A 55,543-nucleotide genomic window follows, 5' to 3' on the forward strand; every position below is an offset into this window, starting at 1 on the left:
GCATGATAACCCTTTCATTCTTAGCAAGGAATTGTCATGTCCCAGTTTTATCTGGTCGCCCCCTCAGGCTACTGCACCAACCAGCAGGCGGCGGCCCGCGGCGTCAGCCGTCTGCTGGAAGCAGGACACCAGGTGATGAACCAGCAGGTCATTACCCGCCGACAGCAGCGCTTTGCCGGGACTGAGCAGCAACGCCTGGACGATATCAACCAGCTCGTCACCCTCGACGGTAGCAACCGCATCGTGATGCCGGTACGCGGCGGCTACGGCGCCAGCCGCCTGCTCCCACACATCGACTGGCAGGGCCTGACCGCGCGCCAGCGGCAGGATCCGCTGCTGATCTGCGGCCACAGTGATTTCACGGCGATCCAGCTGGGTCTGCTGGCAAAGGGTAGCATAATCACCTTCAGCGGGCCGATGCTGGCAGGTAACTTTGGTGCAGAAACGCTGGATCCGTTCACGGAATTTCACTTCTGGCAGGCGCTGAGCAGCCCGCAGTTTACCCTCGAATGGGACGGCGACGGTCCGGAGTGCCGCGCGCAGGGCACGCTGTGGGGCGGCAACCTGGCGATGCTCACCTCGCTTATCGGCACGCCGTGGCTGCCGCAGATTGCCGACGGCATTCTGGTGCTGGAAGATATCAACGAACATCCGTTCCGCGTCGAGCGCATGCTGCTGCAGCTGCTGCACAGCGGTATTCTTGCGCGCCAGCGGGCGATTATCCTCGGCAGCTTCAGCGGCGCCGCGCCCAACGATTACGACGCCGGATACGATTTACCGGCGGTCTACGCTTACCTGCGCGCGCAGCTCGCTATTCCGCTGATCGACGGCTTAGATTTCGGCCACGAGCAGCGCACCGTCACCCTGCCGCTCGGCGCGCGGGCGCTGCTGGTGAACAATGCGGCCACCACCACCCTCACGCTGAGCGGCCATCCGGTGCTGACGGAATAAAATTTTCCGTGACACATTTCCGGATCCCGCGCGGATGGTTAATATGATGTCAATTTCTCAAAGTCTTCATACGCGTAAGGAGTGCATGAACATTGGATGCCGGTGCGGTTATTAGTCTGTTTATTCTGGGTTCTGTATTAGTAACCTGTAGCATTTTATTGAGTTCCTTTTCCTCACGTCTCGGCATTCCGATTCTGGTCATCTTCCTGGCTATCGGCATGCTGGCGGGCGTTGACGGTATCGGCGGCATCCCTTTTGACAACTACCCTTTCGCCTATATGGTGAGTAACCTGGCGCTGGCGGTGATCCTGCTGGACGGCGGGATGCGCACCCAGGCCAGCTCCTTTCGCGTGGCGCTGTGGCCCGCGCTTTCGCTGGCCACCGTCGGGGTACTGATCACCTCCTGCCTGACCGGGCTGATGGCGGCGTGGCTGTTTCATCTCAACCTGATTGAGGGGATGCTGATCGGCGCGATTGTTGGCTCTACCGACGCCGCGGCGGTCTTCTCCCTGCTCGGCGGCAAGGGCCTCAACGAGCGCGTCGGCTCAACGCTGGAGATCGAATCCGGCAGCAACGATCCGATGGCGGTATTTCTGACCATCACGCTTATCGAGATGATTCAGCAGCACGAAACCGGCCTCAGCTGGATGTTTGCGGTCCACATCGTGCAGCAGTTTGGCCTCGGGATCGTCATCGGCCTCGGCGGCGGCTATCTGCTCCTGCAGATGATAAACCGCATCGTGCTGCCGACCGGCCTCTATCCTCTGCTGGCGCTGAGCGGCGGAATTATGATTTTCGCCGTCACCACCTCGCTGGACGGCAGCGGCATCCTGGCGGTCTATCTGTGCGGCTTCCTGCTCGGCAACCGGCCGATTCGCAACCGCCACGGCATTCTGCAAAACTTCGACGGCCTGGCGTGGCTGGCGCAAATCGCCATGTTCCTGGTGCTCGGCCTGCTGGTGACGCCGTCGGACCTGTGGCCGATTGCGATCCCGGCGCTGCTGCTGTCGATGTGGATGATTTTTATCGCCCGTCCGCTGTCGGTCTTCGCCGGCCTGCTGCCGTTTCGCGGGTTTAACCTGCGCGAGCGCATCTTCATCAGCTGGGTGGGATTACGCGGCGCGGTACCGATTATCCTCGCCGTATTCCCGATGATGGCCGGGCTTGAGAATGCGCGCTTGTTCTTCAACGTCGCCTTCTTCGTGGTGCTGGTCTCGCTGCTGCTGCAGGGCACCTCGCTGTCGTGGGCGGCGAAAAAAGCGCGGGTGGTGGTCCCACCGGTCGGCTGGCCCATTTCCCGGGTCGGGCTGGATATCCATCCGGAGAATCCGTGGGAGCAGTTCGTCTATCAGCTCAGCGCCGATAAATGGTGCGTCGGCGCGGCGCTTCGCGATCTGCATATGCCGCCGGAAACGCGCATTGCCGCCCTGTTTCGCGATAACGCGCTGCTGCACCCCACCGGCAGCACCCGCCTGCTGGAGGGTGATATTCTGTGCGTGATCGGCCGCGAGCGCGACCTGCCCGCGCTGGGTAAGATGTTCAGCCAGTCGCCGCCGGTAGCGCTCGACCAGCGCTTCTTCGGCGACTTTATTCTTGACGCCAGCGCCAGGTTTGCCGACGTCGCGCAAATTTACGGCCTCGACGGCGGGGAAGAGTATCGCGATCGCCAGCTGTCGCTAGGCGACGTGGTGCAGCAACAGCTCGGTGCGGCGCCGGTAGTGGGTGACCAGGTTGAGTTTGCCGGCATGGTGTGGACGGTAGCGGAAAAAGAAGAAGACCACGTTCTGAAGGTGGGCGTTCGCGTTGCGGAAGACGAGGCGGAGTGATCCGCCTCACGGAAAGTTACGCCGTCACAACAGGGACGCGCGGCGCCAGAGCGCACATGAGCTCATAGCCGACGGTGCCGCTGGCGGCGGCTACGTCGTCGATTTTCACTTCCTTGCCCCACAGTTCGACCGGCGCACCGATCCCGGCCTGTGGGCATGGCGTGAGGTCTACCGCCAGCATATCCATCGACACGCGCCCCACCAGCGTGGTGCGCACGCCGTCAACCAGCACCGGCGTTCCCGCCGGCGCGATGCGCGGATAGCCGTCGGCATAGCCGCAGGCCACGATGCCAATCCGCTGCTCCTCCGTCGTCCGGTAGAGGCCGCCGTAGCCCACCGCCTCACCCGCCTTCAGGTTCTGCACGGCAATAATCTCGCTGCTGAGGGTCATCACCGGCTTCAGGCCGCTGTTGGCGATATCCTGCCACTGGCCGGACGGCGAGGCGCCGTACAGCACGATCCCCGGCCTGACCCAGTCAAAATGCGCCTCCGGGAGCCAGAGGGTCGCCGCCGAGTTTGCCAGCGAGCGCGAGCACGCCAGCCCTTCCGCCGCCTGCTCAATGCGGCGCATCGGCTCGACGATGCCCTGCGGATTTTCCGCGTCGGCAAAGTGCGACATCAGCGTCATTTCGCTGACGTTGCCCAGCGCCCGCAGCTGCTGCCAGACGGTATGGATGCGCTCCGGCATAAAGCCCAGCCGGTTCATACCGCTGTTGACCTTAACGTAGATATCCAGCGGAGCGTGAAGCTTCGCCTGCTGCAGCGCCTTGATTTGCCAGTTGCTGTGCACGCTGGTGGTCAGGCGATACTTATCAAACAGCGCCAGCTCGTCGGCGTGGAAGAAGCCCTCGAGCAGCAGAATCGGCCCTTTCCAGCCCTGCTCACGCAGCAGGATCGCCTCTTCAAGGTTCAGCATGGCAAAGCCATCTGCGCCGCTGAGCGCACTCCACACGCGCGCCAGGCCGTGGCCGTAGGCGTTGGCTTTCACCACCGCCCACAGCCGCGAGCCAGGAGCCGCGCGCCGGACAATCTGCAAATTCTGCCGCAGGGCCGACAAATCAATGCTGGCCAGTACCGGACGGGACATGAAAACTCCTTAGTTGTGAACGCCGTGCAGGTGCTGAGCACGCGCCGGAGTGAAGCCCGGGCTATAGCGGGCGACGGCAAGATCGTCGTACGGAATAGCCGGAGTGCGACCCGAAATTAAATCGCTCAAAAGCTGTCCTGAGCCGCACGCCATGGTCCAGCCCAGGGTGCCGTGCCCGGTATTGAGCCACAGGTTTTTATACGGCGTGCGCCCGACCACCGGCGTGCCGTCCGGGGTCATCGGACGGAGGCCGGTCCAGAAGGTCGCCTGCTCTACGTGGCCGCCGCGCGGGAACAGATCGCGCACCACCATCTCCAGCGTTTCGCGACGCGGCTGCAGCAGCTCTTTATTAAAGCCGACGATTTCCGCCATCCCGCCGACGCGGATCCGCTGGTCGAAGCGGGTAATCGCAATTTTGTAAGTCTCATCAAGGATAGTCGATACCGGCGCCCCGTCCTCCTCGGCGATCGGGATCGTCAGCGAGTAGCCCTTCAGCGGATAGACCGGGATGTCCACCAGCCCTTTCAGCATCGCCGTCGAGTAGGAGCCGAAGGCCATGACGTAGGCATCGCCTTTGACAATTTCATCCCCGCACTTCACGCCGGCGATCTGCTCTCCTTCGTACAGCAGCGCGTCAACCGAGGTATTGAAGCGGAAGGTGACGCCCGCCTGCTCCGCCATCGCCGCCAGGCGCGTGGTAAACAGCTGGCAGTCGCCGGTTTCATCGTTCGGCAAACGCAGGCCGCCGGTCAGCCTGTGGCTGACCTCGGCTAAGGCGGGTTCGACTTCCCGCAGACGTTTCGCCTCCAGCAGCTGATACGGCACGCCGGCATCCTGCAGCACGGCGATATCGCGGGTGGCGTTCTCATACTGTTTTTCGGTACGGAAAAGCTGCAGCGTCCCGCCCTGGCGCCCTTCATACTGGATGCCGGTGCTTTCGCGCAGCGCCTTCAGGCAGTCGCGGCTGTACTCCGCCAGACGAACCATGCGGCCTTTGTTTTCCATATAGTGGCGGGTGTCGCAGTTGCGCAGCATCTGCCACATCCATTTTAGCTGGAACTGCGTGCCGTCAAGGCCGATCGCCAGCGGCGCGTGGCGCTGGAACATCCACTTAACAGCCTTCAGCGGCACGCCGGGCGCGGCCCAGGGTGCGGCGTAGCCCGGGGAGATCTGTCCGGCATTGGCGGCGCTGGTCTCTTCCGCCGGCCCCGGCTGGCGGTCGATCACCGTCACCTGATGCCCTGCCTGACTTAAATACCATGCACTAGCTACCCCAACCACCCCACTTCCCAGTATGACGACTCGCATAGCGACTCCGTAATAGTTAAAGAACAATCATCTGATTACAAATTGATAACTCAGTTGAAAATATTATTCAACATACGCTTTATTTATGGTGACTTATCTCACAGCGAACCGCACCAGCCCTGCCCCCAAAGATTTACTATCTCCTGCTGCGCTTCATTTTTCCTCAGAATAAAATTCTGCATGAAAGGCTAAACCAGGCCTTTAAGATTGCTAAATCGCGAAGAAAAGAAATTGTCCGCAGGCGCAGTTTGCCGAGCCGTGTTCTATGCTTGTTGTGAGGCTCTCCGTATAGAGAGAGTCACCGACAATGAGGGCGCGCTAATGGCTACGATTGATTCCATAAACAGGGACACGACTCGTTTAAGCGATGGACCCGACTGGACTTTTGAACTGCTGGAAACCTACCTCGCCGAGGTTGACCGGGTCGCGAAGCTGTACCGTCTCGACACCTATCCGCATCAGATCGAAGTCATTACTTCCGAGCAGATGATGGATGCCTACTCCAGCGTCGGAATGCCAATCAACTACCCGCACTGGTCGTTTGGTAAGAAATTTATCGAAACCGAGCAGGCGTATAAGCACGGCCAGCAGGGGCTGGCCTACGAAATTGTCATCAACTCTAACCCCTGCATCGCCTACCTGATGGAGGAGAACACCATTACCATGCAGGCGCTGGTGATGGCTCACGCCTGCTACGGGCACAACTCCTTTTTCAAGAATAACTACCTGTTCCGCAGCTGGACCGACGCCAGCTCGATAATCGACTACCTGATCTTCGCCCGCAAATACATCACCGAGTGCGAGGAGCGTTACGGCGTTGATGAGGTGGAGAAACTGCTCGACTCCTGCCACGCGCTGATGAACTACGGCGTCGACCGCTACAAGCGTCCGCAGAAAATCTCGCTGCAGGAGGAGAAGGCGCGGCAGAAAAGCCGGGAAGAGTATCTGCAAAGCCAGGTGAATATGCTGTGGCGCACCCTGCCTAAGCGGGAAGAGGAGAAAGCCATCGAAACCGCGCGCCGCTACCCTTCGGAGCCGCAGGAAAACCTGCTCTACTTTATGGAGAAGAACGCGCCGCTGCTGGAGTCATGGCAGCGTGAAATCCTGCGTATCGTGCGCAAGGTGAGCCAGTATTTCTATCCGCAGAAGCAGACGCAGGTGATGAACGAAGGCTGGGCGACCTTCTGGCACTACACGATCCTTAACCACCTGTACGATGAAGGCAAGGTGACGGAACGCTTTATGCTGGAGTTTCTGCACAGCCACACCAACGTTATCTACCAGCCGCCCTATAACAGCCAGTGGTACAACGGGATTAACCCCTACGCGCTGGGCTTTGCCATGTTCCAGGACATTAAGCGCATTTGTCAGTCGCCGACCGAAGAGGACAAATACTGGTTCCCCGACATCGCCGGCTCTGACTGGCTGGAGACGCTGCATTTTGCCATGCGCGACTTCAAGGATGAGAGCTTTATCAGCCAGTTCCTGTCACCGAAAATTATGCGTGATTTCCGCTTCTTTACGGTGCTCGACGACGACCATCACAACTACCTGGAGATTTCGGCCATCCATAACGAGGAGGGGTATCGGGAGATTCGCGCCAAGCTTTCCGCCCAGTACAACCTGAGCAACCTCGAGCCGAATATTCAGGTGTGGAACGTCGACCTTCGCGGCGACCGTTCGCTGACGCTGCGCTACGTGCCGCATAACCGCGTACCGCTGGATAAGGGCCGCCGTGAGGTGCTCAAGCACGTCCATCGCCTGTGGGGATTCGACATCCTGCTGGAGCAGCAAAATGCCGATGGCAGCATCGAACTGCTGGAGCGCAGCCCGCCGCGGCAAAACGCGCTGTAAATCGCGCGGCGTTAAATCGCATAAAGCAAAACGCCCGGCATAATCGCCGGGCGTTTTTTTATCTTATTGTGGGACTTAGCGCATACCGATGACTAAATCACCCGGCAGCGTTTTCTGCATACGATGCCAGATTTCACCGCTGTCATGCCCGTAGCGACGGACTATCTCGTAAACCTGCTCGTGCTGCCCTTCTTCACAGACTTTAGCCAGCTGGTGATAGAAGCCCAGCGCCAGGCTGCGCGCTTCCGGATTGGCAAAATAGTGGCGGCCAATGCGGGTATACAGGCCCTTCATGCCGTTGAGGATCAGGCCGTAGATCGGGTTGCCGGAGGCAAAGGCCAGGCCGCGGAAGATGCCGTAATCGAGATCGGCAAACGCATCGCCGTGGTCTTCCACCTCACGCGCCGCGGCGAGAACCTGCAGGGCGTTTTCAGGATGCTGACGGAAGGCCGTGCGGATAAAGATAGTGGAGATATTGGTCCGCACCGACAGCAGGTTATCGATCAGCTGCGGGACGCTGTCGTGATCGAGGCGCGCCAGCGTTTCGAGAATATTGAGACCCGACGTTTCCCAGAAATTGTTCACCTTCGTCGGTTTGCCGTGCTGTATCGTTAACCAACCGTCACGGGCCAGACGTTGCAGAACTTCGCGTAAGGTCGTACGGGTCACACCAATAAGTTCAGAAAGCTCACGTTCGGCGGGGAGAATGGTGCCCGGGGGAAAGCGGTTATTCCATATACTTTCAATGATGTACTCTTCCGCGAAACCCGCAGGGCTCTGCGCCTTAATGACCATAGTAAGATTTCCATTACACAGCGTTGCAAATTCTACTCATCATACCAGAGCCGCTATAGGGCAGATAGCGCCGGGAAGTAATTAAAAAGGGATCGCCGTTTCATTTTGAGATTTTGCTCTTCGCGTTTGACAAAGGCCGGGCGCGATGCGAACCGGGTTGCTTCCCCTTTTGCTCAGCTGGTAGTCTTGCCAATCGCAATACGTAAATTCATGTCAATATTTGACGGGGAAGGATGTCTGTCGTGGAAATGTCTTATGGCCGCGCCCTGTGGCGTAATTTTCTTGGCCAGTCTCCGGACTGGTATAAGCTCACCTTAATTGTTTTCTTAATCATTAACCCGCTGGCGTTCTACCTCAATCCCTTCGTCGCCGGCTGGCTGCTGGTGGTTGAGTTTATTTTTACCCTGGCGATGGCGCTCAAATGCTATCCGCTGCTGCCCGGTGGCCTGCTGGCTATCGAAGCGGTATTTATCGGGATGACCACCGCAGAGCATATTCGCGATGAGATCGCCGGCAACCTCGAGGTGCTCCTGCTGCTGATATTTATGGTGGCCGGGATCTACTTTATGAAGCAGCTGCTGCTGTTTATCTTTACCCGCCTGCTGCTGGGTATCCGCAGCAAGATGCTGCTGTCGCTGGCCTTTTGCCTGGCAGCGGCGTTCCTCTCCGCCTTCCTCGATGCGTTAACCGTGGTGGCGGTGGTGATTAGCGTCGCGGTGGGATTTTACGGCATTTATCATCGCGTGGCCTCCGCGCGGCCCGACGATCTCGATCTGCTGGACGATAGCCACATCGACCAGCACTATCGCGACGTGCTGGAGCAGTTCCGCGGCTTTTTGCGCAGCCTGATGATGCACGCGGGCGTCGGTACCGCGCTGGGCGGCGTGATGACCATGGTGGGCGAACCGCAAAACCTGATCATCGCCAAAGCGGCCGGATGGCACTTCGGCGAGTTCTTCTTACGCATGGCGCCGGTGACGCTGCCGGTCATCGTCTGCGGCCTGCTCACCTGCCTGCTGGTGGAGAAGTTCGGCCTGTTCGGCTACGGGGAACCGCTGCCACCGGCGGTGCGTAAGGTTCTGCAGGATTACGACGATCGCAGCCGCCAGCAGCGCAGCCGTCAGGATCGGCTGCGGCTTATCGCCCAGGGGATTATCGGCATCTGGCTGATTACCGCGCTGGCCCTGCATCTTGGGGAGGTCGGGCTGATCGGTCTGTCGGTGATCGTGCTGGCGACCACCTTCTCCGGCGTGACCGACGAGCACGCTATCGGTAAAGCTTTTACCGAGGCGCTGCCGTTCACCGCGCTGCTGACGGTCTTTTTCGCCGTGGTCGCGGTAATCATCGACCAGCACCTGTTCTCGCCGGTGATCCAGTTCGTACTGCAGGCATCGCCGCACGCTCAGCTGTCGCTGTTCTATCTGTTTAACGGCCTGCTGTCATCCATTTCCGATAACGTCTTCGTCGGCACGGTCTATATCAACGAGGCCAAAACCGCGCTGCAGCAGGGCACCATCAGCCCGCCGCAGTTTGAGCTGCTGGCGGTCGCTATCAATACCGGCACCAACCTGCCTTCGGTCGCCACGCCTAACGGCCAGGCGGCATTCCTGTTCCTGCTGACCTCCGCCCTGGCGCCGCTGATTCGCCTCTCCTACGGGCGAATGGTGTGGATGGCGCTGCCTTACACCATCGTGATGACCCTGGTCGGGCTGCTGTGCGTCGAGTTTACGCTGATGCCGGCAACGCAGTGGATGCTCGAAAACGGCTGGCTCGTGACGCCGCAGCTTCCCTGAGGCTGACGCATATTGCACATCCGGGATCTAGCGGCGGATGTGCAATATTTTTACGTAATATTTTCGGACTAGCTGCTGGCGTCGGTTCGGTTTTCGTTTACACTGCCATGATTTAGCATTTTTCAGGGAAAAGACTATGTTGCGATATTTAAACCAGTGCTCAAGAGGACGCGGAGCCTGGCTCCTGATGGCGTTCACCGCTTTCGCGCTTGAGTTGGTTGCGCTGTGGTTCCAGCACGTTATGCTGCTGCAGCCCTGCGTAATGTGTATTTACGAACGCTGTGCGCTATTAGGCATTATGGCAGCCGGTATTGTCGGCGCTATCGCCCCGAAAACGCCGCTGCGCTACGTGGCGCTGGTTATCTGGCTCTACAGCGCCCTGCGGGGGCTGCAGCTGGCGTGGGAACATACCATGATTCAGCTTCACCCTTCTCCGTTCCAGACCTGCGACTTTGCCGCCCGTTTCCCAACGTGGCTGCCGCTGGATAAGTGGCTGCCGCAGATGTTCGTGGCCAGCGGCGACTGTTCCGTGCGTCAGTGGGAGTTCCTGACGCTGGAGATGCCGCAGTGGCTGGTGGGGATCTTTGCCGCCTATCTGGTTGTAGCCGTGCTGGTGCTGATTGCTCAGCCGTTCAAACCGAAAAAACGCGATCTGTTCGGCCGCTAATCAAGCCGCGCCGCTAAGAGTAAAACCTGTCAGAGCAATCGCTGGCAGGTTTTTTTTTGCCTCGCCCCCCCAGCTGCTCTCCACGATGCCGAAGGCTCGGCGATGAAAAGGCCCGGGGAGGCCCCAGCCTCTGCCCGACGTTCGTTGAGCGCAGCGTGCCCCGGTCGCCGGTACCGCGCCTTTAGGATATTTTTCTCTGCCGCGAGTTGACGTCAGGCCCTATAAGTTGCATATTAAATACATCTTATTCGCATCCGCTAAGGAGCTCACGATGTCTCACCTGCGTATTCCGGCTAACTGGAAAGTTAAACGCTCCACGCCCTTCTTTACCAAAGAGAACGTACCTGCCGCCCTGCTCACCCACCACAACACCGCCGCCGCCGTTTTCGGCCAGCTCTGCGTGATGGAAGGGACGGTGACCTATTACGGCTTCGCCGACGAACAGGCGACGGAGCCGGAGGTCAAAGTGGTGATTAACGCCGGGCAGTTTGCGACCAGCCCGCCCCAGTACTGGCACCGCATCGAATTAAGCGACGACGCCCAGTTCAATATCAACTTCTGGGTTGAGGATGACGCCGACGGCGAAAACGGGCTGTTCCACAGCAAAAAATCGTAATCCCGCCTGCCGATGGCTGAAAACAGAGAACCCGCCGGTTGGCGGGTTCTCTGTTTTAGCCGTTCTGCTTAGCGCTGCGGGCAGCGGTCGCTACTGCGCCCAGTCAGGCTTGTTTAAAATAGGCGGCAGTATTTTTTGGTTCTGAGTTCTTATCTGGAGCATCTAGGTATATTTGAATAAGTTACCGCGGACGATTTCACCATCTACGTTCTAATGTGAATCGTCTGCGGTGCTTTTCTGTCCCATCCATGCCCCATCCCTACATATTCATTTTGCGAGCACCTTTCCAGAACGTAATCGCATCGGTTTACCACCACGCGGACTCGTGACATCCTGCATCCCGTAGAGATGATATTTAGGTGCGCACCATTTTTCATTCTCACATTACACCGCGATCATATCCTGAGGCTAATGTCACCTGACCGTAATCAGGTCGCTGTACCTTGTTGTGTAGCGTGGCGATAGCATTTCTCGCTTCATCTGCCAGCCGGCCTGAATCCCCTGCCCTGCAAAATACAAAGCTCCCTTTCCGTTCTTCGCGTTCAGGTGATCCAAAACCTCCATCAGCGCTTCGCTGTTTTTGCGCGGGGCGTTATCGTCGAACAGGTTTAACTGGGCTACGCCCTGGCTGAAGAAATCGCCGAGCATCACCCCCGCCTTTTGGTACCTATGTCCATCTCTCCAGATAGCGTCAAGACACCTGGTCGCCGCGGCGATTATATCCCGGCTGTCCTGGGTCGGGGTCAGCAGTTTGACCGATGCGCTGTTGCCGTAATACGGCTCGTTCAGCGCAAACGGACTCGTTTTGACAAATGAGGAGATAAACCGGCAATACTGGTGCTCACCGCGGAGTTTCTCCGCTGCGCGCGAGGCATAGCTGCATATCGCCTGCCTCATCTCATGGTATTCCGTGATACGCCCGCCAAATGACCGACTGCAGACGATTTCCTGTTTTACCGGCGCAAACTCCTCCAGACCGAGACAAGGCTCCCCACGTAGCTCCCGTACTGTTCGCTCCAGCACCACATTAAAATGCTTCCGGATAAACCTGATATCAGTATCCGCCAGCTGAAGCACCGTTTTGATGCCCATAGTTTCCAGTTTTTTGCTAATGCGGCGCCCTACGCCCCAAACCTCATTCACTGGCAGTGCAGCCATCAACTTACGCTGCTTTTCGATATTGGACAGGTCAACTACTCCCCCCGTCTGCCGCTGCCATTGTTTGGCCGCATGGTTTGCCAACTTCGCGAGGGTTTTTGTTTGGGCGATTCCCACACCTACGGTTAGGTGTGTCCTACGTAACACTGTCTCACGTATCTCCCGGCCAAAATCGGTAAGGTCCCGGCAGTTACGCACGCCTGTCAGGTCGCAAAAAGCCTCATCAATGCTATAAATTTCGCACCGCGGCGAGAGCTCTTCTAACGTTGTCATCACCCGATTCGACATATCTGCGTAGAGCTCGTAATTACTACTGAAGCAGATAACACCATGCCGGCGGAACTGGTCCTTTTGTTTAAAGTACGGCTCCCCCATTTTCACAATGGCCTTTGCTTCAGCAGAGCGCGCAATCACGCAACCGTCGTTATTCGACAGCACGACCACCGGCCGCCCTTTCAAATCTGGCCGGAACACTGTCTCGCAGCTTGCATAAAATGAGTTCACATCACAGAGCGCGAACATCTCAGCCAGCCGCTTTAATGATATAGGTAACGACGCCGAACACGTCGAGCGAGTCTTCACTCCCGACGACGATCGGGGAATAAGCGCTGTTCATAGGGTTAAGCTGAACGGATGGCCTCAGCTGTAGTTTTTTGACAGTGAATTCCCCATCCACCGCGGCGATAACGATATCTCCGTGAGATGCTTTACGCGAGCTATCGACGACCAGGAGGTCGCCCTCACTGATGCCACCCTCGATCATGCTATCTCCGGCCGCCTTAACGAAATACGTTGCGCTGGGGTGGTTAATCAACAACTCGTTGAGGTCGATTCGCTGCTCTACATAATCCTGCGCCGGGCTGGGAAATCCGCATTGCGCAGGGTCACTGAACAATGGGAGTGGGATGATCTGACGTAGTTCTACGGGCGTATAAAACTTCATGATGAGACACCATATAAATACTGTTTATACATACAGTATATTCATACGCCGCATAGTTCAACATCGGTTACGCCTATCAATTTTTATTGCAGTCGTAACATGTTGATGGTACGGATTCGCTCGCCGGAAAATATTTGTAAATCGTCTTCATTCCCCACCCCGATCACGTCCGCGACCTGCTGCCGGGTAGCGCCAATCTCCAGCATCCTGCGTGCCCGCTCGACAACTACCGGCGTCATCACCCGCCTGCGACCGCCAACACTCACTCGCTCTCTCTGCAGCGTGCCTTGGTCCGATCGAATAATTACATCGAAAACATAGTTACAGAGTCTCTCAGGTTGCGACAGTTCACTATATGTTTATGTATCCTAATTGCACCGTTGACATTGAAAGTGTCATTTTTTTAACATATTGTGATTCAACATTTACGCATGAAGTGATTTCAAAATGGGAAAAGACATCTTTAGTAGATTTGACTGGGTTGATACGCTGAAGGGGATCGGCATCATACTTGTCGTTGCTGGGCATATTTTTGGCTCATACATCTCTGGATTTATATATTTATTTCACATGCCATTGTTTTTCTTCCTTGCTGGATATTTATATTCACCAAAACCATTAAGACAATATTTAAAGAACAAATCATCAAACCTGCTGATACCATACTCAAAATATCTTTTATTTTTCACAGGCATATCAACTGTATATATGATTTTAAATCATGATAGCATATCAATGATTTTAAAATCAGTAATCAAATCATTGTATGGAGGAAACCTCCTTACAGGATGGATGGGAGTCTTCTGGTTTATCACCGTATTTTTCATCACACAGCAAATATTTAATTTTTCAATAGTTAAGCTAGGCATAAAAAAGACAAGCGCCATAGCAATTATATCATTAACGCTTTCATACATTGCAAGCCAGTTTATTAAAATAACCACACCTCTTAATATAATCGTGACACTTCATGCTTTTCCATTTATGTGCCTCGGTTATTTATTCAAAACATATAAAATAAAAGTAAATACGATGGTGGTAATTTTAATTTGTGTGATTTGCATATGGTTTTTCTCATCTCACAAAGTTGAAATGAAATTTGATATGAAACAGTCATTATATGGGATACCATTCATAAGCTTTATTACTGCTTTGGTGCTAGTTGTTATGGCAGTAATTATTAGCAGCATAATAAAGTGCAAGCCCCTAGAATTCATTGGCGTTAACTCAATGAGCATTATGTATATACATCAGTTCATTCATCTAAGCATAGCCAATAAGGTATTCGAATCAGATTCCGCCATATTTACAACAACAATAATAATGTCATTATTTTATTGCGTAATAATAAACAAAATAAATATACCGTCAATTAAAAAAATACTTAGTTAAATAAAAGCAGCCCACGCTATCGGTGGGCTGCCTTAGGCAACCAGTACCTTTTCATACTAACTAAAAAAGGATTACAATTAGCCTTTACTTGCTATTTGATTCACAAAATATCCTGCCAACATTTCCAGCATAACTCGGTTATGACTGGATATATCTGTCGGCATTCCTGTACCTAGTCGGGGAGAGTGATCATAGAAACGGCCGCTCGCATACGGGTCTGTCAGATAATCACGTTCGTAGGCCTGCATACTCAGAGTGAGAGCATTGCCTGTTGAGACCCTTCTGTCCATCATCATTGCCAGAGCGACACTTACCGGTGTCGACAGCAGACCCCGCCGGCTTTCAGAAATATTGTAATCAATGGTCCTGATTCGACCATCGCCACATAATCCGTGCAGCCCATACGTGACGTTGTTGAATGCAGGAGAAACGCCGAGCATATCCGTCATTATCAGGTATTCAGCCGTCAGATCCATATCGTAGTTATACCAGCGGCTGCGCGAAAGGCTCGTCGCTACTGGCTGTGAATCCACCAAGGTTGGAGTATAACGAAAGATTGTTGATGTGTTTGTCAGCAGAGCGATAACGGTGTTGTAACAGACCTGATATTGTCCGGATGTGTCAAATCCTGATTTAATTGACAATGCTACTAACAACAGACCATAAATGTTGATGTTCGTGGCCCCGGTTCCGCTGTCTGTGTACTTATTAGATATCCCCCCTTTATTATTAACAGTTGTCACCATAGCATCAGCAAAATTTGTTATATATGGTTTGAGTGCAGTTGTTACAGAGCTTTCGCCAAGATATTCTGCAGCCCGATAAAATGAAACCATTGGCTTAAGAACTGTTGAGACGAGATCGGCTATTGCCCTGCTTCCGTTCAGATAAGCAGTCCCCAATGACGTCCCGCTGTAATACGTATTAAGATACTGAGTGAACGCCGGTAATAATCTGGTCAGCGTCCCATTAGGTTTCCGTAGTTCCCTACATGCCAGGTAACCGAACGGGGTCAACTGACTGGGGTTGTTGTAATCAAATGGCGGTGTCATTCCCCCGATCCCTGCCGCATCACCATTCATCCAGAAATCAGCAACTCCATCCATCAGTTCCAGGAAAAACCGCTCAGCCCGTTTAACCGCAACATTCGGCAGAATTCCTGTTGCTGCAAATGCAACCGGACGGTTCAGTACTTTTGACGCCAGCGTAAAATTAGCTGATTCAGTCTCCCGCGTGTTTAGCCAAATTTCGGCACTCCATGTCCAGTTCTGATCTACGGGCCAGTTCAGGAATGAGTAATCGGTAGATGAGCCGGTTAGCCATCCCGCCCGAATTGCCAGCGTCTGGATCTCTGGCGTGTGCGACATAGAAATGGTCGCCTGGCGCGTCGGTCCACCGTCCGTGCCATCACGATGGATATCACCGTTGACGATGGTCGGAACGACCGAAAATCTACCATTCCCGACAGGTGTCCCGCTAATGATGGCTGCCGGAGAGGAAAAATTAAAATCCGGTACCACGCCTATCTGATAAACCAGTGTAATCGGAACAAATGCACCCAGCATTTTAGCGACAGGGATCTGACTCACAGCAGTAACCAGGTTACGAACCTGAATTTGACCGTTATTGAATATGCGGTAACGTGTTGTGGATTTTAATACCCCGGCAGTGTATGTCGCACTGACTGCGTTATATGCTACACGCTCAACCTCTGAAAAAACAGGACCGTTATTAGACAACTTTAAAGTAACATTTTCAGTAAAGTACTCTGTCTTTTGCGTCGCCCCATCTAAATACCTATGCTGCGTGCTCAGCCCCAGACCAACCCGATTCACATCATCATTTGGAGTTAAGTCTATCGATGTCAGCCCATAAAAATAAGAAGCCCAGCTGAATCGGCATGTTATCGTTCCAACAGTAATATTAAATCGCTTATTCCCCTCCGTCGGTGCGTAATAATTCAATGTGGGATAGTTATCTACAAACTTAGTGTTTGCATAAATATCAATATTGTAATACTTCTTCTGCCCTGCAGGTATGGTGTCATTAATCCAGACAGAACCCGTCTTAAATGACCCATCCGGCCAGAAACCTTCGTTCGACTGGAATCTAAGGTTTACAAAGTCGTCTCCTGAGAACTGGCCGGTAAAATAGTTCCCGTCTTTATCTGTTACTGCTATATCAGCATGATTCCGTACCAGACCAACCGGGAATGATATTTTTAACTCTATCAATCCAGTATATGACGACAATGTATCATTGCTCGCATCACAAATATAACGCGCTAGTGAGTTTGATGTGAACTCTGGTTTTTGCTGGCCGTTATAATGGTATGCGCTGGCATTAATGACCAGATACTGGTCTACAGCAATAGTGATGTCCCCGGCAGGTAACTGAGCGATAAAGTTAGCATTCTTTTTTGTAATATCTGTTGTTTTATAATGAATAACAACTGACTTGAATTTATCGATGTAATACTTTACTCCGCCAGCTGCATCCGGCGTATAGCCCGCGGCAATAATCTCAGCATACGGAAACGTCAGCTGCACAGACGGTTTAGGTACGCCATACATCGAACAACATTTTTTATCAGACACATAGCCGCCAGTATTCCCCGCAGTGAATACACCCGTGGTATCAATAACGGAGTACGGGGCTATCAGTTGCGTTGTGTTTTGTAACGGTATGTTGGTGAAAACCAGTCGCAGAACAGAGTTGACGGCATCGAGGATTACTGTCCCCGGAGTTACCCCCGTGAGATCGAGCACGTGATATGGCGAGTCAATAACGCCCTGGTTGAAACTTTCGCCTGGCAGCGCCTCGGCGATTGTCGTCGTCCCGCTGTTAGTGATGGCCGAAATCTTAAGCGCCTGGCTTCTGGCTCTTGCGTCACTGGATTCATTTGCTGATAGTTGGCTAACGAAGACTGTTACATCATCTTCAGATGTGAACGCCCTGCTACCTGCGGCAGTGAACGCCAACATTTTTTGCTGCGCCATCAGAGCCATTTTTGACAGCGTGTAATCAGTTACGGATAGCGCCTGTCGATTACTGAAAATCTCTCGTTGAGCGGAAGCATCAGATAGCTCAACGTAATTCTGAGATGGCATTTTACGGCCAGTTGCCGTCAATGTCCCGGCACTGTTGATGTACTCGTCAGCCAGTGAGCCGCCATCAGAGTTTCGTACGTATGTCGTGCTACCCACGGGGATATTTGCTATATCAGCCTGAGCGGCGGCCAGCGTCATATACTGCCGGCTGAGGGGGATGAGATTCTGGCGAGTTTCCTCAACGACCTTATCCCCTTCCGCCTTGATGCCGTCGACGGTGTAATGCTCACCACCAAGGCGATCCATGTAGGTCAAATCAGTGCTGGTAACTACTGTATCCAGCATAGCTCCAGCATAAACACTGTTCCGGATGTCTGTGCTGGGTACCGGTGCCTGCGTAGGTGTCGGGAGTGGAACTTCTGCCATGTGCATGTCGCCCTATATAAAAGGCGCACGAAACCCTCAGAAATTAATCTGATGGTGTGCGCGAAGGTTAATTATTACTGCTGTGCGTTACGGATAAATCGAGTCTGAATATTCAGAGAGGGTCAGCGTCTGGGTGTCGTCGCCATTGGGTTTGGCTGTTTCAACGCGCCAGATGGTTGAGTTAAGCTCTGTGCTGGTTGCGATGAAGTAGCGACTGGCGTTCTGCACCGTCGTTCTGTCGTAAATGTTCAGGTCGAAAGCGTCAGCTGCAGCCTGAAATGCTTTAGGCTTGCCGGTTACGGGGTATGCGCGCCAGCGGCCGCGGTAATTCCCGAGGCTATCCGTCATCACCACCCACATATCGCCGAGGGTAAAATCGATGCGCTCAGATGTACTGAACACATCCCCGATGCGCCCAGTGATATAGCCATTCTGCTGCTTATTGTTGTACATGTCCGGGCACTGCACCACCGCACCGCGGATAACCTGCGTCGATTCCAGCACTTTCACCGTCATTCCGACGCGCGAGAGCATAATGCGGCGTGCCTCAAGCCACGCTCTGTCCTCCGCCTGCGCCTTATTGCGGGAGCCATCCAGGCTGATCTGCAGCGCGTTAATAGTTGCGTCCCCAACCTCGACAATTCCGCTCTGGTCAATCTGCAGATAGATGTACGACTTTTTATTGGTGAGCGGATCGACATAATCTACCGTGACTCCGTCGTAGCCGCCGGGGAGTGACATCTGCCAGGAAACTTTATACTCGTCCCAGAACATGTTTGAGCGCGCGAAAACCGCATCCGGATTCGCGACTTTCTCCTCGCGCCAGAATGTCAGCACATCACCGATGTTGTTCCCGTCGACGCGGGCCACATTGCATATGGTTTTGATACGCTCGCCAAGGGAGAGCTTTTCATCCGAGAAGGTGTAATCGAAGTATGCGAGCTCAGGAGTCGTTATTGAATCGGCGATCGCGTACAGCGTAGCGATATCGATGCTCGATGCGTCTTGCCTGCCGATAACAATCCACTCATGCAGAGCGGCGTCGGCAAACGAGCGGCTTGGGCGCAGTGTGTAATCAATCAGGCCGGTCGCGCGGTCGTAGCTGATGGTGTGGCGCTGCGCGAGCATGTTGTATTTCTGTTCGCGGTTACTGTTGCTGTTGTTCGGCCCCTTAATGGTGACTTTGGCAATAGTGTCGTCTGGGTAAACCACATTTTCGCGCACATTCACCGCATGGATCGCCATCAGTGTCACGACGTTACCATCGTTGCTGTTATCCAGGCGCTCAATCGTCACAGCGTAACGCCCGGCGCCGGCGGCCGGTGTGTATTTGTGCGAGGTGCGAAAATATCTCGTGGTCACCTGAAAATCGTTGTCGAAGAAGTAATCATACTGCTCCGCAGTTCCAGGGATCTGGTTGTTGCTGTCGTCAACTTGCCAGAACCGGATCCGATAACGTGATGTACCAGCTGTTGCGCCGAGCTGCACCATGACGTGAACCCATACCTGCGAAGACACCAATGGTGAAACCGACGGGCCAATCACCAGCGGCGTCTGGTCGTTCAGAGTGAACAGCGTCAGGTTGATGGTTGCGTCAGCCGGCAGTGTGGTGATCTCCCCCGTCATGTCACCGAGATAAAACGTGGTGTATGAAAGAGTATCCGTCCCGATGAAGCTTTCCGAATAAACGATATTCCCGCTGCCGGTCACGTTACGGGTCACTGGGCTGCCGCCGGCATTCCAGGTCGCATTAATCACGAACGTCACCGGGTGCGGAACGGCCAGTGCGGCGAAGTATGTGAAGTTGTCATCGTTCGAGAGCACCGTCGCCTTGAGCTGGTTGCTCTCTATCACCATCTCCGTCGGCGCTATAGTTGTCGCGGTCTGGGCCGGGAAATCCTCACTCTCGTTCAGCCCCGGGACCTCTTCGTTATCGACGTCGTCAAACTGGTACCCAACATCTATGGTCCCGATCGTCACCCCCGGGTCAAACGTCTGGTAGCTGGCGCCAGCCAGGCTGCCGAGGTTCGATTCTGAGTAGCGCACAGAGGAAATGGTGTATTTCCCGTAGCCGACCTCAAACCACTCGGTGATAAATTTGTTGTTGTCGATAAACTCAAACAGCGCCTGCTGAATCAGATCAGGGAATACCCGGCACTGGCCGTATATATTCGGTTTCCCCCTATAAAGGCGCGCGCGGTTAGTTTGCCCCGTTGCGTCGTTGTTTGGTGATTCACCGGTTGATACCGAAGGTGAAGAGGCGTTCTGCTGGCCGGTTATCCCCGACATTACCTTTTTGGTAAAACGGATCGGGTTGAGATGCTCCACCGGGTTGAGCAGAGTTTTTATCAGCCCACCACCCTCGGGCTGGTCAAATACCGAAACAGCATCGCCAGCGAGCAGCGGATAGGACAGGTCAAAATCATCATCCAGTTTGCGACCGTTGAGGCGAACCACGACGTTGTTATGCAGCTTCAGCTTGTCGAGCAAGGCGATCAGTTGAGTGCCAGGCTCTTCCGTTCCGCGTTGCTTAGGTGCGCCCGGCAGGCGCTGCAGCTCATATCGAACCATGCACCAGATACTCCACTTTGTTATAGATTTTCTGAAGGATGACGGCGCTGTCCATGCGGACAAAACCGAACTCGCCGCGTGAGTGCAGGCATTTCCCCGGATTAATCATTACGCCGACGTGCGCCGGCTGATTGCCGTAATAGAACACCGCAAGGCAGCCGGAAACCGGCACCGGAACCCGGCGCCAGTGTTCGAGTTCCTCTTCGTAGCAGGTGATGAAGTCTGAGCCGGATTCGTAGCCGGCGACGTGGTGGAGCTCAAGGCCGAGCACGTGCCGGTAATACAAAACCACGAGCCCCCAGCAATCCAGCTCGTCGAAAGTGCAGGCGCGGTTAGCCCAGGGCTTGCCATTAACCAGCCCGATAAATTCGCTCTGTGTCATACGGTAATCAGCCCAGGATAGTCTTTCGTGGTGTAAATGATGGGGTTGGCCAGCGTCAGCGGGTTGGTCTTGCCAGAGTTCACCGTGACGTTGCTGCCGTCGGCACCGACGTCCTTCACAAACAACGACCAGGTCTTCATCGGCGTAGCGTCGCCGATCGCATTCCATTGCTGGTATTTGCAGGTTATGGGCGTCATGCGACCGGCGCCCGTCCAGTTCTTCAGTGTGTTCCTGACGTCCTCGGCGCCCTGCAGGAACGTGATAGCCATCGTGATGATGGCCGACCCGTTTTGTGTGGGCTCGGTGATGTCGAATGCCGCGGGCTGGTAAAGGTTCCCGCCAAACGACGCTTCACGAAACAGCTTATTGACCACGCGGTAGTAACCGAACGCCGGGTGATAAAACTCGACGGTCTGTTTGATATCGCTCGCCGGCCGGCGCTCTTTCCACTCTCGTAAAGTCGGCATTAATCAGCCCTCGGCATAACGGCAGTGACCAGATAATCCAGCCAGTAGCCGTAGTTCTCTGGCGCCTCGACGATCCAGTCGTCGTAGTCCTCAGTGATGTCCTCGATACCGTTGCAAATGACGCTGGCGGTCCAGATGACGATATTGCCGTTTTTACTGGTCTGTACCGGCATGCTGATGAAATGCAGGGTCTGCAGCTGCACGCCCTGCGTATCGCCGAGGTCAATCCGCATCTGGAACCAGTTACGGCCACGGTCGCAGTACGTCGGTGAGCGGAGCCACGATTTAAACCGCTCGGCCTGCTGCAGCGTGAATTTCCACTGCAGAGACCAGGTCGATTTAAGGTCGGTGGTTAGTGGCGTGAAGATGACAGGCCCGACTGCCGGCTGCGTCGTCTGCCACGCCGTATCCTGCGTCATGTTCTGATCTGCGCGCTGAGGAAGCGGCAGCATATCCGGGTATGAAACTGTTGCCACGTTTCCTCCGGGCATAAAAAAAGCCGCGGCTGCGGCACTGATCGTTTATCAGGATGTTGCTAAATATTTCCTACTGATACTGTGTGTTTTTCACGCACAGCAAGAGAGGTCATATGTCTTACGAACACGGCAGGTATTACATGGATGGCGGCTCAATAGTTTCTGTTCAATGCTCCCACCAAATCAACGTCCTTGTTATGGATGACGCTGCTTATAACCGATACAAGAGAGGTGAAAGCTGCAAAGTCTATGGCGGGTTCTATAAACAATTTCCTGCCAACATTGCGGTGCCGCATTCCGGTAACTGGAATGTCGTCCTAGCCCTCCCCGCTGGACATCGCGCTACTTTCAGATATTCAATCAACGTAATCGGGCAATAGCATCTGTCCTTTCGCCTGGAATAACGCCTCCTCAAGGGCGGCAATGATTTTCTGCTGCGTGCCGTCCTTCAAATAGCCCAACGACGCCATACCCTCCAGTGTCTCGCTATCGCGGTACCAGATAACCTCGCCGTTTACTTCGATCGCTACTTTCATAATCCCACCCATTAAAAAACCCGCCGGGGCGGGTTTGGTTATAGAGTCTTACCTTTCTCTAGGGCCTCAGCGATACGCCTCAGGTACTCATTGTTTTTGAATACCACCATGATCCCTTCAAAAAATATCCTGCTGAACAACGCCATAATGACAGCCAATGTTGCCTTTGAAACATCACCCGCTAACGCACAGAACACTGCTGCTGCAAGTAATGCCACCAAAGTCAGGCCATAAAGAGCCGATATAATTTTTGGCGTAATTAATTTATCAAAACCAATCATGAACAAACCTTCACATACCCATGCAAATTGAGGGGCGATGATAATCAGTTTTGAAAATTATTAATAAGCACCTGATGCTTGCCGGCGGAGGCCAAAGGTCGATTCCATCTCGCTCGACATGGGCCCACCGCTCTGCAGATCAGTAACAAACGTTTCAATCAACAGCTCGCTACCGTTTTGAGTGCTGCGAGTGTCAACCTGCACGCCGCTGGCGTAGTTGTAGACGTTATTGGTCACCTGCAGTGCCCCGCCTCCGCCAGAACCACGCAAATCCTTATTACTGATGACAGAACCGTTATCACCGGGGATCATGTACTGACTTCCGTTACTGGCCTTGTAGATTTCAGGCATACCGCCCTCACCTACCTGGTACATCGAGCCGGCCGATACAGGACCGCCGTTTTTCCTTCCACCCGCGAGAGTCTTAGACAAAGCAAACGCCCCAACCAGTGCAGCCCCACCAATGATAGCCGCAGCACCAAACGAGCCCACAGACGCGACCAGAGCAGCAGGAAGCCAGGCCGCCATTGTCGTGCCAGCAGAAGCTGTACTCGCGGCTGTGGTGGTTGCAAGGCCCCCTACCTGCGCCGCGGTCGTGGTAGCGATCGCCGCATTCTGAGCTGTTGCCCCCATAATTGCGGATTTAGCCTGTTGCACCCCCATCTGAACGAAGGTGTTGATGACGTCGTTTAATATGGTATTCCCAATGGAGCGAAGAGCTTCTGCGGAGGACATGCTTCCAGTAATGATGCCAGTAAAGGCATTGCTGGCACTGCTTGCAAGCCCATCAAATGCAGCGGATGTGGCCTGAGTTGCCGCATTCTGCTGAGCCCATTCATCCCACATAGCAACGAGCCTTTGCTGGCGATATTGCGTTTCTATTGATGCACGAACTGCTTCAGCCTCCGCGATTTTCTGCGGATATAGGATGGCATACTGATTAAGTTGCTCCATCTGTAGCTGGAACTGATTGTCTACCCCGCTGACCGGCGATGCTTGCCCTCTGAGATTTTTAAAGTTCGACTGTGCTGATTGCTTATCTTTCTCTGATTTAGCTACTGCTTCTTTTGCTTTTAGAAGCTTCCATTCAGCCTCAGCATTACGCTCTGCTTCAGCAATCTGCTGCTGTGTCGCTCTGCTGCCAAGTGCTTTTGCTGCATCGTACTTTGCCAGCTCAAGCGTTCCATCTGCGTAACCAGTATTAAGCCGTGCGATTGCAGCAGATTGACGAGACAAGGCTGAAGAAACAGTATCGGAGGTAGCTGCTGAACTTTTATCTTGTTTCTCGCCCTTGCGTTGAGCTTCCCGCCGAGCTTCTTCCGCTTTTTGCAGATCGTAGTTCTCACCAGCCAGGCTTCCTGCCTTGGAAATCTGATTTGGATTATCAGTAACCTTCGCGGCCTGCATTCTTGCCTTCGTTACTGATCTTTGGCGCTCATCCTGAATTTTTAGAAGCTCATTCTGCTCCTCAAGATTCAGAATTACCTTGTCGCCGTCGGCCGTTGGCGGTGACACCTGCAGAGCTTTAGGGTTGAAATTCTGCCCCGCTTGGTTGGCTCGGTTTATTTCGTCTGCAGTGTTCCCGAACGCCTTTGCAACTGCCCCCTGAACCTGCTCAAGAGACCAGCCTTTTTGAATAAGCCCATCATGCACCCCCATTGAGGTGAGCATGTTGTTTGTAAGGGTCCTGGTTGCCTCCGCCGCAGTGTCCTGAGTCCGCGAAAGCTTATCTTGCGCGTTAGAAAGGTCGCGTGTTTTCTGGGCGAGCTGATCAGCCACTTCAGATTGCTGGCGAGCAAAGTCAGCCCCCTGACCCAGTGATTCCGCTACCGCCTGAACCTCAGGCGTGAAATTACTGTAGCGCGAACTGAGTGCCTCAACCTCTCCTTGAAGGTCGGATATTTCATCTTTTTGTGCACGAATGGACTTGTTCGCATCGGCGATGGTCCCACTCAGTTGAGTGTTGTTCATCGCTTTCATCGATGCATTTACTTTGTCCAGGCTATCAGCAAAGCGGAGTGCCTCTTCTTTAGCTTGCTCTGCCTTCTGCCAAAAATAGAAAATAGCAGCAGCGGCTAGCATTGCCGCACCCGCGGGTCCACCTATCAAAGATAAGGCACTACGGGCTAGACCCATGCCCACTGACGCTGCTCTTGCAGCTACTGCAGCACGAGTAGATGCCACGGCTTGAGCGTTCTCCGCTTGCACAAGCGACAAAGAAGCGACGCTAGCTCGTGTTTTTGCTGCTACCAGTGCATCCATGGCTAGCATTTCAGCTGCGCTGCCTTTCGCAACGTTATATTCGGCTTGCGCTAATGCCAATGCAGATAATGCCGCCTCTTTATCAGCCACGGCTTTTCTCTGTACAGAATTAGCAGCAACTAATGCCGACTGTGCAGCCTGATTGCTAGCGGCCGCCTGCCTCTGTGAGGCAAGCGCTGACTGAACCTGAGCCGCGGCAGACATAGTTAAGGCGCCAAGATAACGACTACCCATTACCCCTGCGGCAACCGTCAATGCAGCACTAAGCACGCCAATGTTTTCACTGGCACTAACTACTGCGTCATTAAAGATCGCAGCGCCAGTTTTAACAGTTGAGTTTTCACCAAAGAATTTGGTGACGTTATTACCCGCAACCTGAAGCGCCTGGCTGATCGTGGTAGTCGTGTTGGCAAATTCTTTCCCAATCACCGCGCCTTGAGAAAGGAGACCATTAACGACTACGTCCGTCGTCAATTTTCCCTGCGCGGCCATATTCCTCATTTGACCGATGCTAACGCCCATGGAGTCCGCGAGCGCAACAATCAGCCGGTTACCCTGCTCGTTTACAGAGTTGAATTCCTCGCCGCGCAAGGCTCCAGAAGCAAGCCCTTGCGACAACTGAATAATAGCGTTCTCGGCCTCTTGCGCCGTGGCACCTGATACAACGAACCCTTGGTTGATGATCGTGGTCAACTTGGATAGGTCAGCAGCGCTTGTTCCATATTGCCGGGTAGCCCTTTCCAGCCGAGCATATAGCGAAGCGGTGGCGTCAAGACTTCCTCTGGTTTGCTGGGTAATATCAAAGACGCGCTGGGTTACGTCTACCAACTGTTCGTTTGGGCGTAGTGAGTTGGATAGTTTGTTATTTACTGTCGCCCAGGCATCCGCATAGTCAGCCACCTGTTTAACAGAAAGCGCTGCGGTTAAAGCAACCGCCGCGCCTGACAAACTGGACATTGAGCGCTCAGTATTGTTAACGGCGCGGGTCGTTCCGTCAAAGCCGCGTTCCATCAGGTCGAGGCGCTGATTTACACGCTGCTGCGCAGTCAGAAGACCTTGCACATCCATCTCAATGTCGTAATAAATGCTGCCAGCATTCTCTGCCATACCTTTCTCCGGGCAATAAAAAACCCCGCCGGAGCGAGGTTGTTATTATTTATCTTTAAGGTGCTCGCTTTACACGGCCATATTGAAAGTTTGCCGTAGAGTCGTACATGACGCCATTGGCGAACATGAACACATAAAGCTGATTTCCTGTGTAACCACCATAACTGTTTTTGGCATTGACCTGCACACCAACGACTTGACCATACGTTACACCACCACCCGTTGAAGAAAGGGAGCCATCTTGCGAATAACCTTTGAATGGAGGCTCAAACGTATATCTAGCTGACTCCGGGTCTTTCAGAATGGATGTCATGTGATTTTTAATTTGCTGCTGATAATCAGTCGGCAAGGTGCCGTAATTTGCAGTTGATATTGCCACTTGAGAAGGTGGCTTTGGTGCGCATCCAGCAATAACAAACGACGACGCGGCTAAAACCGCTGCCAATAAAATCTTCCTCATATCCCTATCCCCATTGGTTTGTTTTCGACAGATTAGCAGGGATGCGGGGGAACGACAAAACCACCTGATCGTTTATCAGGATGTTAGGCGGTGCGCTTCCAGGGTAGGTTGTATGATCTAACCAGATAACAAGGGATTTTTAATGGACAAGTATGATAGAAAGCTTCAGTACAATTTTTTAATGTCGCTTTACAGGACTTCGCCACAAGGAATGTCACAATCTGATTACAATGATTTTTCTGTACAATTTGGCGAAGGAAAAAACATAGAAGCCAATTTATTGTATCTACAAGACCACGAGTTAATAACTACAAATATCAAAGAACTACGACTTGGTTTGTTCGAGGTAATGCCAGCACACTTAAGAATTACATCAAAGGGGATAGATTTTGTCAGAGACGATGGCGGGCTATCTGCCATTCTAAACGTCCAGACAATCAAGTTTCATCGTGATGCTGTTGTCGTCCTAGAGGACCTCATTGCAATTTCAAACATGAACGATGAGCAGAAGGAAAATGCCAAATCAACCCTCGGCGAAATGTCGACGGAAGCCCTTAAAGCCGTGGTACAAGCTGTGACTACCGCAGGATTATCAGCGCTACTTGGGAAGTGAGCAGATACCATAAAGCACAAACCCGCCGGAGGGCGGGTTAGATTATTCAGGTACCGGTACTCTCATCAGGTGGTTCCGGTTGATCGATTAGCTGCTCGGTAGTGCAATACCTTTCCTTGAACTTTATGTGCTTAGGTTTTGCCTGTTCGGAAATATCAAAACCTGAGAGAACTCTCTCAAATGCAGCCTCAGGCATGTCATCGTGTGCTGTTATCTCACCTGCCGCGTACTTTTTCTCAACGTTATCAACACGCCAAATAACAGCTTCTGCGTATACGATATAGCTAGGGTGATGAATAAAAACATGATCACCCGGATTAAGTACGCACGCATTATCATGAGGCACGCCTGGCTTAATGCTAGATACATTAACAACCAAAATGCAGTAACAGTCGTTTATCGGATAATAAACGGGGTCGTTGCATATCACATGAAGGTGATTACATGGCCCACTTGGAGCCAAAACCGTTCCTTTTCTATATGGCTGTAATGTGCTCATGACAATTGAGAAGAAAACTCCTTAAGTTGCTGCGATTCACACATGCTCCTGATAATGTTTTCTGCTTCTTCTGGTGATTTTCCTTCATTAAGGAAAATCTCTCGCACATCAATAGGTGTACGGGAGTTACCGGGATCATGCCATTCAGGGCATACATTTCTCAGGTGCGTCATGTCACGCAACTCAAATCTATTCATATGCCCGTATTGAGCATATATTTCATCAAGAATTCGTATGTCTGCTCTGCTTAGCTCATCAAAGACTTCATCAACATCCATCTCGCGAGGGTCTGCACACAAAGCTACATCATGGCTATTTGTCTTAATAAGATGATACCAATACTCTCCTTTGATATCGGATTTACCGCGAATCAAATCAAGAGTTGTCGACATCACTGGCCCATGGCGCATTGAATAAAGGCGATCTTCACCCATCATGCGGCCATGACGAATCATAGACTGTCGATTTGCCAAGTAGAGCAACTTCATTAGCTTCAGATATGCCATGCGCCCGCCGCGTTTAAGTAGCAGGTAAGCAGCCATCTGAGCTACTTTTTCTTCGCTAAACATATTGAACCTCAATTACTTACAGAAAATAGACCGGATAAGCGATAATCAAACATCTTTTTATTGCCTCTGAGTGTATTACCTCAAAGGTAATCCTTCAACCTTTGGTTGAATCTATCGCACCCAGAATGGCCTTAGAAATCGCCCAAAAACACCCAAAATCACCGTGTACCAGGATGCGTCTCAAATCTTCGTCTCCTGTAGCGCTTTTGGCTTCGTTTTAGGCATGCCTATGAACACTTTGTTTTTGTAGGTCATAGCACGTTTTGTCCTTCTATCCCTTACTCACGATAGAAGAACATCAAAACAGGCTATCTTTTCCTCTCTTTATCCATCATCGCCTGCCGACGCTTGCGCCGTGCAAAGAAGTCATCAGCTGCGCTGTCGTACTCTTCCTTCGTAAACCCTTTCTGCTCAGGGTATTTAGCGATGAGCATTAGCTGAAACTCGGTCATAGTGAGCTGCCCGGCCTCTTCCTTGCTGATTCCAAAGTGGTTACGCGCTGCGATGATGTAATCTGGCGCCCGAAATTCGCTCGTAGTATCGCTGGTCTCATGCCGCTGCAGTTTACGCACCTTCGCTTTGCCGATAATGCCGTGCATGATGAGGCTTTGCGCCACGATAACCATTTCCTGTGCCGGCATAGCCCCTGGCCGCCATACAAATCCGCGTTTTCGTCCTTTACCTTTCTTCATCCAGCCAATCAGATCGCCAGTATCGTTATCACAACAGGCTGAAAGCACTGTATGCGCGGCCATTATCACTTTACGAGTAAGTAATCCGCTTTGGATGAATCGTGTGACGCAAACGGGGAAACGGTCATATTCATTATGCAGATAGGCCTCTACGGCACGCTGCAGGAATGGTGTAGCCTCATCGGTGTATAGGTCATGGAACACCTGAACTATTTCGCCAGGCTCACCAATTCTCGACATGGCTAACAGTGACGGGCGGAAGAAATAATCATTTCCCCCGGCGGAAATCAGGCATTCGCCAAACTCTTTAACTGGTGTCATCTTTCCCCCATAAACAAAATCAAGGGCAGAAACTCTGCCCTTTGGTTTGCCTACACGGTGACTGTTACGGTGTGGGTTGCAGTGAACGAGCCATCGTCTGTGGTTACCGTAATAACCGCGGTGCCGGCGGTCGCGCCGGACGGTGCGGATACGGTGACCGTATTGCCGGAAAACGCCACGGTCGCACGCGCTGGAACTGAAGATGACACGGTGAAAACTTTGTCATCAGCATCAGTTGGCGCAATCGTCACATCGAAGGTAGTACTCGCACCCGCAGCTATGGTGCTGGTAGTCGGAGCAACGGTCACACCAGTTACCGGGATGCCATCATCAGCTTCGGTGATCTGGAAGGTGTTGCCATCTGCCAGCTTGAACTCAAAGCTGTAGGTGACGATCTCCTTAACTCCGCCGCCATCACTGGTCCCGGTCGGAACCATATAGCCAATGTGGTAGTAATCACCCCAGTGGAATCGCATCCATACTGCTGGCTGACGACGCGCACGGACTTCGTCGACGATGTACTTAACAAATTGCTGAACGCCGAACTCGTCTGTGCGGTCCTTAACTCGAACCTCACCTTCAATGGAGTATGTAGGGTCCAGGCTGGCGATCAGGTTTGAGCTAAACCCACCGTTATCGGCATCGGACGTCAGCGCCTCTGGACTCAAATCCCATGTAGCTGTTGTCGGCAGGCCCATGAGCTTCCAGCCACCTTCCGCCGGAACCTGGTCAGCACATCCGTAAGCCAGTTCCAGAGTCTTAGCGCGACCGATCAGTTGTTCGTTATTGGAGCAGCCTTGCATCGTTGCTTACCTCACTTCAGATAATAAAAAAGGCCGCTCCAGGCGACCTTGTGTGATTTGGTTAGTGCTACCCGCCGAAGAGGCAGGCGAATTGCAGGCGCCACACCATGCGCCCTTCGGCAGTCATTACTGGCGACGGGATGCCGCCCAGGTTAGATATCTGTCCGAGGCAGCGATTTGTCATCGGGTTCTGCTTCACGTAGTCGATGATGGACTGCACATCGGTTTCTGATTTGGCGTAGTCACCAGAAGATTTCCCGGTGATCACATCAACCAGAACGTAGTAATCAGCTGCCATATCACGGTCTACTGCCGACCCGCCGTTGGGCCGGAACACGATGAACCGATCAGCCAGTTTTCCGGTATCGGTCCACGCCAGAGATTGAACGGTGTACCCAGCGGTTAGCCCGGCATCAACGAGGAAGTTGCGAACACGTTTATGCATGGGAGGGTTCACAGCGATAACTCCTTCTTGATAACCGCATCAATCGCATCGCGCTCTTCGTCAAATCCCTTCTTAAGGAATTGAGGTTCGCCATGCGGGGCCCAATAATTGCCCTTCCCTGTGCCTCCGCCAAATTCGGTACCGTCTCTCGTCTTTCCGAAATGAGCGCGCGGCTGTCCTTTTAACTTACCAGGCATATCGTGCACAAAAGCAGCGTAGTTGGCAGAGTATCCTACCCTTCCTGTAACTTTCGTGCCGTTGACATTAATTTCCCGGAACTGGCTATTCAGAAGCGTTGAAGTGTCAATGGGCGTGTAATATGCCGCCCTGGTGCTGCCTAAAATCAGTGCAGATTGTATGGCTCTGACAACCTTTCTCCCGCACACATCTTGAATGATACGCTCCAGATTCGCTTTGGCTTGCTCTACTCCCCGCACCTTCACGCCCATATCTATACTCCCGTCAGAATCGCAAAATCATCAGCAATGCGCTCGAACGTATCTGCATAGCGAATAACCTGTCGCACCTCATCGGCGCCGGCGGTAATCGGGTCGGCTTCAGCTGACTGACCAATCAGCAGATAATCACCTGCCGCTGCCAGCGCATATTCAGACCAGACGGTATTCTTCACGACGATTTCAGAACCGAGACTGCCGATACGCTTAGACAGGCCACCTTCATAATCACAGAGGATTGACTCAGGGGCCGAGAAGCCGAGCGAGTCACCGTATTCATCGTTACCGAGATTGCGCCAGATTGTCGCCGTCGCGGTGTAAGACCAGTTGGCTACCGATGACATACCTATTCCCTCCATCGCAGCACGATTGCGCCTGTAGCCTGTATGCGAGGGCAGTTAATCATCCACTGTCCCGCGCAGTTAACGTAAGCCGTGGTTTGTTCGCCGGTATCGGTCATGACCCACACCCGGGCGAACGTGCGCGGCAGCCGCTGCTGCACTGAAATCCAGGCCATCAGCAGCCACCAACGACCAGAAATAGGCCCACGCTGTTACCGGCGCTTATAGGCAGCTCACTGGTGCAGCCGCTGGTATCAAGCCGGGCCAGCGAGTCACGTAGCCAGGTAATCCCGTCCTCGCCGTAGTCGAACGAGCGCGACGCCCCTGATGGCGCCCCCTGCGATTTGATTCGCCGGGCACCGGAAGACGTCGCCATGAGCGCTGCGGCATACATCAGGATGAGTTTTGCGCTGCAGTCGTCATACCCCGCGCCGTCGAGGCACGGGATAATCTTGTTCACCATGCAAAGGATCGGGTCCAGCAGCGCGCCGGGAATGGCATAACCCAATTCACCGAGGAACGCCTGCACGTCTGCCGCCGTGATTGGGTCAGCCATGGTTATTTCGCCTTCTTCGATTTAGCGGCAGATTCATCCTGCTGCTCTGCCTGCTCTGCCTGCTCTGCCTGCTCTGCCTGCTCTGCAGAATCATCGCCCGGTGTCGCCACTTCCAGCACCTGATCGTCATCACTAATGATTTCAACCAGACCCGCGGCCGCCCAACGCTTAGCGACATCACCGCTTACCGAAACCTGCGCGCCAACCTCCAGCTTGCGGAGATTGACACCAGTGAACAGGTTGTTACCCGTTACTTTTACCAGTGCCATTCACTTCTCCTTAGCTGCTCGCGAAGAGCACGCCATGTTTCAGGTTGATATCCTGCTTAACCATCAGGCCCATCGCGCCCCAGGTACGCCAGATGTAATCGCTGTTGTAAAACTGACGTGGGTCAGCAACAGTGCCAACGGCCTGGCCGGTAACCGGCGCAATCACACCTGCAGCGAGAGGAACCACAAGGATCTGGTTTCCAGTCAACTGAGCATCTTCTTTCACGGCAGCGATACCGGAGAGCCTCAGGATTTCGTCCAGGACAGTTCGGGTCTTGTTCTGGGTGTCGAAGTACTGTTCCCAGTTCGACATAATTCCGCTGGAGACGTACCACGTCTGCTGGCCATACTGATAATTCTGAAGCTTCAGCACATCGCGAAGAGCGATAGCGCCTTTGCGCATAGCGTCAGGATCGGTGCTGGTTGCGAAGTTGATGTTCAAGCCGGAAGCGCCGAGATCGACTAGGCCAACACGGTCATCAGCCTTGAGACCTTTCCACGTTTTACCGTCAAAGGTCACGAAGTTGCCTTCAGAGTCGCGGAAGCCGTTGAACATGTAGTCCACGATCTTACGGCGGACATCATCGACTGAACCTCTTTGCGCGTCAGACAGTGATGCGAGAGCAGAACCCTTGTTGAAAATCGGGTCGCGCCAATGGAACTTAAAGCCTGAGTCATGCACCGGAACCATGGTGCCGTCGAAGGTATACGCGCGAGCATCCAGCGCCGCACCAATCTGGCCGGACATAGAAGTGTGCGCCCAGCCGCGACCGCCGGTACGAGCGTATTCGTACACCGACTCTTCGAGACGAACAGACCGTGACAACGGCATCAGATCGTTGAACAGAGTGAACTCAGTGTTCGGCTCAAACTGGGCCAGAACAGTTTGGTCATAAGCGCGGTACAAGCGGCGAATGTCATCTACCGCGTTCACGGCATCAATGTGCCCGTTATCGCCAAAGCGAGCGCGCGCGATGAAGTCGGCCACGGCTTGGGCACTCATGTTACGCGCCGTCTGCAGTTCACGGAACTGAGCCTGGTTGACTTCGAGGTTACCGGTGCGTTCACCGATAGAGCGAGAAAATACAAGCATTCAGGTGCTCCTTACTTGATAACGACGCGCAGCAGATCGCCGGCAACAACGGTGTACGCCTTGTCTTCTTCGACATATGCGCGAATTGACTCGCCAGTGGCATGAGCCTTAACCTGCCCGTTTGCGATAGACAGCGGCTGGCCTTTTTTGTAGGTTCCCGCCGCGGCACGCACGTTCAAGAACATGCCCTGCATCGGATGAATGCCCACTACCAGTTCGTTAATCGGGATGGCGTCATCAACTGTCTGGCAGCGGAGGTAGTCGAAATCAGCTACGTAGAGGATCGCCTCCTCATCGCCATCAACCGATGCTGTAAATTTACCAGCCGAGAAGAAGCCAACGATACCCGGCTTGGTAGCCGCCGCCGCCGCACCTTCGCGGTTGAGCAGCGGATTAGGGAATACGCCACCGGCGTGAATTACGTGCTTTCCATCTTTAGCCATTTTTTACTCCGGCATGTCGCTGAATGAATCGTTGTTATTGACCTGGCGGAATGCACCATTCAGGCCGGTAGAGGTCTGGCACTGAGCAAACAGGCCATCAAGGGCGGCACCGTCAAGAGCGTTTACAGCGAGGTCATCCAGGCCAAACTTCGCTTTAACAGCCACGCGCTTTTCGCCTTTCTCTTTGTCGGCGTTAGCGTTCAGGCTGTTAACGACGGTGTCCACGCGATCAGCGAGTTTCTGCGCCCAGGCAGGCATCTCTTCGTTATTGGCAGCCTGCTCTTTCTTCTTGGGCTTGCCGGTGGCGGGGTCGATTTCTTCTTCACCTGCTTTCTTAGCGGTGGCTTCATCGGCCTTCATCTGGTTGTAAGCATCCATCAGCTCGGCGTCGGACTTGCCTTCAGTCGGCTTACCAGCGGCCTGCAGCGCATTGATAATCAGTTCTTTCATCGGATCGTTCTCTCCGTTGGTTTTAATCTCGTACTCAATGGGTTTGCGCACGACTTCGAGTGGTTCGCCGACGAACACGGCTTTGCCGTCGTCATCGATGAGGTACTTCTGTTTGAAATATTTGGCTTCATCGCGGTAGATGAAGTTGTCTGGCCATACCGATTCGGGCCAGAGCCAGTTATCATCAGCACGACCTTCGCGAAGCTTGTCGCTGATAGCGCGCTGAATATCGTCGAAAGAGAAATTCGAGGCGTTGGTGAAGAAGAATCGGGTTTTGTTCAGCAGCCCTTCGCGGGTGCAGTCGGCGGCATCAGCCAGGCTTGCCACTTCGATCTGCTGCTCTTCACCTTCCGAGTTAACGAAGATCCCAACGCCTTCGCCTGGTGTTCCCGCGCCGGGCTCGTCGAGCAAGACAGCTGTATGGTCGAAAACCATGTTGGTGACAATTTCGTTGTACTTCTTACCCTTCGATTCGCCGTTGGCGGCTATGCCGGAATACAGCAGCCCGGTAGAGATATGAACAGGGTCCGTGTTGGTGCCGGCGGCCATCTCATCAAGTCGATTAACAAGGCGCTTGCCCTTCTCACTCGACTCCGCGTACTGGCGATCAACATACATATCACCACTGAGCTTTCCGTCTTTGTGGCTGACGTTCTGTAGCCATGCGCCGACATGGTAGTTATTCACCGCCCGGACATCGCGCGCGGAAACGTGCTTGCCGTCCACCTTCGGATGGCCCAGCGGCATTGGGTTACGCTCAAGCGTGTTGTAGGCCTTTTCGATTTCTGCTGCCGGGTACAACTTCCGGTTCATCACAATATCGTCCACGACAGGCGTGATGCCGCGAACCACGATATGTGGCTTGCCGTCGATGGTTTCAGTGGTGATGTTTGAAGCGGAGTTGACGACGGTCAGCACATTAACGCGGTTGCGTTTCATGCTGGGTCCTCAGTGGTGGATTTAGGGCAATAAAAAAAGCCGCCGTGGCGACCTGTTTTTACTCAGTTAGATTTATTTGAATTTAAGCTCAGTTTTAGCATCAAGAACTATCGCATCAATAAGATTTTGTGTGGCCCTGGCCATGTCATCGTACGCAACGAAATCAGGGTAGCCTTCTTCATAAACGCTGTAATCAGAATCTGACTCATTCTTAAAGAAGTTAGCCAGTAGCAGGCGAGTATTAGGGCTAAGGGAGATAGGTGCTATAGCGTAGAATCGATGAATTTGCGCGCTCACTTCATAAAACCTACGCCAGTCAAAATCGCCCTCTGGTTCCGGCATATTATTCCTTTGGGCTTTGTAGCATCTTTCGTAAAAATGATTTGCTTTTTTATATATAGCTTTGATTTCAAATAAATTATCAATTAACTGGTTATAGGATGAGTGTTTCTTCTCCCACCATTTCTCATGATAGAAGCGATTTAAAGCAAAGTTAGCAGTAAACCAGGCGGCAACAACTCCTGTTGTAATCGGAACAACAAGAGTTAGAAAAAAAGAGCCAACTTCTTGTGGGGTAATACTCATCAGCTTGATTCCATGAAAATTATGATGATGCTATTAAGCACTAATTGGAATCTGCTTTCCATTGATCACGCTCTTTCTCCAGCTTATTAGCTAACCCTTCGTTAAAAATGCTGCCTTCGTCATTAAGCAGCACCGGAATCTGGCTGCAATAGCAGTTGTACTGGTTGCCGTTCTCGGCGTAGAAGTTTCGCACCTGCTCGGTGGTGTAAACCCTGCCGTGACGGCTGGCATGCCAGCTGCGCGTCGTCGGCTTGAGCGCTGACAGCCACAGTAGACCGGTCTTCAGCCCCAGCCTGTCGGCCGCCCAGTCCGTTTCGTTCCATTGTGCCTGCCGCAGCGCGCCGACCTGCTCTGTCTGAGCGATAGTCTTCGCTCGTGACATCGAAACATCCAGGCGCTTACTGACGATACTGGCTGTTTCGCGGGGGTTAATGCCGCGGCCTATCGCGTCGGCAATTACGTTAGCGAGATCAGCGCGTGCGGCATCGCTTATCCCTTTCCAGTCGCTGTACGTACTGATGTAAGCGCTGGCGATCTGATTCTGATACGCCGGGCTGGACAGTAGTTGCTGCAGCGTCGTCTGGCTGGCGTATACCGGCGACTGTACCGACAGATTCGTGAAGGCCTGCTGCGTTCCTCGCTCATACTCTGCGGCGACATAATCCAGCGCCCAGAGGTTCTGGCTGCCTCCGTCCAGCAGAGCATCGTCCAGTATCGTTTGCACAATCTGAAGGAGGTCGGCCAGCTGCGCCGCCGTCATGTCGTAAATGTAGGTGCCGGCATTCACCTGATATAGCGAAGGCTCAGCACCTTCGTTATTGCACATCAACCATGACCGCTCGCCGTTAACCTCACGCTGCCGGCCAGTCAGCCGCTGGTCAAACAGCGATTTCAAACGGCGCTTAATACCCAGATACCGGCCTTCGGTATCCTGAAACATCTTGCTAACCGGCATGGCTGATTGCGTGGGGCGATGTGGTTAGCAACCCGCTAAAAGCTCAGCGACTGGCTGAAGAGCTGGAAATGAAAAGAGGTGCGCAATGAGCAAGCGATACTCCCTGATTTATGCCGATCCGCCCTGGTCGTACGGCAATACGATCAGCAACGGCGCCGCAGCAGACCACTACTCAACAATGCGGCTTATCGACCTTAAGCGCCTGCCTGTATGGGAGATTGCAGCTGAAAATGCAGTGCTGGCGATGTGGTACACCGGCACGCACAACCAGGAGGCAATCGAGCTGGCCGAAGCATGGGGCTTTACGGTTCGCACGATGAAGGGTTTCACCTGGGTAAAGCTGAATCAACTGGCCGAGCTACGCATTAACAAGAAGCTGGAAGGTGGAGATGTTGCCGACTTTTACGACTTCCTCGACCTGCTGAACGCCGAGACGAGAATGAACGGTGGTAACCACACCCGCGCCAATACCGAAGACGTGCTGATCGCCACCTGTGGCTCCGGACTGGAACGCATGAGCGCCAGCATCAAGCAGGTAGTTTACAGCCCGCTCGGCGCGCACAGCGAGAAGCCGTGGGAAGTGCGCCACCGCCTGGAATTGCTCTACGGCGACGTCCCGCGGATTGAGTTATTCAGTCGCAGCGCGGAACCAGGCTGGATCCACTGGGGCAATCAGTGCACCACCGCTTCCGTTGAGCTGATTCCCGGCTACGCCATCGACGTTGTGAAGACGGAGGCAGCATGAGCGCGGCAGCTTACTACAACGAAATCGATCCATTTGCGGCGCAGTGGCTGCGTAACCTCATCGCCGGCGGTCACATCGCCCCGGGCGAAGTTGACGAACGGAGTATTGAAGATGTCACACCTGACGACCTCAGAGGATTTACCCAGTGCCACTTTTTCGCCGGTATCGGCATCTGGTCCCATTCACTCCGCCTCGCCGGATGGCCTGACGATCGCCCAGTCTGGACTGGTTCCTGCCCGTGCCAGCCTTTCAGCGCGGCAGGCAAAGGCGATGGGTTTGCTGATGAGCGGCACCTTTGGCCCCACTTCTTCCATCTCATCAGCGATCTCAGACCTCAGCATGTCTTTGGCGAACAGGTTGCAGCTGGTAACGCAAATGCATGGTTCGACCTTGTACAAGCAGACCTGGAAGGAATGGATTACGCCTTCGGGCTTGTGCCGTTTACGTCAGCGAGCATCGGTGCTCCGCATATCAGAGAGCGGGCCTACTGGGTGGCCAACGCCACAGGTCAACTACATCACCAATGCAACAACGGTGCAAATGAGCTCGGACGGAAGGGGAACCCCGAACAAAATCGGATGGGCAGCGGCATTGGCGGGCTGGGTAACGCCAACGTCGCGCGACTGGAAGGACTCAGCGGGCATGACGGCGCAGCGAGAAGGGAAAGACAGACTGGACCAGTTGCCGCGCCAGGCGTTCATGACGGGCTGGCCGTCCCCGAAAGCAAGCGATGCGCAGAAAGGAGCCAGAACATTAGAGGGGGCGAAGATAGAGGCCGAGAGGCGAGGCTGGAACAACGAATTGGGCGTGACGGTTCATGCATGCGGCCCCTTGAGGTTAACGGTTTTTGGCGAGATGCGGACTGGCTCTTTTGTCGAGATGGCAAATGGCGTCCAGTTGAACCCGGCACATTCCCGCTGGTTGATGGGGCTGCCGCACGTATGGGACGAGTCAAGTCCGGGGTGGCAAGAGTGGCAAGCAGCAACCGTGTCGGCCGCCTGAAGGGCTACGGCAACGCCATAAACGCACAGGCTGCAGCAGCTTTCATTCGCGCTTATATGGAGGTCGCATGACGCCAGAAGAACAGGAAAACATCCTCCGCGCCCAGGCCCGTCGCTGCGCAGAAGAGCTCACTAAAGCGATGAGCGCAAAGCCTAAACCGAAGTGGAACGCTGTATGCCCCCCCCATCCTTCGCAAGCACTACGAGAAGGTCCGGCCTATGGGCGTCAGTCTGGTGAAATTTGTCAGTGTTATTGGCCGCATGAATGGGCGGTATGGAGTGGAATCATGAAAGAACGCGGAATGATTTTTAACGGGGAGATGGTGCGGGCTCTGCTGGATGGTCGGAAGACGCAGACGCGGCGGATTATGGTGCCACAGCCAGCAGACGACATTGAGCGTGGTGTTTTCCCTAACCCGGATGCAATTGGCTGGATATCCTCTCTTAAACACAAGCATGGAAGCACCACTGCTCATTTTTGCCCGCACGGCAAGCCAGGCGATCGCATCTGGGTGCGTGAAACATGGAATAAATATGGTGGACTCCTCACCTATCGCGCAGACCACGACTGGATTGATGAGATGCGCAAGGAAACAGTTTGCACTGCCAAGTGGGCACCATCAATCCACATGCCGCGCTGGGCCAGCCGCATTCTGCTGGAAATCACCGATGTGCGCGCTGAAAGGCTGAACGCTATCAGCGAAGAGGATGCCATGAGAGAGGGTATAGACGCCGATAGGCTGGCTGAATCTCAAGACAATTATGACTGCATCGCCGACCACAACATGACTGGCAGGCCAACCGCAATTGGGCACTTTAGCTACCTATGGGAATCAATCTACGGCGCCGAAAGCTGGAAGGCCAACCCGTGGGTTTGGGTGATCGAGTTCAAACGCATAGAAGGCGGTGCAGCATGAGCGCAGAAATCATTGATCAGGCCAACGAGCTGGCAGAGCGCCGGCTGGAAATGACCATCCAGAACATGCGCATCGACCATAACGCAGTTTCGGCTACTCATTGTGTGGATTGCGGGGAAGGAATACCAGAAAGGCGTCGGGAGGCAGTGGCGGGGTGTCAGCGCTGCGCGGAGTGTCAGGAAGTGGCTGAAGAACGCGGCAAGCATCGGAGGTGATTATGGGTGAAGTTGTTGTGATTGTTTCCCCCGGGAAATGGGTTGCTGAAGACCAGCTGATCGCCATGAAGGGAATCAAAAAGGGAACGCTAAAAAAGGCTCGTGAAAACACCTTTCTCGAAGGGAAGGAATATCGTCACGTGTCCTTCGACTGCGAACCCTGGGACAACAGCCCATGTTTTTACAACATTGATGAAATCGATATGTGGATCGAGAGACAGAAGCCGGCGAAACCACGAAAGCAATCTGTTTAAATACCCTTTCCTTTCAACCAACGAGGAATCGTTATGATCAAATACCCAACAGGGGTGGAAAACCACGGCGGCACGCTCCGCCTGTGGTTTATCTACCAGGGAGTCAGGGTAAGGGAAAGTCTTGGCGTACCAGATACGCCGAAAAACAGAAAGGTCGCCGGCGAATTGCGTACGTCTATCTGCTATGCAGTCAAAACAGGGGCTTTCAATTACCCCGCGCAATTCCCGCAATCGCCTAACCTGCGTAGATTTGGGTTCGCCCAACCAGGCGTGACATTGAAAATTCTTTCAGATCGATGGCTGGAGCTTAAGCGCATGGAGATAACGGAGAATGCGCACAATCGGTACGTCTCTTACATTAAAATATGCACTGAAATTCTCGGACCAGAGAAACCAGTAGGATCATTCAGTAACGAGGATGTACTGCTTGTGCGCAAAGAGCTGCTAACCGGCTTTCAAATCTGTGGCAAGCACCAGAAAAACCGATCAGCAAAAAGAGGGAGGACTGTCAGAACTGTGAACGTTTATCTGAATTGCTTTTCCCAGATGTTCAAGTTTGCTGAGATGAACGGATACATCGATAAGTCCCCATTTTCCGGGATAGCGCCGCTCAGGAAAAGCAAAGCTGATCCGGACCCGTTAACAAAAACCGAATATCGGAGAATGTTGGATGGTTGCCCGTCTGAGCAGATCCGTAATCTGTGGGTGCTGGCTATTAATACTGGCATGCGGCATGGCGAAATCTCGGCCCTTGCATGGGAAGATATCGACCTGAAAGAAGGCACGATAACCATCAGCCGGAACATCGCCATAAAAGGGCATTTCACGCCGCCCAAAACTGAAAGCGGTAACCGGGTTGTCAATCTGACAGAGCCAGCCATCCAGGCGCTGAAAAACCAGCTTGCGTACACACGCATGGGTAAGCAGCATCAGATTGACGTTCATCTGCGCGAGTTTGGCCGCGTTCGGGTGGATGCCTGCACTTTCGTTTTCGTACCGCGGCTGACCGCAAGAAATGGGATGGGTGGACACTGGTATGCGCCCGGGTCATTTGGCGCCACATGGAATGACATTCTCAAGCGAGCGGGGATCAGACATCGCCGCGCGTATGAGTCTCGTCATACTTACGCATGCTGGGCTCTGAGCGCCGGGGCAAACCCAAACTTTATTGCAGCTCAAATGGGCCACACTTCAGCCCAGATGGTTTACAACGTTTACGGCAAATGGATGAGCGATAACAACGTCGATCAGCTGAGCATTCTTAATGCTAATTTCTACGCCGATGCCCCACAGATGCCCCAGGCGATTTCCATGTAATGGAAAACACCTTATAAATCATACTTTCACTGCGCCCAGTCAGGCTTGTTTAAAATATGGTCCTGCCAGTCGTTAACGGTGGACTCTTTCACCGCGATATGGCGCACGGAAATGCGCTCGCCGTGCATCGCCGCCTTCGAGCCGGTCAGCAGCGGATGCCAGTGCGGCAGCGGCTGGCCTTCCGCCAGCAGGCGATAGGCGCAGGTCGGCGGCAGCCACTCAAAGGTCGGCAGATTGTCCCGCGTAAGCTTGATGCAATCCGGCTCATACTCAAAGCGCCGTTCATAGTTACGACACTGGCAGGTTTTAATATTCAACTGACGGCAGGCGACGTTAGTAAAATAGATTTCGTCAGTATCCTCATCCATCAGCTTATGCAGGCAGCACTGTCCGCAGCCGTCGCACAGTGATTCCCACTCCGCGTCGGTCATTTGCTCCAGCGTTTTGTGTTGCCAGAAGAGTTGTTCGCTCATAGGGATGTCCGTCATTGCAATTCAGGGTGCACCTTATAACCAGTCTGGCACGCCGATGCAAGTTTTGCCGCCTCTGAAGGCGGCAACAGGAGGTTACAGCACGCGGGTCGACAGGGAGAAACCGTTAAAACCGACTTCGAGCTCGTCGCCGCTATTCAGCGGGCCGACGCCTTCCGGGGTGCCGGTCAGCACCACATCGCCGGCCTTCAGCGTAAAGAAGCGCGACATGTAGGCAATCAGCGGCACAATTTTATGGATCATATCGGCAGTCGTGCCCTGCTGGCGGACCGCGCCGTTCACCTTCAGGCTCAGCGCGGTGCTCTGCGGGTCGCCGTGGAATTCGGCGGCGGGAATAAAACCGGAGATCGGGCAGGCGTTGTCGAACCCCTTGGCCTTCTCCCACGGCTGGCCGGCTTTTTTCAGCTTGCCCTGCAGATCGCGCAGGGTCAGATCCAGCGCCACGCCGTAGCCCGCGATCCCTTTGAGCACATGATCTTCGGTCGCCTGACGCAGCGTGCTGCCAATCAGCACCGCCAGCTCCACTTCGTGATGCACCGACCCCAGCCCTTCAGGAAGCACCAACGGCTGGCGGATATCGCACAACGCCGTCTCAGGTTTAATAAACAGCACCGGTTCTTCCGGCGTCGCACTGCCCATTTCCTTGATGTGGTTTGCATAGTTGCTGCCCACGCAAACGACTTTGCTTACCGCAAAATCCAGTAATGCTCCCTGCCAGTTATGATGTTGGTACATTATTTCCCCTTAGTGGGTGAATCAGAGTGATACCCTTTTCCTTCAGGCTGCTCCGGCGCGAACGACGTTCCCCTTCCGGCAGTCTGAATTATTTAAGGATTATTCCCCTGTTCCGCCAGATGCTTCTTGAGTAAATTCTCAGGCGGTGGAGGAATCTGCAGATAATAGCCCTGGTCGCTCAACGCCTGTTTTACTTTTTCCAGGTCAGCGCCGGCCAGTTTTTTACGCCCGTCGAGCGGCAGCAGCATGGTCATTTTCGGCGTGCCGAAGCTGCTCATTAATTCCGGGGGCACGCGTGAGAAATCGTCCTTTTTTTCGACATATAAATAGGTTTGCTCACGTTTAGTACTTCGATAGATCACACAAAACATAGTTTTACTCGGAATTAGACCCGTGGTCACTTGCCTCAATATATGAGTGACTATAACATGCCTTTTAGTCTTCGGAATATCACCGCACTTCGGCAGGTGATAAACAGCAAATTGAGTAAGGCCAGGATGTCAAATACGCCAATCGAACTTAAGGGCAGTAGCTTCACCTTATCTGTCGTTCATTTGCACGACGCAAATCCCGAGGTTATTCGTCAGGCGTTAGAAGACAAAATCGCCCAGGCCCCCGCTTTTTTACGTCACGCCCCGGTCGTTGTGAATATTAGCAGCATCGAAAATGTCGTCGACTGGCGCGCCATGCAGGAAGCCATCGCCACCACCGGTTTACGTATTATCGGCGTGAGCGGCTGCAAGGTCCCGCGGCTGAAAGCGGAAATCGACCGCACCGGGATCCCTTTACTGACGGAAGGGAAAGAAAAAATGCCTCGTCAGGCGCCGCCAGAACCGGTTGTCGCCCCACCAGTTGTTAATCAGATCACAAAAACGCGTTTGATTGACCTGCCGGTACGTTCCGGTCAGCGCATTTATGCACCACACTGTGATCTAATTGTTACAAACCATGTGAGTGCCGGTGCGGAACTTATCGCCGACGGTAATATCCATGTATATGGCACGATGCGAGGTCGCGCACTCGCAGGCGCAGGCGGCGACAGGGAAGCCCAAATATTTTGTTCACACCTCACGGCGGAACTGGTGTCCATCGCTGGGGAATACTGGCTGAGTGATAATATCCCGGCCGAATTTTATGGCAAAGCGGCGCGTCTGCGTCTGGGCGATAACGCTTTGACTATTCAACCGTTGAGTTAGTCCCTTTTTAACAAGGAATTTCTATGGCACGCATTATTGTTGTGACTTCGGGTAAAGGGGGCGTTGGCAAGACCACCTCCAGCGCGGCCATCGCTACTGGTTTGGCCCAGAAGGGAAAGAAGACCGTCGTTATCGACTTCGACATTGGCCTGCGTAACCTTGATCTGATCATGGGCTGCGAGCGCCGGGTGGTTTATGACTTCGTTAACGTTATTCAGGGTGACGCCACGCTGAACCAGGCGTTAATCAAAGATAAGCGCACCGAAAACCTCTACATCCTCCCCGCTTCCCAGACGCGTGATAAAGACGCGCTGACCCGCGAAGGCGTAGACAAGGTTCTTGAAGAACTGAAAAAAATGAATTTCGATTTTGTTGTCTGCGATTCCCCTGCAGGCATCGAAACCGGTGCGCTGATGGCGCTGTACTTCGCTGACGAAGCCATCATCACCACTAACCCGGAAGTCTCCTCCGTTCGTGACTCCGACCGCATCCTCGGTATTCTTGCGTCCAAATCCCGCCGTGCGGAAAATGGTGAAGAGCCGATTAAAGAGCACCTGCTGCTGACCCGCTACAACCCAGGTCGCGTCAATAAGGGCGACATGCTGAGCATGGAAGACGTACTGGAGATCCTGCGTATCAATCTGGTAGGCGTGATCCCGGAAGATCAGTCCGTGCTGCGCGCGTCGAACCAGGGTGAGCCGGTTATTCTGGATGATGCATCGGACGCAGGTAAGGCCTATGCCGATACCGTCGAACGTCTGCTCGGAGAAGAACGTCCTTTCCGCTTCATTGAAGAAGAGAAGAAAGGTTTCCTCAAACGCCTGTTCGGAGGATAAATTATGGCATTACTCGACTTTTTTCTCTCGCGGAAAAAGAACACGGCCAACATTGCGAAAGAGCGCCTGCAAATCATCGTTGCGGAGCGTCGTCGCGGCGATGCTGAACCGCATTACCTGCCGCAGCTACGAAAAGATATTCTGGAGGTCATCTGTAAGTACGTGCAGATCGATCCGGAAATGGTCAGCGTGCAGCTGGAGCAGCGAGACGGTGATATTTCGATTCTGGAGTTGAACGTGACTTTACCAGAACCGGAAGAGTCGAAATCCTGACGCTGGATGCGCCCGATAGCCTCGCGCCATCGGGCCAGCTTGTTGCATAGCCCGGAGATCTCCCGGGCTATTTGCCGTTGCTTTGCGCTGCCGTAACCTGGCGCGGATAATCGCTGAGCAGCGCCCGCAGGCGATCGGCCATCAGTTCGCTACGCCAGCCGGAAATCAGCTCCGGCAGCGCATTTCCGCTCTTCAACTGCCAGTGCCAGTTCAGCAGCTGGTTAATCTGCCTTCTGGACGCCAGCAGCTCGGCGCTCAGCCCCGTTTCGCTACTCACTTCCTGCACCAGCGCCTTAATCTCTTTGAAGACCTTGCGGTATCCCGGCATATCGATCAGGTTTTGCAGCGGCTCAGGCAACGCCTCTTCCGGCAGCTCCTGCGCCTTCGCCACCAGGCTTATCAGCGTTTTGCCGTGAAAACGAATTTCGCTGCCCGACAGCCCGAGGCTATCGAGCTCGCCGAGGCTGCCGGGCATATAGCGCGCCACGCTCCACAGATGCTCTTCACGCACGACGAAATTCACCGCCATGTCGCGATCGCGCGCTTTGCGCAGGCGCCACTCCGCCAGCAGCTGCAGGCAGCCGAGCTGGCGGGTGCGAAGCTGCCAGGCGTTGCCAATCTCGCGCCACGCCTGCGACGGGTCCTGTATTTCCTGGCGGCGCTGCTGCATCAGACGACATTCGTCCAGCGCAGCTGGCAGCCAGCCGGCGGCTTCGGTTTCAGCCATCAGCCTGATGGCGATGGGCAGCAGGTACCAGACGTCCGCCGCGGCATAGTCGCACTGGCGTTCGGTCAGCGGGCGGGCCAGCCAGTCGGTACGCGACTCGCTCTTATCCAGCGCCACGCCGGAGTACTCCTCGACCATCGAGGCAAAGCCCCATGACATCGGGCGCCCGCAGAAGGCCGCCAGAATTTGGGTGTCAATCAGCGGCTGCGGCATCAGGCTGAAGGTGTTGAGGAACACTTCCAGATCTTCACTGCCGGCGTGGAGGTATTTGGTGACGTTTTGATTCAGCAGCAGTTCACGCATCGGTGCCCAATCGGTGATTTCCAGCGGATCGATGAGCGAAACCTGCTCGCCATCAAACAGCTGCAGCAGTCCCAGCTGTGGATAATAGGTACGGGTGCGGACAAATTCCGTATCCAGCGCAACCGCAGCTGCCGCGCTTGCCGCTTCACAGACGGCGCGAAGCCCGTCGTTGGTGGTAATCATCTGATAGTTCAAATCATGCTCTCTTAACTGGCGCCCATAAAAAACGCCGGCTTAGCCGGCGTCTGGCGATTCACTCTTAGCTCAGGCTTTATTGTCTACTTTAGCGCGAGCTTCGTCACGAAGTTCTCGCCGTAAAATTTTCCCGACGTTCGATTTTGGCAGTTCATCACGAAACTCAACCAGCTTGGGGACCTTATAGCCCGTCAGCTGGCGGCGGCAGAAGGTGATCAGCGCCTCTTCCGTCAGAGCCGCATCTTTCTTCACGACAAAAATCTTCACCGCTTCGCCGCTGCTGCCGGACGGTACGCCGACCGCCGCCACTTCCTGAACACCGGAGTGCTGCATCACCACGTCTTCAATTTCGTTGGGGTAGACGTTAAATCCGGAAACCAGAATCATATCTTTCTTACGATCGACAATCCGCAGGAAACCATCGTCGTCCATCACTGCGATATCGCCGGTGTGCAGCCAGCCGTCTTTGATGATTTCAGCGGTGGCGTCCGGACGCTGCCAGTAACCCAGCATTACCTGCGGGCCTTTCACGCACAGCTCGCCCGGCTCGCCCGGGGCGACTTCGTTATCGTCATCGTCCACCAGCTTCGCTTCGGTCGACGGCACCGGAAGCCCGATGCTTCCGCTGTGGTAGTCAATATCATGCGGGTTAACGCTAACCAGCGGCGCGCACTCGGTGAGGCCGTAACCCTCCAGCAGATACTGTCCGGTGAGCTTCACCCAGCGTTCGGCCACCACCTGCTGAACCGGCATCCCGCCGCCGGCGGAGAGGTGCAGCGTGGAGAAGTCGAGCTGCTGAAACTCTTTGTTATTCAGCAGCGCGTTAAACAGGGTATTGACCCCGGTCATCGCGGTAAACGGATATTTAGCCAGCTCCTTCACCAGTCCCGGAATATCCCGCGGGTTGGTAATCAGCAGGTTCTGCCCGCCAAGCTCGATAAACAGCAGGCAGTTCATGGTCAGCGCAAAAATGTGGTACAGCGGTAAAGCCGTCACCACCAGCTCTTTGCCCCGGTGCAGCAGCGGCCCGTAGGTGGCGTTGACCTGCTCAAGGTTGGCCAGCATATTGCGATGGGTCAGCATGGCCCCTTTCGCTACGCCGGTCGTCCCGCCGGTGTACTGCAGGAACGCCAGGTCTTCACAGACGATTTCCGGTTTGACGTACTGCATCCGGTAGCCGTGCTGCAGCGCGCTGCGAAACGAAATGGCGTCGGGCAGATGATATTTCGGCACCAGCCGCTTGATATACTTGACGACGAAGTTAACCAGGGTCCCTTTCGCCGTCGACAGCTGATCGCCCATTCGCGTCAGGATAACGTGCCTGACCTGGGTTTTATCGACCACCTTCTCGAGGGTATGCGCAAAGTTTGAGACGATCACAATCGCCGCAGCGCCGCTGTCGTTAAGCTGATGCTCAAGCTCGCGCGGCGTGTACAGCGGGTTGACGTTAACCACGATCATCCCGGCGCGCAGGATGCCGAACAGCGCGATGGGGTACTGCAGCAGGTTAGGCATCATCAGCGCCACGCGGTCGCCCTTTTGCAGACCCAGGCCCTGCTGAAGGTAAACGGCGAAGGCGCGGCTGCGCTCCTCCAGCTTACGATAGGTCATCACCTCGCCCATGTTGATAAACGCCGGCTGGTCGGCATAGCGCGTGGCGGCGTGTTCAAACAATTCAACCAGGGATTGATAGCGGTCAGGATTTATCTCCGCAGGAACATCGGCGGGATAACGGTTTAGCCAAACCTTTTTCACTGCATCACCTCTGAAATAGTTATTCGTCGTCATCACAGCCCCTGATCAACAAACATTCTGTTAACATTATATTAACTCAGCGTACCAGTTTATTAATTAGGCGTTTTGCAGGTTGCGAAGCGCGTCACTATTTATTTTTCTTATCAGACCAAAAATGACGAAACAGCGGACAGGCCGCTGTTTCTTTTAGCTTTCAAATAGCTTATAAAAACCGCAAAATCATTCGGTTACCACATTTCTTACTTCCGCTGGACCCGGGTTATACCAGCCCATTCCACCGTAGCCCCAGCCGCCATAACCGTAGCCGTAGCGCCACGGACGCGGGCCGACCATCCACGGGTCAATCGGCTGCGGCGGCATAACCACCTGCTGCACAACGTTCCAGCGCTTATAGCCGGTGGCATTCATCTGCATAAATTTGTACGGTGTGCCGCCAACCTTACCGTCGACAACGCCGGTAATCGGGCCAACTACCGTCACCAGGTGACCGCGGAAGTCGACCGGGTCGAGGAAGCCATTAACGTCGGCGAGGATACGCCCGCGCGAAGGCTCGCCCAGCTCGGGACGAGCGGCGCTGTCCAGCGGCACCGTGGCAATTTCTAAGCGGGTTTTGCCCTGCTGATTGGTGATGTTGACCACTTTGCCGCCAAAGCGAGCTTCCTGGCCAACGTACAGCTGCGGTGCGGCCATAACCCGCACTAAATCCTGCTGCGGCGTCGGGGTAGAGCCTTTGATGGCATCCGGTACCGAAACGCAGCCACTTAACGCGGCGGCAGCGGCGCCCGCCAACAGCCAACGTACTACTTTAGTTTGACCCGCCATGATGCGACTCCTTCTCTCAGTCTTATGCTTACTGAGATTCATCCACGGCCAGGAAGTTTCTTCCAGGCCACGTTGTTACGCAAATAAACCGGCTCGGCGTGCTCGACGGCAACGGTTTTGCCAACCGAAAGCAGATGGCAGGCCAGCGGCAGCATGTCTTCCGCTGCCGGCAGCTCAATTTCGCCGTGGGTTAAGGTCAGCGAGGAGTCCTTCGCCAGATCGGGCCATGCCGGCCAGCCGGTGCCAACCGTTGCCCAGCTTCCCTCCAGCTGCTGCAAACGCTCGCTGACGGCCTCCGGCTTGAGGACCGCTTCGGTCTCTTCGCCGTGCCAGACGCCCCGTTCGTCGCGCTGATATTCCGCCCAGTAAACCTCGCCCATGCGGGCATCAATGGCGGCCAGCACGCGGGTGGCGCCGGTTTTACGCCATGCGCCCTGCGCCATGGTGGCCAGCGTAGAAACGCCGATCATCGGCAGTTCGGCGCCGAGCGCCAGGCCCTGCGCAATGCCGATGCCGATGCGCACGCCGGTAAAGCTACCCGGGCCGCGGCCGAACGCCAGCGCATCCAGGTCGGTCAGCAGGACGTTGCTTTCGTTAAGGACATCCTGCACCAGAGGCAGAATACGTTGCGTATGTTCACGGGGGCAGATTTCAAAATGAGCACAAAGGGTGCCATCATTCCACAGCGCCGCGGAGCAGGCCTCCGTGGCGGTATCGATAGCTAAAATTCGCATGGGTTGTCGCGCTCTCGCTATAGCAGATTGACAAAATGGCGCGCAGTTTATCACATTTTACGCCGGATCACCGCACCGGCGGCACGGCGAGGAAGCGCACCGCCCGGCGGATATCGCGGGTTCGCGGCGCCGGGGGCAGGCTGGCGAGGAATACCGCGCCGTAGGGGCGCATCACCAGACGGTTATCGCAAATGACCAGCACGCCGCGGTCGTCAATATCGCGGATCAGGCGCCCCACGCCCTGCTTGAGGGTGATCACCGCATCCGGCAGCTGAACCTCGTCGAACGGGTCGCCGCCGCGCAGCCGGCAGTCTTCCATTCGCGCTTTCAGCAGCGGATCGTCGGGAGAGGTAAAGGGGAGCTTATCGATAATCACCAGCGAGAGGGCATCGCCGCGCACGTCGACCCCTTCCCAGAAGCTGCTGGTCGCCACCAGCAGCGCGTTACCGGCGCTGACGAACTGCTGCAGCAGCTGGCCTTTGCTGGTTTCCCCCTGCAGGAGAACCGGCAGCGTCATGGTGGCGCGGAACTGCTCCGCCAGGTCGCGCATCATTGCGTGGGAGGTGCACAGCATAAAGCAGCGCCCGTCGTTAGCCTCAATCAGCGGCTTGAGCATCGCCGCCAGGTGACGCGCCGCGCCGGGCTGATTCGGCAGCGGCAAATTGCGCGGCACGCAGAGCAGCGTCTGGTGAGCATAATCAAACGGGCTGGGCAGCAGCAGCGACTCGGCCTCTTCAATCCCAAGGCGAGTGGTAAAGTGGCGCAGATCGTCATTTACCGACAGCGTTGCCGAGGTGAAAATCCAGCTGCCGGGCTTTTGCGCCATCACTTCTTTAAACTTTTCGGCGACGGTCAGCGGGGTCAAGGCCAGCGTAAAGTGGCGCGAGGTGCACTCATACCAGTAGCTGAAGCCCGGCTGGTTAGTCTCTTTCAGCCGCTTGAGCCGCGCGCGATAGACCGTTGCCCGCTCAAAGGCGGCATCCAGCAGCGCGGAGCGCCCAAGGGAGAGCTTCGCCACGTCGTAACAGAGCTCCAGGGCGTCATCGAGCAGCAGCAGCGCGCGCTGGATATGGCTATCGGCCAGCAGGTCGCGCAGGTTGCCGCGATAGCCGGGGTCCCCGAGCTGCAGGCGAAAATCCTGCGCGCTCTGGGCCAGGCGATCGGCGCATTTTTGCAGCTGCTGGGTATCTTTCAGTTCGGTGCGGTAGGCGATGGTGATGTCTTTCGCCAGGTCCTGCAGCTGGCGGCTGGAGAGCGACTGGCCAAAATACTGGCTGGCGATATCCGGCAGCTGATGTGCTTCATCGAAGATCATCACTTCAGCTTCGGGGATGAGCTCAGCGAAGCCGCTCTCTTTAACCACCATATCGGCGAGGAACAGATGATGGTTGACCACCACCACGTCGGCATCCATCGCCTTTTTACGCGCTTTAACCACGAAGCACTCTTTGTACAGCGGGCAATCGCTGCCAAGGCAGTTGTCGTTGGTGCTGGTGACCAGCGGCCAGGCCTGCGAGTCCTCCGCCACGCTGACGCAGGTGCTGACGTCGCCGTCAATCGTTTGGTTAGACCACGATCGCAGCAGGATGACATCGCTCAGAACCTGCACCGGCAGATCGCCCCCGGCCAGCGCCTGCTGCTCGAGACGCTCCAGGCACAGGTAGTTCGACCGCCCTTTCAGCAGCGCCAGCTTACCGGTAAATTTCAGCGCCGTAGCGACGGTAGGCAGGTCGCGGCTGTAGAGCTGATCCTGCAGCGCCTTCGAGCCGGTGGAGATAATCACCTTTTTGTTGGCCCGCAGCGCGGGCGCCAGGTAGGCGTAGGTTTTACCGGTTCCGGTCCCCGCTTCAACCACCAGAGGCCGCGTTTCCTCAATAGCCTGCGTCACCGCCACCGCCATCAGGCGCTGCGGTTCGCGCGGTTTGAATCCCGGAATCGCGTTGGCCAACTGGCCGTCTGCTGCAAAATCGTCGATCACAATGCCCCCTGGTTATTTGGACAGTGATTATGTCAGGGAGGAGCTCTTTTCACCAGCCCGGGTAGTGACGCGAGCGGAACATTATGGCAGTCTTGCCCCCCGTCAAACGGATATACCCGTCGTCTTTCGGGCGGTTCCCGCGCCGGTTCTGCCGGCAACGCCGCCTGAAATTCATTGGATTGAGAGGAAACTGAAATGACTATTACGCGTATCGATGCGGAAGCCCGCTGGTCTGATGTGGTGATCCACAACCAGACGCTGTACTACACCGGCGTGCCGGCAAATCTCGACGCGGGTGCCGAAGAGCAAACCGCCAATACCCTGGCGCAGATTGACGCGGTGCTTGAGAAACAGGGCAGCAACAAGTCGCGTATTCTCGACGCCACCATTTTCCTTGCGGACAAAAGTGATTTTGCCGCGATGAACAGAGCCTGGGACGCCTGGGTTGTTGCCGGTCACGCGCCGGTTCGCTGCACCGTACAGGCCGCGCTGATGAAAGCAGAATACAAAGTCGAAATTAAAATTATCGCCGCTGTCTGATTACGCGTCGTCGTCTTCGTCTTCATCATCTTCAAAGCGCGCTACAATCCGGTCCCCGGTATGCGTGGCGCGCAGTTCATTGGCCACCAGGCTAATCGCCTCACCGCTGCTCATCCCCTGCGACATCAGCTCCTGGATACGCTCTACTGCTTTTTGCTGCTGCTCGTGGCTCAGCGAAGGTAAACCTGCAAACATATCTGACTCCTGCTACATTGTGGGGCGTAATTATTTCACGCCGTCCCCTTATTAGCCAGCGGGCGGTAACGATCAGGATCGAGGAAGATGTTGTCCCCCGCTATTATTACCCTGCCCTGGCATCCGGATGCCGCCGAGCGCTACTTTGCGCCGATAAGCGCAGCGCCCTGGGCGATGCTGCTGCACTCAGGCTTTGCCGATCATCCGCACAACCGTTTTGATATTATCGTCGCCGAGCCGCGCGCAACGCTGACGACCCGCGGCGGTATCACCACGGTGAATGACCGCCAAACGTTGACGACTTCGGCTGACGATCCGCTAACAATAGTGGCGCAGCAGCTGGCGCAGTGTGGACTCGCGCCGCAGGCCCATCCGCACCTGCCGTTCCTTGGCGGCGCGCTGGGGCTGTTCGGCTACGATCTGGGGCGCCGCTTCGAGAAGCTGCCGTCTCACGCCGACGCCGATATTGCCCTGCCGGATATGGCGGTCGGTATTTACGACTGGGCGCTGATCGTCGATCACCAGCGGCGTGAAGTCTCTCTGCTGAGCTACGACGATCCCCACGCGCGCCTGCGCTGGCTGACGGCACAAGCTGCCCCAGCGGCGGCCCCTTTTAGCCTGACCTCGGCCTGGTGCTCTAACATGAGCCGCGAGCAGTACGGCGAGAAATTTCGCCAGGTACAGGCGTGGCTGCAGAGCGGTGACTGCTACCAGGTCAACCTGGCCCAGCGCTTCCAGGCCCGCTATCAGGGCGACGAGTGGCAGGCATTTTGCCAGCTGAACCGCGCTAACAGAGCCCCGTTCAGCGCCTTTATTCGCCTCGATGACGGCGCGGTGCTGAGCCTCTCTCCGGAGCGTTTTATCCGGCTCCATCAGGGTGAAATCCAGACCCGGCCGATTAAAGGCACCCTACCGCGGCTGGCCGATCCGCAGCAGGACGCCCGCCAGGCAGAAAGGCTGGCTAACTCGCCGAAGGATCGCGCTGAAAATTTGATGATCGTCGATTTGATGCGCAACGATATTGGCCGGGTGGCCGAGCCCGGCAGCGTTCGCGTACCCGAGCTCTTCGTCGTTGAGCCGTTCCCGGCGGTCCACCATCTGGTCAGCACCATTACCGCCAGGCTACCGGCCGATCTTCACGCCAGCGACCTGCTGCGCGCGGCGTTTCCCGGCGGCTCCATTACCGGCGCCCCCAAGGTGCGCGCGATGCAAATTATCGATAGCCTGGAGCCGCAGCGGCGCAACGCGTGGTGCGGCAGCATCGGCTATCTCAGCCTGTGCGGGAATATGGACACCAGCATTACGATCCGCACGCTGACGGCGTGGCAGGGGCAGCTATACTGCTCTGCGGGCGGCGGGATTGTCGCAGATAGCGAAGAAGACGCTGAATACCAGGAAACCTTTGATAAAGTTAACCGCATTCTGCACCAACTGGAGAGTTAAGATATGGCGGATAGCGCCTTTGAGCTGGACGACTTTCTTTCGCGCTTTCAATTACTGCGCCCGCAGCCTTCGCAAGGCGCCCTCAATCAGCGCCAGGCCGCGGTGCTGGTACCGATTGTCCGTCGCCCGCAGCCGGGGCTGCTGCTTACCCAGCGCTCGCCGCGGATGCGTAAGCACGCCGGCCAGGTGGCCTTCCCGGGCGGTGCGGTCGATAACAGCGACGCGTCGCTGATTGCCGCCGCGCTCCGCGAGGCGCAGGAAGAGGTGGCTATTCCCCCTGAACAGGTGGAAATCATCGGCGTTCTGCCGCCGGTGGATAGCGTGACCGGCTTTCAGGTCACCCCGGTCGTGGGGATCATTCCGCCAAACCTGCGCTATCACGCCAGCCAGGATGAGGTGGCGGCGGTCTTTGAAATGCCGCTGGCCGAAGCGCTGCGCCTGGGCCGCTATCATCCTCTGGATGTTCATCGCCGCGGCAACTCGCATCGGGTCTGGCTTTCCTGGTATCAGCATTATTTTGTCTGGGGAATGACCGCGGGGATTATCCGCGAGCTGGCCCTGCAAATCGGCGTCAAGCCCTGACGCCTTAATCGACTTTGCGCAGCCCTCCTTGCGGCAGCGTTCCCTCACCGAACTCCCCCGCACAGCCCTTTGCGACCCCTTCTTGCGGCTCCCCCGTCGGGCCCGTTATTTAGGGTATATACTTAAATATGACGGCGCTCTCAACATTAGTAAATTGATGGTTATCCATTAGTTTAATTCATGTGAATAGTTAAGCTGATGCTACGGTTCCCTCTTACACTATGCGCAGTTATCACATCGTTGCCGCAGCCGCGGCAACCCTGTACTGGAGTGTTATGGTGATTAGTATATTCGACATGTTCAAGGTGGGGATTGGTCCCTCATCTTCCCATACTGTAGGGCCGATGAAGGCCGGTAAACAGTTCGTCGATGACCTGGTCGAAAAGGGACTACTTAGTGACGTGACGCGCGTGGCGGTTGACGTCTACGGCTCGCTGTCATTAACCGGCAAAGGCCACCACACGGACATCGCCATTATCATGGGGCTGGCGGGCAATCAGCCCGATACGGTCGACATTGACGCGATTCCGGCATTTATTCGCGACGTAGAAGCGCGCGGACGCCTGCTGCTGGCGCAAGGGCAGCAGGAAGTCGATTTCCCGCAGGATGATGGCATGCGTTTTCGCAGCGACAACCTGCCGCTGCACGAGAACGGGATGACGATTCATGCCTGGGCCGGTGACAAAGAAATCTACAGCAAAACTTACTACTCCATCGGCGGCGGTTTTATCGTCGACGAAGAGCATTTCGGCAAAGAAGATGCGGGCGAGCTCAGCGTTCCTTACCCGTTTAAATCGGCGCAGGAGATGCTGGGCTACTGCAAAGAGACCGGACTGTCGCTCTCCGGAATGGTGATGCAGAACGAACTGGCGCTGCACGACAAAAAAGAGATTGAAGACTATTTTGCCAACGTCTGGCAGACCATGCGCGCCTGTATCGATCGCGGCATGAATACCGAAGGGGTACTGCCAGGGCCGCTGCGCGTACCGCGTCGCGCCTCTGCGCTGCGCCGTCTGCTGGTCGCCAGCGATAAGCTCTCCAGCGACCCGATGAACGTCATTGACTGGGTGAACATGTTTGCCCTCGCCGTCAACGAAGAGAACGCCGCCGGCGGCCGCGTGGTTACGGCCCCGACCAACGGCGCCTGCGGGATTGTGCCCGCGGTGCTGGCCTACTACGACCATTTTATTGAATCGGTCAGCCCTGATATCTACATTCGCTACTTTATGGCGTCCGGCGCCGTGGGCGCGCTGTACAAGATGAATGCTTCTATTTCAGGCGCGGAAGTGGGCTGTCAGGGCGAGGTTGGCGTAGCGTGCTCGATGGCCGCCGCCGGTCTTGCAGAGCTGCTCGGCGCCAGCCCGGAGCAGGTGTGCGTGGCGGCAGAGATCGGCATGGAGCACAATCTTGGCCTGACCTGCGATCCCGTCGCCGGCCAGGTCCAGGTGCCGTGCATCGAACGCAACGCCATCGCATCGGTTAAAGCGATTAACGCCGCGCGAATGGCGATGCGCCGTACCAGCGAACCGCGCGTCTCCCTCGATAAAGTTATCGAGACGATGTACGAAACCGGCAAGGATATGAACGCCAAATATCGCGAGACTTCCCGCGGCGGTCTGGCCATCAAAGTACAGTGTGACTAAACCATCGCAAACGAAATGCGCCCTAAGCGGCGCATTTTTCTTCTGCTATTCATTTACACCCACTACACTTACTGTCTGACGATTGTTATTCTGACCGATACTCAGAGTCGACAGGGTGTCGCGCATGCAGACTGCACATAAGGTCATCACGACATACCGCCGCAAACGTATGGTCGTCTGTTTGATTGTTGCGTTATTAACGTTAACAAC

General features: G+C 54.8%; 59 protein-coding genes and 3 pseudogenes (1 of these 62 running past the window's edge). 25 read left to right on the plus strand and 37 right to left on the minus strand.

All coding sequences use genetic code 11. The features are described 5' to 3' along the window. The first annotated feature begins 36 nt into the window (after positions 1 to 36). A complete protein-coding gene (ldcA, locus tag M2416_RS19930; protein WP_115192408.1) occupies positions 37 to 951 on the plus strand; it encodes a muramoyltetrapeptide carboxypeptidase in 915 nt (304 codons plus the stop codon). Between the two features lie 92 nt (positions 952 to 1,043). Beyond that, positions 1,044 to 2,777 carry a potassium/proton antiporter gene (locus tag M2416_RS19935; RefSeq protein ID WP_259226390.1) on the plus strand — a complete coding sequence of 578 codons (1,734 nt, stop codon included), beginning with the start codon at positions 1,044 to 1,046 and terminating at the stop codon, positions 2,775 to 2,777. A gap of 16 nt (positions 2,778 to 2,793) precedes the next feature. On the opposite strand, the gene dadX is transcribed toward M2416_RS19935, so the two are convergent. After that, positions 2,794 to 3,864 (minus strand): catabolic alanine racemase DadX, encoded by a 1,071-nt coding sequence (dadX, locus tag M2416_RS19940; RefSeq protein WP_259226391.1) that lies wholly within the window; start codon positions 3,862 to 3,864, stop codon positions 2,794 to 2,796. A gap of 9 nt (positions 3,865 to 3,873) precedes the next feature. Beyond that, on the minus strand, positions 3,874 to 5,172 hold the full coding sequence (locus M2416_RS19945; RefSeq protein ID WP_259226392.1) for a D-amino acid dehydrogenase: 1,299 nt from the start codon (positions 5,170 to 5,172) through the stop codon (positions 3,874 to 3,876). A gap of 321 nt (positions 5,173 to 5,493) precedes the next feature. Here M2416_RS19945 and M2416_RS19950 point away from each other — a divergent pair, with 321 nt between their 5' ends. Next, positions 5,494 to 7,026, plus strand: coding sequence for a SpoVR family protein (locus M2416_RS19950; protein WP_041146171.1), 1,533 nt, complete (start codon positions 5,494 to 5,496; stop codon positions 7,024 to 7,026). Positions 7,027 to 7,101: 75 nt separating this feature from the next. Here M2416_RS19950 and fadR read toward each other — a convergent pair whose 3' ends face one another. Continuing rightward, complete coding sequence (fadR, locus tag M2416_RS19955) at positions 7,102 to 7,821, minus strand: fatty acid metabolism transcriptional regulator FadR (protein ID WP_041146172.1); 720 nt, start codon at positions 7,819 to 7,821, stop codon at positions 7,102 to 7,104. Between the two features lie 242 nt (positions 7,822 to 8,063). Here fadR and nhaB point away from each other — a divergent pair, with 242 nt between their 5' ends. The 3 genes from nhaB to M2416_RS19970 all read left to right on the plus strand — a co-directional run bounded on the left by nhaB (position 8,064) and on the right by M2416_RS19970 (position 10,897). Next, entirely contained in the window at positions 8,064 to 9,614 is a 1,551-nt protein-coding gene (nhaB, locus tag M2416_RS19960; protein ID WP_139339449.1) for a sodium/proton antiporter NhaB, read from the plus strand. 136 nt (positions 9,615 to 9,750) lie between these two features. Further along, complete coding sequence (dsbB, locus tag M2416_RS19965; RefSeq protein ID WP_076947367.1) at positions 9,751 to 10,281, plus strand: disulfide bond formation protein DsbB; 531 nt, start codon at positions 9,751 to 9,753, stop codon at positions 10,279 to 10,281. A gap of 271 nt (positions 10,282 to 10,552) precedes the next feature. After that, positions 10,553 to 10,897: a TehB family protein gene (locus M2416_RS19970; protein WP_041146175.1), complete on the plus strand. Its 345-nt coding sequence runs from the start codon at positions 10,553 to 10,555 to the stop codon at positions 10,895 to 10,897. A gap of 414 nt (positions 10,898 to 11,311) precedes the next feature. On the opposite strand, the gene M2416_RS19975 is transcribed toward M2416_RS19970, so the two are convergent. The 3 genes and pseudogenes from M2416_RS19975 to M2416_RS19985 all read right to left on the minus strand — a co-directional run. Then, positions 11,312 to 12,577, minus strand: a complete 1,266-nt coding sequence (locus tag M2416_RS19975) for a Y-family DNA polymerase (RefSeq protein ID WP_259226393.1) — start codon at positions 12,575 to 12,577, stop codon at positions 11,312 to 11,314. A gap of 1 nt (position 12,578) precedes the next feature. Further along, positions 12,579 to 12,998 carry a translesion error-prone DNA polymerase V autoproteolytic subunit gene (locus M2416_RS19980; RefSeq protein WP_259226394.1) on the minus strand — a complete coding sequence of 140 codons (420 nt, stop codon included), beginning with the start codon at positions 12,996 to 12,998 and terminating at the stop codon, positions 12,579 to 12,581. A gap of 76 nt (positions 12,999 to 13,074) precedes the next feature. Next, positions 13,075 to 13,273, minus strand: a pseudogene (locus M2416_RS19985) (helix-turn-helix domain-containing protein); the annotation flags it as partial. 172 nt (positions 13,274 to 13,445) lie between these two features. Between M2416_RS19985 and M2416_RS19990 the strand changes: the two are divergent. Continuing rightward, the gene (locus M2416_RS19990; protein ID WP_259226395.1) at positions 13,446 to 14,390 is read left to right on the plus strand and encodes an acyltransferase family protein; all 945 of its coding nucleotides are present in this window, start codon (positions 13,446 to 13,448) and stop codon (positions 14,388 to 14,390) included. Positions 14,391 to 14,467: 77 nt separating this feature from the next. Here M2416_RS19990 and M2416_RS27005 read toward each other — a convergent pair whose 3' ends face one another. The 5 genes from M2416_RS27005 to M2416_RS20015 all read right to left on the minus strand — a co-directional run bounded on the left by M2416_RS27005 (position 14,468) and on the right by M2416_RS20015 (position 21,762). After that, positions 14,468 to 17,785: a hypothetical protein gene (locus tag M2416_RS27005; protein WP_374761800.1), complete on the minus strand. Its 3,318-nt coding sequence runs from the start codon at positions 17,783 to 17,785 to the stop codon at positions 14,468 to 14,470. A gap of 168 nt (positions 17,786 to 17,953) precedes the next feature. Continuing rightward, positions 17,954 to 20,437, minus strand: a complete 2,484-nt coding sequence (locus tag M2416_RS20000) for a host specificity factor TipJ family phage tail protein (RefSeq protein ID WP_259226396.1) — start codon at positions 20,435 to 20,437, stop codon at positions 17,954 to 17,956. Continuing rightward, on the minus strand, positions 20,424 to 20,819 hold the full coding sequence (locus M2416_RS20005) for an NlpC/P60 family protein (protein WP_183114280.1): 396 nt from the start codon (positions 20,817 to 20,819) through the stop codon (positions 20,424 to 20,426). The genes M2416_RS20000 and M2416_RS20005 overlap by 14 nt, the downstream gene beginning before the upstream one ends. Continuing rightward, positions 20,816 to 21,286 (minus strand): hypothetical protein, encoded by a 471-nt coding sequence (locus M2416_RS20010; RefSeq protein WP_259226397.1) that lies wholly within the window; start codon positions 21,284 to 21,286, stop codon positions 20,816 to 20,818. The genes M2416_RS20005 and M2416_RS20010 overlap by 4 nt, the downstream gene beginning before the upstream one ends. Then, positions 21,286 to 21,762, minus strand: coding sequence for a hypothetical protein (locus M2416_RS20015; RefSeq protein WP_185939854.1), 477 nt, complete (start codon positions 21,760 to 21,762; stop codon positions 21,286 to 21,288). The genes M2416_RS20010 and M2416_RS20015 overlap by 1 nt, the downstream gene beginning before the upstream one ends. Before the next feature lie 140 nt (positions 21,763 to 21,902). Between M2416_RS20015 and M2416_RS20020 the strand changes: the two genes are divergently transcribed. Next, positions 21,903 to 22,142: a DUF1883 domain-containing protein gene (locus tag M2416_RS20020; RefSeq protein ID WP_259226486.1), complete on the plus strand. Its 240-nt coding sequence runs from the start codon at positions 21,903 to 21,905 to the stop codon at positions 22,140 to 22,142. Here the strand turns inward: M2416_RS20020 and M2416_RS20025 are convergent. From M2416_RS20025 to M2416_RS20040, 4 genes are read right to left on the minus strand one after another with little or no spacing between them, the layout of a single operon-like run. Further along, positions 22,119 to 22,298, minus strand: a complete 180-nt coding sequence (locus M2416_RS20025; protein ID WP_259226398.1) for an immunoglobulin domain-containing family protein — start codon at positions 22,296 to 22,298, stop codon at positions 22,119 to 22,121. The two genes, M2416_RS20020 and M2416_RS20025, sit on opposite strands and share 24 nt — an antisense overlap. Before the next feature lie 38 nt (positions 22,299 to 22,336). After that, on the minus strand, positions 22,337 to 22,579 hold the full coding sequence (locus M2416_RS20030; RefSeq protein WP_259226399.1) for a DUF4282 domain-containing protein: 243 nt from the start codon (positions 22,577 to 22,579) through the stop codon (positions 22,337 to 22,339). Positions 22,580 to 22,639: 60 nt separating this feature from the next. After that, positions 22,640 to 25,948 (minus strand): tape measure protein, encoded by a 3,309-nt coding sequence (locus tag M2416_RS20035; RefSeq protein WP_259226400.1) that lies wholly within the window; start codon positions 25,946 to 25,948, stop codon positions 22,640 to 22,642. 55 nt (positions 25,949 to 26,003) lie between these two features. After that, on the minus strand, positions 26,004 to 26,408 hold the full coding sequence (locus M2416_RS20040; protein WP_259226401.1) for a hypothetical protein: 405 nt from the start codon (positions 26,406 to 26,408) through the stop codon (positions 26,004 to 26,006). 142 nt (positions 26,409 to 26,550) lie between these two features. Between M2416_RS20040 and M2416_RS20045 the strand changes: the two genes are divergently transcribed. Next, entirely contained in the window at positions 26,551 to 27,021 is a 471-nt protein-coding gene (locus tag M2416_RS20045; protein ID WP_259226402.1) for a hypothetical protein, read from the plus strand. A gap of 495 nt (positions 27,022 to 27,516) precedes the next feature. Here the strand turns inward: M2416_RS20045 and M2416_RS20050 are convergent, their stop codons facing one another. The 13 genes from M2416_RS20050 to M2416_RS20110 all read right to left on the minus strand — a co-directional run bounded on the left by M2416_RS20050 (position 27,517) and on the right by M2416_RS20110 (position 36,421). Next, entirely contained in the window at positions 27,517 to 28,089 is a 573-nt protein-coding gene (locus M2416_RS20050) for a Panacea domain-containing protein (protein ID WP_259226403.1), read from the minus strand. Between the two features lie 308 nt (positions 28,090 to 28,397). After that, entirely contained in the window at positions 28,398 to 29,102 is a 705-nt protein-coding gene (locus M2416_RS20055) for a DUF6246 family protein (RefSeq protein WP_259226404.1), read from the minus strand. 50 nt (positions 29,103 to 29,152) lie between these two features. Continuing rightward, positions 29,153 to 29,905 (minus strand): Ig-like domain-containing protein, encoded by a 753-nt coding sequence (locus M2416_RS20060; protein ID WP_259226405.1) that lies wholly within the window; start codon positions 29,903 to 29,905, stop codon positions 29,153 to 29,155. A gap of 67 nt (positions 29,906 to 29,972) precedes the next feature. Continuing rightward, the gene (locus tag M2416_RS20065; RefSeq protein WP_259226406.1) at positions 29,973 to 30,362 is read right to left on the minus strand and encodes a phage tail termination protein; all 390 of its coding nucleotides are present in this window, start codon (positions 30,360 to 30,362) and stop codon (positions 29,973 to 29,975) included. Beyond that, a complete protein-coding gene (locus tag M2416_RS20070; protein WP_259226407.1) occupies positions 30,359 to 30,799 on the minus strand; it encodes an HK97 gp10 family phage protein in 441 nt (146 codons plus the stop codon). The genes M2416_RS20065 and M2416_RS20070 overlap by 4 nt, the downstream gene beginning before the upstream one ends. Before the next feature lie 2 nt (positions 30,800 to 30,801). Further along, positions 30,802 to 31,149, minus strand: a complete 348-nt coding sequence (locus M2416_RS20075) for a hypothetical protein (protein WP_259226408.1) — start codon at positions 31,147 to 31,149, stop codon at positions 30,802 to 30,804. Positions 31,150 to 31,321: 172 nt separating this feature from the next. Beyond that, positions 31,322 to 31,702 carry a DUF7370 family protein gene (locus M2416_RS20080; RefSeq protein ID WP_159874011.1) on the minus strand — a complete coding sequence of 127 codons (381 nt, stop codon included), beginning with the start codon at positions 31,700 to 31,702 and terminating at the stop codon, positions 31,322 to 31,324. 2 nt (positions 31,703 to 31,704) lie between these two features. Next, entirely contained in the window at positions 31,705 to 31,971 is a 267-nt protein-coding gene (locus tag M2416_RS20085; protein ID WP_259226409.1) for a hypothetical protein, read from the minus strand. Positions 31,972 to 31,981: 10 nt separating this feature from the next. Next, positions 31,982 to 33,064 carry a major capsid protein gene (locus tag M2416_RS20090; RefSeq protein ID WP_259226410.1) on the minus strand — a complete coding sequence of 361 codons (1,083 nt, stop codon included), beginning with the start codon at positions 33,062 to 33,064 and terminating at the stop codon, positions 31,982 to 31,984. 11 nt (positions 33,065 to 33,075) lie between these two features. Continuing rightward, positions 33,076 to 33,507, minus strand: coding sequence for a hypothetical protein (locus M2416_RS20095; protein ID WP_032688532.1), 432 nt, complete (start codon positions 33,505 to 33,507; stop codon positions 33,076 to 33,078). Between the two features lie 3 nt (positions 33,508 to 33,510). Further along, positions 33,511 to 34,896 carry a DUF2213 domain-containing protein gene (locus M2416_RS20100; RefSeq protein WP_259226411.1) on the minus strand — a complete coding sequence of 462 codons (1,386 nt, stop codon included), beginning with the start codon at positions 34,894 to 34,896 and terminating at the stop codon, positions 33,511 to 33,513. Positions 34,897 to 34,968: 72 nt separating this feature from the next. After that, positions 34,969 to 35,481: a hypothetical protein gene (locus M2416_RS20105; protein ID WP_259226412.1), complete on the minus strand. Its 513-nt coding sequence runs from the start codon at positions 35,479 to 35,481 to the stop codon at positions 34,969 to 34,971. Positions 35,482 to 35,521: 40 nt separating this feature from the next. Further along, entirely contained in the window at positions 35,522 to 36,421 is a 900-nt protein-coding gene (locus M2416_RS20110; RefSeq protein ID WP_259226413.1) for a phage minor head protein, read from the minus strand. A gap of 14 nt (positions 36,422 to 36,435) precedes the next feature. Between M2416_RS20110 and M2416_RS20115 the strand changes: the two are divergent. The 8 genes and pseudogenes from M2416_RS20115 to M2416_RS20150 form a co-directional block, all read left to right on the plus strand. After that, positions 36,436 to 36,525, plus strand: a pseudogene (locus tag M2416_RS20115) (DUF1317 family protein); the annotation flags it as partial. Next, complete coding sequence (locus M2416_RS20120; protein ID WP_259226414.1) at positions 36,522 to 37,181, plus strand: MT-A70 family methyltransferase; 660 nt, start codon at positions 36,522 to 36,524, stop codon at positions 37,179 to 37,181. The pseudogene M2416_RS20115 and the gene M2416_RS20120, both read left to right, overlap by 4 nt. Continuing rightward, positions 37,178 to 38,254 carry a DNA cytosine methyltransferase gene (locus M2416_RS20125; RefSeq protein ID WP_259226415.1) on the plus strand — a complete coding sequence of 359 codons (1,077 nt, stop codon included), beginning with the start codon at positions 37,178 to 37,180 and terminating at the stop codon, positions 38,252 to 38,254. The genes M2416_RS20120 and M2416_RS20125 overlap by 4 nt, the downstream gene beginning before the upstream one ends. Continuing rightward, positions 38,251 to 38,473 (plus strand): annotated as a pseudogene (locus M2416_RS20130) (hypothetical protein). The gene M2416_RS20125 and the pseudogene M2416_RS20130 overlap by 4 nt, the downstream one beginning before the upstream one ends. Continuing rightward, positions 38,470 to 39,099, plus strand: coding sequence for an ASCH domain-containing protein (locus tag M2416_RS20135; protein WP_259226416.1), 630 nt, complete (start codon positions 38,470 to 38,472; stop codon positions 39,097 to 39,099). The pseudogene M2416_RS20130 and the gene M2416_RS20135 overlap by 4 nt, the downstream one beginning before the upstream one ends. Further along, a complete protein-coding gene (locus M2416_RS20140) occupies positions 39,096 to 39,314 on the plus strand; it encodes a TraR/DksA family transcriptional regulator (RefSeq protein WP_259226417.1) in 219 nt (72 codons plus the stop codon). The genes M2416_RS20135 and M2416_RS20140 overlap by 4 nt, the downstream gene beginning before the upstream one ends. Before the next feature lie 2 nt (positions 39,315 to 39,316). Further along, positions 39,317 to 39,568 carry an excisionase family protein gene (gene xisR / locus M2416_RS20145; protein WP_154144727.1) on the plus strand — a complete coding sequence of 84 codons (252 nt, stop codon included), beginning with the start codon at positions 39,317 to 39,319 and terminating at the stop codon, positions 39,566 to 39,568. Positions 39,569 to 39,601: 33 nt separating this feature from the next. Next, positions 39,602 to 40,885: a site-specific integrase gene (locus M2416_RS20150; RefSeq protein WP_259226418.1), complete on the plus strand. Its 1,284-nt coding sequence runs from the start codon at positions 39,602 to 39,604 to the stop codon at positions 40,883 to 40,885. 26 nt (positions 40,886 to 40,911) lie between these two features. Here the strand turns inward: M2416_RS20150 and M2416_RS20155 are convergent, their stop codons facing one another. The 3 genes from M2416_RS20155 to M2416_RS20165 all read right to left on the minus strand — a co-directional run bounded on the left by M2416_RS20155 (position 40,912) and on the right by M2416_RS20165 (position 42,482). Further along, entirely contained in the window at positions 40,912 to 41,358 is a 447-nt protein-coding gene (locus M2416_RS20155) for a YcgN family cysteine cluster protein (protein WP_041146176.1), read from the minus strand. Positions 41,359 to 41,451: 93 nt separating this feature from the next. Further along, complete coding sequence (locus M2416_RS20160; RefSeq protein ID WP_259226419.1) at positions 41,452 to 42,111, minus strand: fumarylacetoacetate hydrolase family protein; 660 nt, start codon at positions 42,109 to 42,111, stop codon at positions 41,452 to 41,454. Between the two features lie 92 nt (positions 42,112 to 42,203). Then, positions 42,204 to 42,482, minus strand: a complete 279-nt coding sequence (locus M2416_RS20165; protein WP_076947364.1) for a YcgL domain-containing protein — start codon at positions 42,480 to 42,482, stop codon at positions 42,204 to 42,206. 126 nt (positions 42,483 to 42,608) lie between these two features. On the opposite strand from M2416_RS20165, the gene minC reads away from it, so the two are divergent. From minC to minE, 3 genes are read left to right on the plus strand one after another with little or no spacing between them, the layout of a single operon-like run. Beyond that, positions 42,609 to 43,307 carry a septum site-determining protein MinC gene (minC, locus tag M2416_RS20170; RefSeq protein ID WP_128877851.1) on the plus strand — a complete coding sequence of 233 codons (699 nt, stop codon included), beginning with the start codon at positions 42,609 to 42,611 and terminating at the stop codon, positions 43,305 to 43,307. Between the two features lie 23 nt (positions 43,308 to 43,330). Continuing rightward, a complete protein-coding gene (minD, locus tag M2416_RS20175) occupies positions 43,331 to 44,143 on the plus strand; it encodes a septum site-determining protein MinD (RefSeq protein WP_041146180.1) in 813 nt (270 codons plus the stop codon). Positions 44,144 to 44,146: 3 nt separating this feature from the next. Further along, positions 44,147 to 44,416, plus strand: coding sequence for a cell division topological specificity factor MinE (gene minE / locus M2416_RS20180; RefSeq protein WP_041146181.1), 270 nt, complete (start codon positions 44,147 to 44,149; stop codon positions 44,414 to 44,416). Positions 44,417 to 44,483: 67 nt separating this feature from the next. Here minE and rnd read toward each other — a convergent pair whose 3' ends face one another. The 5 genes from rnd to M2416_RS20205 all read right to left on the minus strand — a co-directional run bounded on the left by rnd (position 44,484) and on the right by M2416_RS20205 (position 50,930). Continuing rightward, entirely contained in the window at positions 44,484 to 45,629 is a 1,146-nt protein-coding gene (gene rnd / locus M2416_RS20185; protein ID WP_259226488.1) for a ribonuclease D, read from the minus strand. Between the two features lie 81 nt (positions 45,630 to 45,710). After that, positions 45,711 to 47,396 carry a long-chain-fatty-acid--CoA ligase FadD gene (fadD, locus tag M2416_RS20190; protein WP_259226420.1) on the minus strand — a complete coding sequence of 562 codons (1,686 nt, stop codon included), beginning with the start codon at positions 47,394 to 47,396 and terminating at the stop codon, positions 45,711 to 45,713. A 219-nt stretch (positions 47,397 to 47,615) separates the two neighbouring features. Further along, complete coding sequence (locus M2416_RS20195) at positions 47,616 to 48,218, minus strand: Slp family lipoprotein (RefSeq protein WP_159235723.1); 603 nt, start codon at positions 48,216 to 48,218, stop codon at positions 47,616 to 47,618. A gap of 38 nt (positions 48,219 to 48,256) precedes the next feature. Then, a complete protein-coding gene (tsaB, locus tag M2416_RS20200) occupies positions 48,257 to 48,952 on the minus strand; it encodes a tRNA (adenosine(37)-N6)-threonylcarbamoyltransferase complex dimerization subunit type 1 TsaB (RefSeq protein WP_259226421.1) in 696 nt (231 codons plus the stop codon). 67 nt (positions 48,953 to 49,019) lie between these two features. Continuing rightward, positions 49,020 to 50,930, minus strand: a complete 1,911-nt coding sequence (locus tag M2416_RS20205) for an ATP-dependent DNA helicase (RefSeq protein WP_259226422.1) — start codon at positions 50,928 to 50,930, stop codon at positions 49,020 to 49,022. Positions 50,931 to 51,125: 195 nt separating this feature from the next. Between M2416_RS20205 and M2416_RS20210 the strand changes: the two genes are divergently transcribed. After that, the gene (locus M2416_RS20210) at positions 51,126 to 51,470 is read left to right on the plus strand and encodes a RidA family protein (protein WP_041146187.1); all 345 of its coding nucleotides are present in this window, start codon (positions 51,126 to 51,128) and stop codon (positions 51,468 to 51,470) included. Here M2416_RS20210 and M2416_RS20215 read toward each other — a convergent pair whose 3' ends face one another. After that, positions 51,471 to 51,665: a YoaH family protein gene (locus M2416_RS20215; protein ID WP_076947358.1), complete on the minus strand. Its 195-nt coding sequence runs from the start codon at positions 51,663 to 51,665 to the stop codon at positions 51,471 to 51,473. Positions 51,666 to 51,752: 87 nt separating this feature from the next. Between M2416_RS20215 and pabB the strand changes: the two genes are divergently transcribed. The 4 genes from pabB to M2416_RS20235 form a co-directional block, all read left to right on the plus strand. After that, a complete protein-coding gene (gene pabB, locus M2416_RS20220; protein ID WP_259226423.1) occupies positions 51,753 to 53,108 on the plus strand; it encodes an aminodeoxychorismate synthase component 1 in 1,356 nt (451 codons plus the stop codon). Positions 53,109 to 53,111: 3 nt separating this feature from the next. Beyond that, positions 53,112 to 53,690 carry a CoA pyrophosphatase gene (locus M2416_RS20225; RefSeq protein WP_045859150.1) on the plus strand — a complete coding sequence of 193 codons (579 nt, stop codon included), beginning with the start codon at positions 53,112 to 53,114 and terminating at the stop codon, positions 53,688 to 53,690. Between the two features lie 278 nt (positions 53,691 to 53,968). Continuing rightward, a complete protein-coding gene (gene sdaA, locus M2416_RS20230; protein WP_041147681.1) occupies positions 53,969 to 55,333 on the plus strand; it encodes an L-serine ammonia-lyase in 1,365 nt (454 codons plus the stop codon). Between the two features lie 124 nt (positions 55,334 to 55,457). Then, positions 55,458 to 55,543, plus strand: partial view of an EAL domain-containing protein gene (locus M2416_RS20235; RefSeq protein ID WP_076947356.1) — the beginning only. The gene runs 1,492 nt beyond the window's last position; 86 of the gene's 1,578 nt are visible here — the first part of the coding sequence; its start codon is at positions 55,458 to 55,460; its stop codon lies off the right edge, out of view.

The organism is Klebsiella sp. BIGb0132, assembly GCF_024810075.1.
GTDB lineage: Bacteria > Pseudomonadota > Gammaproteobacteria > Enterobacterales > Enterobacteriaceae > Klebsiella > Klebsiella terrigena.

Excerpts from the sequence above, each read along its gene's own strand:
- M2416_RS20155 (WP_041146176.1), bottom strand. The coding sequence starts at position 41,358 with ATGAGCGAACAACTCTTCTGGCAACACAAAACGCTGGAGCAAATGACC.
- M2416_RS19970 (WP_041146175.1), top strand. The coding sequence starts at position 10,553 with ATGTCTCACCTGCGTATTCCGGCTAACTGGAAAGTTAAACGCTCCACG.
- M2416_RS20020 (WP_259226486.1), top strand. The coding sequence starts at position 21,903 with ATGGATGGCGGCTCAATAGTTTCTGTTCAATGCTCCCACCAAATCAAC.
- M2416_RS20000 (WP_259226396.1), bottom strand. The coding sequence starts at position 20,437 with ATGGTTCGATATGAGCTGCAGCGCCTGCCGGGCGCACCTAAGCAACGC.
- M2416_RS20080 (WP_159874011.1), bottom strand. The coding sequence starts at position 31,702 with ATGGCTGACCCAATCACGGCGGCAGACGTGCAGGCGTTCCTCGGTGAA.
- M2416_RS20160 (WP_259226419.1), bottom strand. The coding sequence starts at position 42,111 with ATGTACCAACATCATAACTGGCAGGGAGCATTACTGGATTTTGCGGTA.
- M2416_RS20070 (WP_259226407.1), bottom strand. The coding sequence starts at position 30,799 with ATGGGCGTGAAGGTGCGGGGAGTAGAGCAAGCCAAAGCGAATCTGGAG.
- dadX (WP_259226391.1), bottom strand. The coding sequence starts at position 3,864 with ATGTCCCGTCCGGTACTGGCCAGCATTGATTTGTCGGCCCTGCGGCAG.
- M2416_RS20055 (WP_259226404.1), bottom strand. The coding sequence starts at position 29,102 with ATGACACCAGTTAAAGAGTTTGGCGAATGCCTGATTTCCGCCGGGGGA.
- fadR (WP_041146172.1), bottom strand. The coding sequence starts at position 7,821 with ATGGTCATTAAGGCGCAGAGCCCTGCGGGTTTCGCGGAAGAGTACATC.
- xisR (WP_154144727.1), top strand. The coding sequence starts at position 39,317 with ATGGGTGAAGTTGTTGTGATTGTTTCCCCCGGGAAATGGGTTGCTGAA.
- M2416_RS20035 (WP_259226400.1), bottom strand. The coding sequence starts at position 25,948 with ATGGCAGAGAATGCTGGCAGCATTTATTACGACATTGAGATGGATGTG.
- M2416_RS20120 (WP_259226414.1), top strand. The coding sequence starts at position 36,522 with ATGAGCAAGCGATACTCCCTGATTTATGCCGATCCGCCCTGGTCGTAC.
- M2416_RS20045 (WP_259226402.1), top strand. The coding sequence starts at position 26,551 with ATGGACAAGTATGATAGAAAGCTTCAGTACAATTTTTTAATGTCGCTT.
- M2416_RS20125 (WP_259226415.1), top strand. The coding sequence starts at position 37,178 with ATGAGCGCGGCAGCTTACTACAACGAAATCGATCCATTTGCGGCGCAG.
- pabB (WP_259226423.1), top strand. The coding sequence starts at position 51,753 with ATGTTGTCCCCCGCTATTATTACCCTGCCCTGGCATCCGGATGCCGCC.
- M2416_RS20150 (WP_259226418.1), top strand. The coding sequence starts at position 39,602 with ATGATCAAATACCCAACAGGGGTGGAAAACCACGGCGGCACGCTCCGC.
- M2416_RS20085 (WP_259226409.1), bottom strand. The coding sequence starts at position 31,971 with ATGGCACTGGTAAAAGTAACGGGTAACAACCTGTTCACTGGTGTCAAT.
- M2416_RS20040 (WP_259226401.1), bottom strand. The coding sequence starts at position 26,408 with ATGAGGAAGATTTTATTGGCAGCGGTTTTAGCCGCGTCGTCGTTTGTT.
- M2416_RS19990 (WP_259226395.1), top strand. The coding sequence starts at position 13,446 with ATGGGAAAAGACATCTTTAGTAGATTTGACTGGGTTGATACGCTGAAG.
- M2416_RS19950 (WP_041146171.1), top strand. The coding sequence starts at position 5,494 with ATGGCTACGATTGATTCCATAAACAGGGACACGACTCGTTTAAGCGAT.
- M2416_RS20100 (WP_259226411.1), bottom strand. The coding sequence starts at position 34,896 with ATGAAACGCAACCGCGTTAATGTGCTGACCGTCGTCAACTCCGCTTCA.
- M2416_RS20005 (WP_183114280.1), bottom strand. The coding sequence starts at position 20,819 with ATGACACAGAGCGAATTTATCGGGCTGGTTAATGGCAAGCCCTGGGCT.
- tsaB (WP_259226421.1), bottom strand. The coding sequence starts at position 48,952 with ATGCGAATTTTAGCTATCGATACCGCCACGGAGGCCTGCTCCGCGGCG.
- M2416_RS20110 (WP_259226413.1), bottom strand. The coding sequence starts at position 36,421 with ATGTTTCAGGATACCGAAGGCCGGTATCTGGGTATTAAGCGCCGTTTG.
- M2416_RS20075 (WP_259226408.1), bottom strand. The coding sequence starts at position 31,149 with ATGTCATCGGTAGCCAACTGGTCTTACACCGCGACGGCGACAATCTGG.
- M2416_RS19975 (WP_259226393.1), bottom strand. The coding sequence starts at position 12,577 with ATGTTCGCGCTCTGTGATGTGAACTCATTTTATGCAAGCTGCGAGACA.
- M2416_RS20095 (WP_032688532.1), bottom strand. The coding sequence starts at position 33,507 with ATGGCTAAAGATGGAAAGCACGTAATTCACGCCGGTGGCGTATTCCCT.
- ldcA (WP_115192408.1), top strand. The coding sequence starts at position 37 with ATGTCCCAGTTTTATCTGGTCGCCCCCTCAGGCTACTGCACCAACCAG.
- M2416_RS20135 (WP_259226416.1), top strand. The coding sequence starts at position 38,470 with ATGAAAGAACGCGGAATGATTTTTAACGGGGAGATGGTGCGGGCTCTG.
- M2416_RS19980 (WP_259226394.1), bottom strand. The coding sequence starts at position 12,998 with ATGAAGTTTTATACGCCCGTAGAACTACGTCAGATCATCCCACTCCCA.
- minC (WP_128877851.1), top strand. The coding sequence starts at position 42,609 with ATGTCAAATACGCCAATCGAACTTAAGGGCAGTAGCTTCACCTTATCT.
- M2416_RS20030 (WP_259226399.1), bottom strand. The coding sequence starts at position 22,579 with ATGATTGGTTTTGATAAATTAATTACGCCAAAAATTATATCGGCTCTT.
- M2416_RS20225 (WP_045859150.1), top strand. The coding sequence starts at position 53,112 with ATGGCGGATAGCGCCTTTGAGCTGGACGACTTTCTTTCGCGCTTTCAA.
- dsbB (WP_076947367.1), top strand. The coding sequence starts at position 9,751 with ATGTTGCGATATTTAAACCAGTGCTCAAGAGGACGCGGAGCCTGGCTC.
- M2416_RS20060 (WP_259226405.1), bottom strand. The coding sequence starts at position 29,905 with ATGCAAGGCTGCTCCAATAACGAACAACTGATCGGTCGCGCTAAGACT.
- M2416_RS20140 (WP_259226417.1), top strand. The coding sequence starts at position 39,096 with ATGAGCGCAGAAATCATTGATCAGGCCAACGAGCTGGCAGAGCGCCGG.
- M2416_RS20090 (WP_259226410.1), bottom strand. The coding sequence starts at position 33,064 with ATGCTTGTATTTTCTCGCTCTATCGGTGAACGCACCGGTAACCTCGAA.
- minD (WP_041146180.1), top strand. The coding sequence starts at position 43,331 with ATGGCACGCATTATTGTTGTGACTTCGGGTAAAGGGGGCGTTGGCAAG.
- minE (WP_041146181.1), top strand. The coding sequence starts at position 44,147 with ATGGCATTACTCGACTTTTTTCTCTCGCGGAAAAAGAACACGGCCAAC.
- M2416_RS20210 (WP_041146187.1), top strand. The coding sequence starts at position 51,126 with ATGACTATTACGCGTATCGATGCGGAAGCCCGCTGGTCTGATGTGGTG.
- M2416_RS19945 (WP_259226392.1), bottom strand. The coding sequence starts at position 5,172 with ATGCGAGTCGTCATACTGGGAAGTGGGGTGGTTGGGGTAGCTAGTGCA.
- M2416_RS20215 (WP_076947358.1), bottom strand. The coding sequence starts at position 51,665 with ATGTTTGCAGGTTTACCTTCGCTGAGCCACGAGCAGCAGCAAAAAGCA.
- M2416_RS20165 (WP_076947364.1), bottom strand. The coding sequence starts at position 42,482 with ATGTTTTGTGTGATCTATCGAAGTACTAAACGTGAGCAAACCTATTTA.
- M2416_RS27005 (WP_374761800.1), bottom strand. The coding sequence starts at position 17,785 with ATGCTGGATACAGTAGTTACCAGCACTGATTTGACCTACATGGATCGC.
- M2416_RS20025 (WP_259226398.1), bottom strand. The coding sequence starts at position 22,298 with ATGAAAGTAGCGATCGAAGTAAACGGCGAGGTTATCTGGTACCGCGAT.
- M2416_RS20195 (WP_159235723.1), bottom strand. The coding sequence starts at position 48,218 with ATGGCGGGTCAAACTAAAGTAGTACGTTGGCTGTTGGCGGGCGCCGCT.
- M2416_RS20010 (WP_259226397.1), bottom strand. The coding sequence starts at position 21,286 with ATGCCGACTTTACGAGAGTGGAAAGAGCGCCGGCCGGCGAGCGATATC.
- M2416_RS20105 (WP_259226412.1), bottom strand. The coding sequence starts at position 35,481 with ATGAGTATTACCCCACAAGAAGTTGGCTCTTTTTTTCTAACTCTTGTT.
- rnd (WP_259226488.1), bottom strand. The coding sequence starts at position 45,629 with ATGATTACCACCAACGACGGGCTTCGCGCCGTCTGTGAAGCGGCAAGC.
- M2416_RS20050 (WP_259226403.1), bottom strand. The coding sequence starts at position 28,089 with ATGTTTAGCGAAGAAAAAGTAGCTCAGATGGCTGCTTACCTGCTACTT.